General features: G+C 68.6%; 57 protein-coding genes and 2 pseudogenes (2 of these 59 cut by a window edge). 39 read left to right on the top strand and 20 right to left on the bottom strand.

The annotated features are described in order from the left end of the window. The 3 genes from EV648_RS06510 to EV648_RS06500 form a co-directional block, all read right to left on the bottom strand. On the bottom strand, window positions 1-1070 hold the 5' portion of the coding sequence (locus EV648_RS06510; protein ID WP_132286134.1) for an alpha/beta fold hydrolase. It extends 304 nt beyond the left edge of the window; the window shows 1070 of its 1374 coding nt (coding positions 1-1070); the start codon lies at window positions 1068-1070; its stop codon lies off the left edge, out of view. Window positions 1071-1171: 101 nt separating this feature from the next. Next, window positions 1172-3892, bottom strand: a complete 2721-nt coding sequence (locus tag EV648_RS06505; protein WP_132286131.1) for a helix-turn-helix transcriptional regulator — start codon at window positions 3890-3892, stop codon at window positions 1172-1174. Window positions 3893-3972: 80 nt separating this feature from the next. After that, window positions 3973-4185, bottom strand: coding sequence for a hypothetical protein (locus EV648_RS06500; RefSeq protein WP_132286128.1), 213 nt, complete (start codon window positions 4183-4185; stop codon window positions 3973-3975). A gap of 215 nt (window positions 4186-4400) precedes the next feature. Between EV648_RS06500 and EV648_RS06495 the strand changes: the two genes are divergently transcribed. Together EV648_RS06495 and EV648_RS06490 are read left to right on the top strand one after the other, a co-directional pair. Continuing rightward, window positions 4401-4631 carry a hypothetical protein gene (locus EV648_RS06495; protein WP_132286125.1) on the top strand — a complete coding sequence of 77 codons (231 nt, stop codon included), beginning with the start codon at window positions 4401-4403 and terminating at the stop codon, window positions 4629-4631. Window positions 4632-4716: 85 nt separating this feature from the next. Further along, window positions 4717-5766, top strand: a complete 1050-nt coding sequence (locus EV648_RS06490; protein ID WP_132286122.1) for a lipoate--protein ligase family protein — start codon at window positions 4717-4719, stop codon at window positions 5764-5766. Between the two features lie 49 nt (window positions 5767-5815). Here EV648_RS06490 and EV648_RS06485 read toward each other — a convergent pair whose 3' ends face one another. The 4 genes from EV648_RS06485 to EV648_RS06470 all read right to left on the bottom strand — a co-directional run bounded on the left by EV648_RS06485 (window position 5816) and on the right by EV648_RS06470 (window position 9429). Then, window positions 5816-7066, bottom strand: a complete 1251-nt coding sequence (locus tag EV648_RS06485) for an RNA polymerase sigma factor (protein ID WP_132286120.1) — start codon at window positions 7064-7066, stop codon at window positions 5816-5818. A 1-nt stretch (window position 7067) separates the two neighbouring features. Then, complete coding sequence (locus tag EV648_RS06480; RefSeq protein ID WP_241994935.1) at window positions 7068-7418, bottom strand: YciI family protein; 351 nt, start codon at window positions 7416-7418, stop codon at window positions 7068-7070. 95 nt (window positions 7419-7513) lie between these two features. Then, window positions 7514-7993 (bottom strand): GNAT family N-acetyltransferase, encoded by a 480-nt coding sequence (locus EV648_RS06475; protein ID WP_132286117.1) that lies wholly within the window; start codon window positions 7991-7993, stop codon window positions 7514-7516. 23 nt (window positions 7994-8016) lie between these two features. Then, on the bottom strand, window positions 8017-9429 hold the full coding sequence (locus EV648_RS06470) for an MFS transporter (protein WP_132286114.1): 1413 nt from the start codon (window positions 9427-9429) through the stop codon (window positions 8017-8019). A 98-nt stretch (window positions 9430-9527) separates the two neighbouring features. On the opposite strand from EV648_RS06470, the gene EV648_RS06465 reads away from it, so the two are divergent. The 6 genes from EV648_RS06465 to EV648_RS06440 all read left to right on the top strand — a co-directional run bounded on the left by EV648_RS06465 (window position 9528) and on the right by EV648_RS06440 (window position 14301). Beyond that, complete coding sequence (locus EV648_RS06465) at window positions 9528-10136, top strand: TetR/AcrR family transcriptional regulator (RefSeq protein WP_132286111.1); 609 nt, start codon at window positions 9528-9530, stop codon at window positions 10134-10136. Window positions 10137-10266: 130 nt separating this feature from the next. Then, window positions 10267-10545, top strand: a complete 279-nt coding sequence (locus EV648_RS06460) for a twin-arginine translocation signal domain-containing protein (RefSeq protein ID WP_132286108.1) — start codon at window positions 10267-10269, stop codon at window positions 10543-10545. Between the two features lie 43 nt (window positions 10546-10588). After that, window positions 10589-11962, top strand: coding sequence for a DUF4331 domain-containing protein (locus EV648_RS06455; RefSeq protein WP_132286104.1), 1374 nt, complete (start codon window positions 10589-10591; stop codon window positions 11960-11962). Continuing rightward, window positions 11959-12345 carry a hypothetical protein gene (locus tag EV648_RS06450; RefSeq protein ID WP_132286101.1) on the top strand — a complete coding sequence of 129 codons (387 nt, stop codon included), beginning with the start codon at window positions 11959-11961 and terminating at the stop codon, window positions 12343-12345. The genes EV648_RS06455 and EV648_RS06450 overlap by 4 nt, the downstream gene beginning before the upstream one ends. Before the next feature lie 202 nt (window positions 12346-12547). After that, window positions 12548-13213, top strand: coding sequence for a fasciclin domain-containing protein (locus EV648_RS06445; protein WP_132286098.1), 666 nt, complete (start codon window positions 12548-12550; stop codon window positions 13211-13213). A gap of 101 nt (window positions 13214-13314) precedes the next feature. Then, the gene (locus EV648_RS06440) at window positions 13315-14301 is read left to right on the top strand and encodes a methyltransferase (protein ID WP_132286095.1); all 987 of its coding nucleotides are present in this window, start codon (window positions 13315-13317) and stop codon (window positions 14299-14301) included. Here the strand turns inward: EV648_RS06440 and EV648_RS42450 are convergent. Further along, window positions 14291-14431 carry a hypothetical protein gene (locus EV648_RS42450; protein ID WP_158293913.1) on the bottom strand — a complete coding sequence of 47 codons (141 nt, stop codon included), beginning with the start codon at window positions 14429-14431 and terminating at the stop codon, window positions 14291-14293. The two genes, EV648_RS06440 and EV648_RS42450, sit on opposite strands and share 11 nt — an antisense overlap. Before the next feature lie 98 nt (window positions 14432-14529). On the opposite strand from EV648_RS42450, the gene EV648_RS06435 reads away from it, so the two are divergent. From EV648_RS06435 to EV648_RS06415, 6 genes and pseudogenes are all read left to right on the top strand, one after another. Beyond that, entirely contained in the window at window positions 14530-14844 is a 315-nt protein-coding gene (locus tag EV648_RS06435; protein ID WP_132286092.1) for a hypothetical protein, read from the top strand. After that, window positions 14832-15491, top strand: coding sequence for a hypothetical protein (locus tag EV648_RS06430; RefSeq protein ID WP_132286089.1), 660 nt, complete (start codon window positions 14832-14834; stop codon window positions 15489-15491). Before EV648_RS06435 ends, EV648_RS06430 begins: the two co-directional genes overlap by 13 nt. Window positions 15492-15575: 84 nt before the next feature. Continuing rightward, window positions 15576-15905: pseudogene (locus tag EV648_RS45070) on the top strand (family 43 glycosylhydrolase); the annotation flags it as partial. Window positions 15906-15966: 61 nt separating this feature from the next. After that, window positions 15967-16221, top strand: coding sequence for a hypothetical protein (locus EV648_RS42440; protein ID WP_158293912.1), 255 nt, complete (start codon window positions 15967-15969; stop codon window positions 16219-16221). A 118-nt stretch (window positions 16222-16339) separates the two neighbouring features. Next, window positions 16340-17797 carry a glycosyltransferase family 87 protein gene (locus tag EV648_RS06420; protein ID WP_132286083.1) on the top strand — a complete coding sequence of 486 codons (1458 nt, stop codon included), beginning with the start codon at window positions 16340-16342 and terminating at the stop codon, window positions 17795-17797. A gap of 48 nt (window positions 17798-17845) precedes the next feature. Next, window positions 17846-19951 carry an HNH endonuclease signature motif containing protein gene (locus tag EV648_RS06415; protein WP_132286080.1) on the top strand — a complete coding sequence of 702 codons (2106 nt, stop codon included), beginning with the start codon at window positions 17846-17848 and terminating at the stop codon, window positions 19949-19951. Between the two features lie 43 nt (window positions 19952-19994). On the opposite strand, the gene EV648_RS06410 is transcribed toward EV648_RS06415, so the two are convergent. Continuing rightward, on the bottom strand, window positions 19995-20924 hold the full coding sequence (locus EV648_RS06410; RefSeq protein ID WP_132286077.1) for a threonine/serine dehydratase: 930 nt from the start codon (window positions 20922-20924) through the stop codon (window positions 19995-19997). A 96-nt stretch (window positions 20925-21020) separates the two neighbouring features. Here EV648_RS06410 and EV648_RS06405 point away from each other — a divergent pair, with 96 nt between their 5' ends. Continuing rightward, window positions 21021-21470, top strand: coding sequence for a hypothetical protein (locus tag EV648_RS06405; protein WP_132286074.1), 450 nt, complete (start codon window positions 21021-21023; stop codon window positions 21468-21470). 25 nt (window positions 21471-21495) lie between these two features. Here EV648_RS06405 and EV648_RS06400 read toward each other — a convergent pair whose 3' ends face one another. After that, window positions 21496-21972, bottom strand: coding sequence for a VOC family protein (locus EV648_RS06400; RefSeq protein ID WP_132286071.1), 477 nt, complete (start codon window positions 21970-21972; stop codon window positions 21496-21498). A 277-nt stretch (window positions 21973-22249) separates the two neighbouring features. Here EV648_RS06400 and EV648_RS06395 point away from each other — a divergent pair, with 277 nt between their 5' ends. The 3 genes from EV648_RS06395 (at window position 22250) to EV648_RS06385 (ending at window position 26054) form a co-directional block, all read left to right on the top strand. Beyond that, the gene (locus EV648_RS06395; RefSeq protein WP_132286068.1) at window positions 22250-24025 is read left to right on the top strand and encodes a DUF222 domain-containing protein; all 1776 of its coding nucleotides are present in this window, start codon (window positions 22250-22252) and stop codon (window positions 24023-24025) included. 691 nt (window positions 24026-24716) lie between these two features. Next, window positions 24717-25412 carry a sensor histidine kinase KdpD gene (locus EV648_RS06390; protein ID WP_158293911.1) on the top strand — a complete coding sequence of 232 codons (696 nt, stop codon included), beginning with the start codon at window positions 24717-24719 and terminating at the stop codon, window positions 25410-25412. A gap of 75 nt (window positions 25413-25487) precedes the next feature. Further along, a complete protein-coding gene (locus EV648_RS06385; RefSeq protein ID WP_158293910.1) occupies window positions 25488-26054 on the top strand; it encodes a response regulator transcription factor in 567 nt (188 codons plus the stop codon). A gap of 316 nt (window positions 26055-26370) precedes the next feature. Here the strand turns inward: EV648_RS06385 and EV648_RS06380 are convergent, their stop codons facing one another. After that, window positions 26371-26901, bottom strand: coding sequence for a hypothetical protein (locus tag EV648_RS06380; protein WP_199234448.1), 531 nt, complete (start codon window positions 26899-26901; stop codon window positions 26371-26373). A 236-nt stretch (window positions 26902-27137) separates the two neighbouring features. Beyond that, on the bottom strand, window positions 27138-27824 hold the full coding sequence (locus EV648_RS06370) for a GntR family transcriptional regulator (RefSeq protein ID WP_132286056.1): 687 nt from the start codon (window positions 27822-27824) through the stop codon (window positions 27138-27140). 138 nt (window positions 27825-27962) lie between these two features. On the opposite strand from EV648_RS06370, the gene EV648_RS06365 reads away from it, so the two are divergent. The 6 genes and pseudogenes from EV648_RS06365 to EV648_RS06345 all read left to right on the top strand — a co-directional run bounded on the left by EV648_RS06365 (window position 27963) and on the right by EV648_RS06345 (window position 34638). Further along, a complete protein-coding gene (locus EV648_RS06365) occupies window positions 27963-29162 on the top strand; it encodes a CaiB/BaiF CoA-transferase family protein (protein WP_132286053.1) in 1200 nt (399 codons plus the stop codon). Window positions 29163-29174: 12 nt separating this feature from the next. Further along, window positions 29175-30569: pseudogene (locus EV648_RS45065) on the top strand (hydantoinase/oxoprolinase family protein); the annotation flags it as partial. A 34-nt stretch (window positions 30570-30603) separates the two neighbouring features. Further along, window positions 30604-31257: a hypothetical protein gene (locus EV648_RS43840; protein ID WP_241994931.1), complete on the top strand. Its 654-nt coding sequence runs from the start codon at window positions 30604-30606 to the stop codon at window positions 31255-31257. Between the two features lie 3 nt (window positions 31258-31260). Continuing rightward, complete coding sequence (locus tag EV648_RS43835; RefSeq protein WP_132286050.1) at window positions 31261-33132, top strand: hydantoinase B/oxoprolinase family protein; 1872 nt, start codon at window positions 31261-31263, stop codon at window positions 33130-33132. Window positions 33133-33139: 7 nt separating this feature from the next. Beyond that, entirely contained in the window at window positions 33140-33754 is a 615-nt protein-coding gene (locus EV648_RS06350; RefSeq protein ID WP_199234446.1) for an isochorismatase family protein, read from the top strand. Then, the gene (locus tag EV648_RS06345; RefSeq protein WP_199234445.1) at window positions 33751-34638 is read left to right on the top strand and encodes a hydroxymethylglutaryl-CoA lyase; all 888 of its coding nucleotides are present in this window, start codon (window positions 33751-33753) and stop codon (window positions 34636-34638) included. The genes EV648_RS06350 and EV648_RS06345 overlap by 4 nt, the downstream gene beginning before the upstream one ends. Here EV648_RS06345 and EV648_RS06340 read toward each other — a convergent pair. Then, complete coding sequence (locus EV648_RS06340; RefSeq protein ID WP_132286047.1) at window positions 34609-35577, bottom strand: helix-turn-helix domain-containing protein; 969 nt, start codon at window positions 35575-35577, stop codon at window positions 34609-34611. The two genes, EV648_RS06345 and EV648_RS06340, sit on opposite strands and share 30 nt — an antisense overlap. A 148-nt stretch (window positions 35578-35725) precedes the next feature. On the opposite strand from EV648_RS06340, the gene EV648_RS06335 reads away from it, so the two are divergent. The 5 genes from EV648_RS06335 to EV648_RS06315 all read left to right on the top strand — a co-directional run bounded on the left by EV648_RS06335 (window position 35726) and on the right by EV648_RS06315 (window position 40129). Continuing rightward, complete coding sequence (locus EV648_RS06335; RefSeq protein ID WP_132286044.1) at window positions 35726-36520, top strand: alpha/beta fold hydrolase; 795 nt, start codon at window positions 35726-35728, stop codon at window positions 36518-36520. Window positions 36521-36569: 49 nt separating this feature from the next. After that, window positions 36570-37379, top strand: coding sequence for an alpha/beta hydrolase (locus EV648_RS06330; protein ID WP_132286041.1), 810 nt, complete (start codon window positions 36570-36572; stop codon window positions 37377-37379). Next, window positions 37376-38167: an MBL fold metallo-hydrolase gene (locus EV648_RS06325; protein ID WP_132286038.1), complete on the top strand. Its 792-nt coding sequence runs from the start codon at window positions 37376-37378 to the stop codon at window positions 38165-38167. The genes EV648_RS06330 and EV648_RS06325 overlap by 4 nt, the downstream gene beginning before the upstream one ends. Before the next feature lie 75 nt (window positions 38168-38242). After that, window positions 38243-39244: an aldo/keto reductase gene (locus tag EV648_RS06320; RefSeq protein ID WP_132286035.1), complete on the top strand. Its 1002-nt coding sequence runs from the start codon at window positions 38243-38245 to the stop codon at window positions 39242-39244. 48 nt (window positions 39245-39292) lie between these two features. Next, on the top strand, window positions 39293-40129 hold the full coding sequence (locus tag EV648_RS06315) for a helix-turn-helix transcriptional regulator (RefSeq protein ID WP_132286032.1): 837 nt from the start codon (window positions 39293-39295) through the stop codon (window positions 40127-40129). Here the strand turns inward: EV648_RS06315 and EV648_RS06310 are convergent. Together EV648_RS06310 and EV648_RS06305 are read right to left on the bottom strand one after the other, a co-directional pair. Then, window positions 40116-41420: an MFS transporter gene (locus tag EV648_RS06310; RefSeq protein WP_199234444.1), complete on the bottom strand. Its 1305-nt coding sequence runs from the start codon at window positions 41418-41420 to the stop codon at window positions 40116-40118. The two genes, EV648_RS06315 and EV648_RS06310, sit on opposite strands and share 14 nt — an antisense overlap. A gap of 187 nt (window positions 41421-41607) precedes the next feature. Next, window positions 41608-43398: a long-chain fatty acid--CoA ligase gene (locus EV648_RS06305; RefSeq protein ID WP_132286029.1), complete on the bottom strand. Its 1791-nt coding sequence runs from the start codon at window positions 43396-43398 to the stop codon at window positions 41608-41610. Window positions 43399-43496: 98 nt separating this feature from the next. On the opposite strand from EV648_RS06305, the gene EV648_RS45060 reads away from it, so the two are divergent. The 7 genes from EV648_RS45060 (at window position 43497) to EV648_RS06270 (ending at window position 49866) form a co-directional block, all read left to right on the top strand. Then, a complete protein-coding gene (locus EV648_RS45060; protein WP_132286026.1) occupies window positions 43497-44375 on the top strand; it encodes an SRPBCC family protein in 879 nt (292 codons plus the stop codon). Window positions 44376-44378: 3 nt separating this feature from the next. Then, the gene (locus EV648_RS06295) at window positions 44379-45725 is read left to right on the top strand and encodes an ArsA family ATPase (RefSeq protein WP_132286023.1); all 1347 of its coding nucleotides are present in this window, start codon (window positions 44379-44381) and stop codon (window positions 45723-45725) included. Next, window positions 45722-46162 (top strand): hypothetical protein, encoded by a 441-nt coding sequence (locus tag EV648_RS06290; protein WP_132286020.1) that lies wholly within the window; start codon window positions 45722-45724, stop codon window positions 46160-46162. Before EV648_RS06295 ends, EV648_RS06290 begins: the two co-directional genes overlap by 4 nt. Continuing rightward, window positions 46153-47109 carry an ROK family glucokinase gene (locus EV648_RS06285; RefSeq protein ID WP_132286017.1) on the top strand — a complete coding sequence of 319 codons (957 nt, stop codon included), beginning with the start codon at window positions 46153-46155 and terminating at the stop codon, window positions 47107-47109. The genes EV648_RS06290 and EV648_RS06285 overlap by 10 nt, the downstream gene beginning before the upstream one ends. A gap of 8 nt (window positions 47110-47117) precedes the next feature. After that, a complete protein-coding gene (locus tag EV648_RS06280; RefSeq protein WP_132286014.1) occupies window positions 47118-48251 on the top strand; it encodes an ROK family glucokinase in 1134 nt (377 codons plus the stop codon). After that, complete coding sequence (locus EV648_RS06275; RefSeq protein WP_132286011.1) at window positions 48248-48982, top strand: endonuclease/exonuclease/phosphatase family protein; 735 nt, start codon at window positions 48248-48250, stop codon at window positions 48980-48982. Before EV648_RS06280 ends, EV648_RS06275 begins: the two co-directional genes overlap by 4 nt. A gap of 116 nt (window positions 48983-49098) precedes the next feature. Next, a complete protein-coding gene (locus tag EV648_RS06270) occupies window positions 49099-49866 on the top strand; it encodes an SDR family oxidoreductase (RefSeq protein ID WP_132286008.1) in 768 nt (255 codons plus the stop codon). Here EV648_RS06270 and EV648_RS06265 read toward each other — a convergent pair. The 5 genes from EV648_RS06265 to EV648_RS06245 are packed head-to-tail and all read right to left on the bottom strand — an operon-like array spanning window position 49863 to window position 53908. Beyond that, a complete protein-coding gene (locus EV648_RS06265) occupies window positions 49863-50612 on the bottom strand; it encodes an enoyl-CoA hydratase-related protein (RefSeq protein ID WP_132286005.1) in 750 nt (249 codons plus the stop codon). The two genes, EV648_RS06270 and EV648_RS06265, sit on opposite strands and share 4 nt — an antisense overlap. 54 nt (window positions 50613-50666) lie before the next feature. Continuing rightward, window positions 50667-51047 (bottom strand): VOC family protein, encoded by a 381-nt coding sequence (locus EV648_RS06260; protein ID WP_132286003.1) that lies wholly within the window; start codon window positions 51045-51047, stop codon window positions 50667-50669. A gap of 46 nt (window positions 51048-51093) precedes the next feature. Then, window positions 51094-52326, bottom strand: a complete 1233-nt coding sequence (locus EV648_RS06255) for a TIGR00300 family protein (RefSeq protein ID WP_132286000.1) — start codon at window positions 52324-52326, stop codon at window positions 51094-51096. A gap of 54 nt (window positions 52327-52380) precedes the next feature. Further along, window positions 52381-53151 carry a hypothetical protein gene (locus EV648_RS06250; RefSeq protein ID WP_132285997.1) on the bottom strand — a complete coding sequence of 257 codons (771 nt, stop codon included), beginning with the start codon at window positions 53149-53151 and terminating at the stop codon, window positions 52381-52383. Beyond that, complete coding sequence (locus EV648_RS06245) at window positions 53144-53908, bottom strand: carboxylesterase (protein ID WP_132285994.1); 765 nt, start codon at window positions 53906-53908, stop codon at window positions 53144-53146. The genes EV648_RS06250 and EV648_RS06245 overlap by 8 nt, the downstream gene beginning before the upstream one ends. Before the next feature lie 206 nt (window positions 53909-54114). Here EV648_RS06245 and EV648_RS06240 point away from each other — a divergent pair, with 206 nt between their 5' ends. The 3 genes in view from EV648_RS06240 to EV648_RS06230 are tightly spaced (at most 43 nt apart) and all read left to right on the top strand, a layout consistent with a single transcriptional unit that may run on beyond the window. After that, entirely contained in the window at window positions 54115-54903 is a 789-nt protein-coding gene (locus tag EV648_RS06240; RefSeq protein WP_241994929.1) for a 1-acyl-sn-glycerol-3-phosphate acyltransferase, read from the top strand. An 8-nt stretch (window positions 54904-54911) separates the two neighbouring features. Beyond that, entirely contained in the window at window positions 54912-55307 is a 396-nt protein-coding gene (locus EV648_RS06235) for a DUF2237 family protein (RefSeq protein ID WP_132285991.1), read from the top strand. A gap of 43 nt (window positions 55308-55350) precedes the next feature. Then, a protein-coding gene (locus EV648_RS06230) for a class II 3-deoxy-7-phosphoheptulonate synthase (protein WP_132285988.1) crosses the window boundary here: on the top strand, window positions 55351-56372 show its 5' portion. It continues 352 nt past the right edge of the window; 1022 of the gene's 1374 nt are visible here — the first part of the coding sequence; it begins with the start codon at window positions 55351-55353; its stop codon lies off the right edge, out of view.

Raw genomic sequence — 56372 nt, 5'->3', positions numbered from 1 at the left:
TGGGCGTTCGCGGTCACGGCCCGCACTCGGTCGGCTGCCTCAGCGGGCAGGTGGGAAGGACTGGCGACAGCGACTACTCGGCTCAGACCGAGACGCGCGAGGGTCGGCGTCAGCGCGGTGATGCGCCGCATGACCGCGTACTGGCCGGGGTAGTCGGGCATCCGGGTGAACTGCTCGGGGCTGGAGCTGTCCAGGAGCACGAGACCGGCGACCTGGTCGGGGTAGCGGGCTGCGTAGGTCATTGAGTAGGTACCGCCGATCGAGTGACCGACGAGCAGGTACGGTCCGTGCTCGCCTGCCTTGGCCAGCAGCGTGTGGAGATCCGTGGCGGCTGTCACGCCGTCCTGGGGATGCTCGGCATCTTCGCTCCAACCCTGGCCGGCACGGTCATATGCGCATACACGACCGGTGCGGGCCACGTCGCCGGTGATCCGGGCCCAGGAGGCTGAGACGCCGCCGAGACCGTTGAACAGCACCACAGTGGGACCGCCGCTGCCCCGGCAGTCCAGGTGCAGTCGGTGTCCGGCGACCTCGAAGGTCCGCCCGGTGGCGGGATAGGTGGTGTCGTTCTGTAGAACGGTGATGTTCTCGTAGGTCGCCCCGATGGAGGCGAGCGCGAGAACGGCCATCACCGGCGTCAGCAGCCGGCGTCCGCGACCGGACAGGGCACGCCGCATCCGGCTGTGCATCCAGACGGCGAGCACCAGAACCAGTACTGGCCAGACCCAGCCGACGGTGGTCAGGACAGCGTGCCCGGGCTGAAACGCCAGGAGTAATAGACCGGATGCTGTCATCGCTGCTGCGGGCAGTCCGGCCCAGCGCTGCGGTTGGGTTGTCAGTCGCACCGACAGGGTCGCCAGCAGACCCCAGCCGATCCCGAAGGCGAGGAGGATCGACCCGGTGATGATGCTTTCGGTCGCGCCGGCGAAGACGCCCAGGGTGAGGGCGAGCGCGATGGTGGCTCCGGCAAGGAGCGACCCGGCGATGATGCGGCCGATGCGCCCTCTTCGGGGCGTAGTCGGTACCTCGGTGTCGGATGTCGGGGCAGCTGCCTGGATCTGGATGCTCATGACGGTCTCGCTCTCGCAGTGGAGTGGTGCACTGCTGTCGAGCGTGGACCGGAACGCGGCTGCTCACCCCGGTCAAATGACCGGGTTCTGCCGGGTAGGTGCTAGCCGAGGTCGAGCCGGGCCAGTTCACCGCGTGAGGTGACGCCGGCCTTGGCGAAGACGTTGCGCAGGTGGAACGCCACCGTCCGGGGAGAGACCCAGCACTGGGCGGCGACGTCTTTGTTGGACAGACCCGAAGTGACGAGCTGGGCGACCTTGAGTTCCATCGGGGTGAGCCTGACCAGCGTGGACGGGTCACGCTTGCGGGCAGTCTCGCCCGACGCCCGGAGCTCCTGGGTCGCACGGCTGACGAGGGTTTCGGCGCGCAGGTCGCGGAAGACCTCGAGAGCCTGCCGGAGGTGTCGCCGTGCCTCGACGCGACGTTGCGAACGCCGCAGCCACTCCCCGTAGGCCAGGTGGGTGCGAGCCTCGGCGTACGGGCGTCCCGAGCGGGTGTGCCAGGAGAGGGCGAGCTGGAACTGCTCCTCTTCCCTTCCGGCTTCGGCGGTCATCGCTTTGCCGTAGGCAACCGCTGCGAGCGCCCACGGCCAACCGGTGGCCTCGGCGTACCCGGCCAGATCCTCCACCCACGCGCGGGCAAGGCCGTTCTCGCCGGCCCGGACCGCAGCGTCGATGCGCTCCATCGCGGCCATCCGGGCCAGGACCGGCAGCCGGAATCGACCTAGGTGATGAGCTGCGCCGAAGGTGTCCCCGGTCGCGGCGGCCCTCGTCCCCTTGGCCCAACGCGTGAGGTCGTGGACCGGGTCGGTCAGGATGCCGAGCGGCTGCGTGGCGACGATGTCGTCAAGTTCGCCGAGCAGAGTGTCGTAGTCATCCCGCACCTGGACGGCCGCGAGCAACGTCAGCCAGGCCAGGGGAGCTGCCGTCAGTGCCGGCTGGTTCATGCTGACGCCGAGCCCGCGAGCTTCTTCAGCCGCGCCGCGCACGGCGGCCAGGTCGCCTCGGACGAGGTGGCTGAAGCAGAGCCGTTGCAGGGCGTAGACCACTGCCATCAAGGCACCGCGTTCTCGGGCTCGGGACAGCATCAGCTCGTAGAACCGCTGGGCCCCGCTGTCGTGCCCCAGTTGAAGCGCCGCGTTGCCCAGGTTGCCCAGGAGGTCGAGGTCGTCGACGGGAGCGCCCGCGTCGAGCGCGACCCGCAGGGACACGATCGCCGCAGCCCAGTTCTTGTCAGCGGCCTGGGTCATGGCCGGCAGGAGCTGTTTGAGGCAGAGCGTCCGCGGGCTGTCCTCGCCGACCTGCGCGGTCAGCAGGTCGTTCATGCTCAGGGCGGCGCCGCTGTCGGCGCCATAGGCGCGCAGGGTGGCGGCCGCCACGCTCAGCTCGAGAGCTCGCAGCGGGTCGACCGCGCAGACTGCCTCGGCGGCTTCGATGAAGATGCGGTGCGCATCCTTCGCCGACCCGATGTTGACCTCGATCCGGCCTCGCAGCCGGGCGATGTCGCTGCGGATGACGGGGTCGGTCGCGGCAGTTCCAGCTGCTGACAGCAGGGTGCGCGACAGACCTGTTTGCCCGCTCGCCCAGGCATTGCGTGCGGCTGCGAAGGTCAGCTCAGCTCGCCGCGGCTCGTGGGCGGTCAGGGTCGAGGCGCGTTGGAAGGCAGCCAGGGCTGCGCCGTACCCACCGCGACGCTCTGCGCGTGATCCGGAGAGCTCCAGCGCGGCTGCCAGTTCCTCGTCAGGACCCTCAGCCGCGCCGGCCCGATGCCACGCCGCTCGGTCCTGGTCACCGACCCCGTCAAGCGCAGCGGCGAGGGCACGGTGGACCCGCCGCCTCTCCGCGGTGGCAGCGGCCTGGTAGATCGCCGAACGCACGAGCGGATGCCGGACCCGGACCGTGGTCTCGTCCAGGACGAGCAGCCCCGACGTCCTGGCCTCATCCAGCTCCTCGTGACCAGCACCCAGGTATGCCGCCGCGCGTCTGACCATCGCGAGGTCGGCGCTGTCGTCGGCGGACACCAGCAACATCACAGACTGCACCGCCGGCGGAAGTCGCCGGCAGCGATCAACGAAGCTCTGCTCGACACGAGTAGTGAGATGGAGCTGAGCAGGCAGCGGCGAGGACCCCTCGAGCTCGGCCTGGCTGAGCTTCGTCGGCAACTCCAGCAGAGCAAGAGGGTTACCGTCCGTCTCGGCGATGAGTCGCTGGGTGACCTCTTCGCTGCGGCTGAGGTCACCTCGCTCGTCCAGCAACGCACGAGCCGCCGATGGCTCCAGCCCCGCCAGCGTCAGGTCCTGGATCCCGGCAGGGCTGAAAGGGGTCGGTACCCCCTCGCGGGCCGAGAACACCATGAGTACACGGTCGGCGCCCAGCCTCCGCGCGGCGAAGAGCAGCGCGTCCGCGGTCCCTGAATCGAGCCAGTGCGCGTCGTCGACCATGCAGAGCACCAGACGTTCCTCCGCTGCCGCAGTCAGCATCGACAGCGTCGCCACCGCAACCATGAAGGGCTCCACCGCGGGCCCTTCCTCTTCACCGAACGCGACCCGCAGGGCTCGGGACTGAGGACCCGGGAGAATCTCGCGCAGTCGCATCACCGGAAGCAGAAGCCGATGCAGCGCCGCGAACGCCAGCGGCGCTTCGGCTTCCAATCCCTGCGTACGCAGAGTCAGCGCGTCGCCGACGTTCCCGAGAAGGTCCTCGAGCAAGGCCGTCTTACCGACGCCTGGCTCGCCGTGAACCACCAGGCTGCGGGCGGAGCCGTGCCGGGCCTGCTCAACCAGTTCGGCCAGCTGAGCGCTCTCAGGCTCTCGTCCGACCAGCACTCTTGCGACCGTACACGCCCGACGCCGGCCGGTCCCGGCCTCGACCCCGGCGCTGAAGGTGCGTCAGTTGGTGGAGGCAACTAACGGGGGAGGCGGCAGCGGGTGGGGTTGTCTTTGCCGGGGGACGGGGTGGTGAGTTGATCCAGCAGTTGATCGTCGGCGAGTTCTGCGTCGTGGTGGGGAGTGGGGCCGCGTCTGATGACTGCGAGTAGCCAGAGCAGGCGTGTCGCGACGACGTCGGACTCGAGCTGTTGCTTCGGCCGCCGGCTGCGCTGGTGGTGACGTCGTCTCATCATTCCCCCTCTCAAAGGTGAGTATCGGAGAAACGGCCGTCAACGTTTCACGACCACGCGGAACGGCCGGACAGGATCCGACGATTGAGCGCTCAGGCAACGATCGCCGTGAGTCCTCGGGGACCTGTCACAAGTTGGCCAGGTGCCCTGTCTTAGCTGGCATCGGGTGGTAGCCAGCTGACGGAAGCGCCCGATCAACGACCCTTGGAGAAGACATGAGTGCCCAGTCCGACAAGAGCCCGTTCCTGCACGAGCTCGAGGTGGAGGTCGAGACAGAGCTCGAGCAGGCCGAGTCGAGCGCGCCGGCGGACGACGTCGTCGTACCGCCCTCGGAGTGGTTGTTCGATCCGACCGACATCGACCGTGAGGAGGCAAGTCTTCGGAGCCTGCTCGGCGCGGTGGAGGCCCTCGAGGGCGACCACCGGCAGGACTCGACGGGACAGTGATGAGCCAGTCTCCGGAGGCGTTCGAGGGAGCGGTCGCTGGAACTGTCCGGGAACATCCCCGCCGGCCGGGAGGTTGTCAACAGTCGTGCATGGTGAATACAAGGTGCCTGGCGGGAAGCTCGTCGTAGCGGATCTGGACGTCGTGGACGGGGTGGTGCGGCGGGCTCAGCTCAGTGGGGACTTCTTCCTCGAGCCGGATGACGCGCTGGAGCGGATCAACGGCGCCCTGGCCGGGTTGCCGATCGAACTGCCGGTGGCGCAGATCGCCGCGCGGGTCCGGGCGGTGCTGGGTGATGGCGTCGAGATGATCGGGTTCTCCCCGGAGGCGGTGGCGGTCGCGGTACGGCGGGCGCTGACCGGTGCGACCGGGTGGCAGGACCACGCCTGGGAGTTCGTGCACGACGTACCGCGGGAGCCCGCGCTGCAGATGGCGCTCGACGAAGTACTGGCCGAGCAGGTCGGTTCGGGGGAGCGGCCGCCGACGCTGCGGATCTGGGAGTGGGCCTCGAACGCGGTCATCATCGGCAGCTTCCAGTCCCTCGCGAACGAGGTCGACCTGGACGGCGCCGCGAAGCACGACGTCACGGTCGTACGCCGGATCAGCGGTGGCGGCGCGATGTTCGTCGAGCCGGGCAACACCATCACCTATTCGCTGTACGTCCCGGAGTCGCTGGTGTCCGGGCTGTCCTTCGTCGAGTCCTACGCGTTCCTCGACGACTGGGTGGTCGGCGCGCTGAACGACCTCGGCATCGCCGCGACGTACCAGCCGATCAACGACATCACCTCGCCGGCGGGCAAGATCGCCGGCGCCGCGCAGAAGCGGTTCGCCGGCGGCGCGGTCCTGCATCACGTCACGATGGCCTACGACATGGACGCCGCGAAGATGCTCGAGGTACTGCGGATCGGCCGCGAGAAGCTGTCGGACAAGGGCACCACGAGCGCGAACAAGCGGGTGGACCCCCTGCGCAGCCAGACTGGGCTGGAGCGGGCCGCGGTGATCGAGCGGCTGGTCGGATCGTTCGCCGGGCGGTACGGGCTGAGCGAGTCGACGCTCGACGAGGAGACCCTCACCGAGGCCCGGCGACGAGTCACGTCCAAGTTCGGGACGCGGGAGTGGCTCACCCGGGTGCCCTGATTCTTCACTTTCGCAGGCCCCGACCGCTCCAGCGGTCGGGGCCTGTTCGTCACCGGCTGCGCAGCTCGTCGAGCCGTTGATTGAGGTAGGCGGCCTCCACCGCGTTGTCGGTGAAGGTCAGAGCCTCCTCGTACGCCGTGAGCGCCGCCTGCCACTGACCCGTACGGCGTAGCAGGTCCGCGTGAGTCGCAGCGAGATAGGGATACGTGGCCAGCGCCGGATCCTCGATCAGCTCTCGCACCACCTCGAGGGCAGCCTCGGGACTATCGGCATAGCTGACTGCCACAGCTCGATTGAGGGCGACGACCGGGGATGGCCAGCGCGCAAGCAGGAGGTCGTAGAGCCCGAGGATCTGGTCCCAGTCGGTCTCCTCCCACCGCCGAGCCTCGGCATGTACTGCGCCGATCGCAGCCAGCAGGCCGAACCGGCCGACCGGTGGCTGTCCGAGTGCCACCTCGACCAATTCGAGGCCCTCGGCAATCAACTCGCCATCCCACTGTGAGCGATCCTGGTCCTGCATCAGGACCAACCGGCCGGCGTCGTCCACCCGTGCGGCTTCCCGCGACTGGGTCAGCAGCAGGTGACCGAGCAATGCCGAGGCCTCGGCGCTGTCCGGGAGCAGGAGATGAACCATCCGCGCCAGGTCGAGACCCCGCCGGGCGAGATCGGGCCGACTCAGCTGATCCCCGAACTTGGCGGTGCTGCCCACGGAGTAGACCAGATGGACCACGTCGAGGACGGCGTCGATCCGCTCGGGGAGCTCGCCCACGCGCGGTACGTGGTACGGGATGCGGGTCTTGGCGATCTTCTGTTTCGCGCGGGTGATCCGCGCCTGCAGAGTGGCCTCCTTGACCAGGAAGGCCTTGGCGATCTCGGCCGACGAGAGCCCGCACACCAGCTTCAGGGTGAGCGCGACCTGGCTCTCCTGCGAGAGCGCCGGGTGGCAGCAGGTGAAGACGAGTCGCAACCGGTCGTCCGGGAACATGCCGGTGCCGCCGTCCTGCGGATCGTTGTCGACCGGGTCGGGCACGAGGAGGGGGAGCTTGCGTTCGAGCACCGCCGATCGCCGCCGCTGCTCGAGGGCCCGGCGGGTGGCGACGGTGGTCAGCCAGGCTCCGGGGCGCCGGGGGATGCCCTCAGCCTGCCAGTGCACGAGAGCCTTGGCGTAGGCGTCCTGGACACAATCCTCTGCGAGATCCAGGTCCGCGGCGACCCGTGCGGTGGCCGCCAGCACGTAGGCCCACTCCTGGTGGTGAGCCTGTTCGATCGCGCTGGCGACCTCCGCCGGTGTCAGAGTCATCTCAGTTGATGATCGGGCGTACTTCGACCCCGCCCATCGGCGAGGGCACCTGCTTCGCGATCGCCAGTGCCTCGTCCATGTCGGCGGCCTCGATGATGTAGTACCCGCCCATCACCTCCTTGGTCTCGACGAAGGTGCCGTCGGTGACCACGAAGCCGCCGTTCCCGTCGGACCGGATGGAGGTCGCCGAGTCGCTCCCGCCGAGCTGCGCGCCACCCCGTAGAGCCGCCCCGTTCGCCTGCGCGAACTCCTGGTGCCGCAGGTGGTTCGCCTCCTCCGCCGGAGGGCCGGCCTCGGCCCACTTCGCCTCGTTGTCGTAGATCATCACCAGGTATTTCCCCACCACTGCCACCTCTCGATCATCAGCCGTGGACCCGCTCGTCAGGTTCCACTGTTACTACACCGATGCGCCAACCCGGCTGAGATCGACACCCCCGGAGGAGAATTTCAGTCCCTCAGAGCCTGCGTGTACGCCGTGGCGTTCCAGGCGGCGACGACCTTCGGGCGGAGGGCGGCGCCCAGGCGGGCGTAGAAGCGCTGGCCGTGGACGTTCTCGGGTTGCATGCCCCAGCTGATGGTGAGTCGCTCGGGCTGTGCGTGACGGGCCAGCTCGAGCATCAGTTCGCGGCCCACGCCGGCGTCCCGGAAGTCGCTCCGGACGTACAGGTCGTCGAGTGCGAGGATGTCCTCGCCGCTCCACAGGTGCGGCCTGCGGAACGCGGACACGTAGCCCACGGCCTGTCCCTTCTGCTCGGCGACGAGGACGATCACGGCGTCGTCGCCGAGCAGTTCACGCCACCGCTCGACGGTGATCGTGACGTGCTCGCCCTGGTCCTGGTGGTCCGCGAGTTCACGGACCATCGTCCTGACGAGTTCCGCGTCCTGGCGGCTCGCGCGGCGGACGCTGAGGCTGGTTGCAGCGTTCATCTCTCCGTCTCCTGGTGATCGGGTCAGTGCGCGTGACGCAGGGCGTTCGCCATCGGCTTCGCCGCCGGTACGACGAACAGCGCCAGTACTGCGGACGCGGCGGCGGTGATCGCGGCAAAGGTGAAGCCGCGGGTGAATCCGGTGCTGCTGGTGCCGGCGATACTCGCGGCCGCGATGCTCGACACCGCGGCAACACCTAGCGCGGCGCCGAACTCGTGGAAGGTGCTCAAGATCCCCGATGCCAGCCCGGCCTCATGATGAGCGACCTGCGACAACGCGGTCGTGGAGGCCGCGACGAAGGAGGCGCCGATCCCCGCGGCGGCGACGCTGATCCCGACCACGACCGTGACCGAGCTGTCCCAGAACGCGGGGAGCGCGGTGCCGATCGCGGCGATCGCCAGTCCGATGAGTGCGACCGGCCGGGGGCCGGTGCGGCCGATGACCTGGGCGGCCGACTGTGCTCCGACGATCGTGGCAAGCGCCACCGGCAGGAAGAGCAGCCCGGTGCGCAGCGCGCCGTACCCCTTGAGGTGTTGCAGGTAGAAGGAGCCGAGGAAGAAGACCGCGATCATCAGCGCGGTGGCGACCAGGATCAGGAAGGTGCCCGCGGCGACGGGTCGCCTGGTCAGGATCCGGACATCCATCAGCGGTGACGCCACGACGCGCTGCAGCGCGACGAACCCGGCGTACAGAACGGCGGCCACGGCCAGCGTGCCAAGGGTGGCGACGCTGAGCCAGCCACGGTCGCCGGCGTTGATCAGCGCGTAGATCGCGGTGCCGGTGCCGGCGGTGACGAGGAGCGCGCCCGGGAAGTCGAGGCGGGCGGTGCTCGGTCCCGGCTGGTCGGCGGGCAGCGTCCGGCTCAGTGCGATCAGGACGACCACGCCGATCGGCACGTTGATGTAGAAGACCCACTGCCAGCCCGGTCCGGCGGTGAGGACACCACCGAGCAGTACTCCGATCGCGGCGCCGCCGCCGCCCAGGGCGGACCAGATGCCGAGCGCCTTGTTCCGTTCCTCGCCCTGGAAGGTCTTGGTAACCACCGACAGGGCGGCGGGGGACAGGAGCGCGGCGCCGATGCCCTGGGCGATCCGCCCGCCGATCAGCATCTCGGCGCCGTTGGCCAGCCCGGTGACCAGCGAGGCAGCGACGAAGACCACCAGGCCGGTCAGCACGATCCGGCGGGAGCCGAACAGGTCCGCCGCCCGGCCGCCGAGCAGCATCAGGCCGCCGAACATCAGCGTGTAGGCGCTCACCACCCAGGTCAGCGTGTCCCGCGCCAGGCCGAGATCCTCACCGATGTGCGGCAGCGCGATGGCCACCACGGTGACATCGAGGATGAGCATGAATTGCGCGACCCCGAGCAGCGTGAGCAGGCGCCACCGCCGCGGGTCCGCGGCGGTCGTCTGGTGACCGCCGCTGGTTTCTCCGGACATGCCGGTCCCTCCCGAATCGATTAAGTTGAACATAAGTGTTCGAGTTAGTTCCTGTACCGTAACCCGTACAGTGGTGTTCGACAAGAGGAGTTTTCGTGGTGACGCAGTCGAAGGCGCCGGCCAAGCGAGCGGACGCGCAGCGCAGCATCGCCGCGATCCTGGATGCGGCGACCGAGAGCCTGAGCCGCAACCCGGACGCCAGCGTCAGCGAGATCGCCAAGGCCGCGGGCGTCGGACGGGTCACGCTGTACGGCCATTTCCCGTCCCGGGCCGACCTGGTCGACGCGGCATTCGCCCACGCGATCGAGGACGGGCATGACGCTCTCGAGGCGGTCGACCTGAGCGGGGACCCGCGGCTGGCGCTGGCTCGGCTGGTCGAGTCCAGCTGGCAGTTGGTGGACCGGTTCCGGTCGCTACTGCTGGCTGCTCAGAGCGTGCTGCCGCCCGGCCGGATCCGGTCGCTGCACGAAGAGCCGATGCAGCGAGTGCAGCACCTGATCGAGCGAGGTCAGGCCGAAGGCGTGTTCCGCAGCGATCTGCCCACCAGTTGGCTGGTCGGCACGATGCACAGCGTCATGCACAACGCCGCCGACGAGATCAACGCCGGCCGCCTGGCCACCGACCAGGCCGCCGACTGCATCACCGCCACGGTCCTGGCCGCCTTCACCCCGCCCGGCCACCGCATCCCCGCCCTGTCCGACCTCTGACGGACCCCCGGCCGGTCGGCGCCCAGAAATTCGCACCCATCCACTCCAGGGGTGGGCGCCGAATGCGGGGTGGACGCGGCGGCAGTCGCCGGCGTCGGGGCCACGGGGAAGACAGGGGAAGGAAACAGTCATGAGTGACGCAACACGGCGCGGATTCCTGGTGTTCGCGGGCGCGGGAACCGCCGCGGCGGTCGGCGCGGCCGGCGCGTTCGCCGTACCGAAGGTGTTCGGTGAGCGGTCCGCCGACGCGGCGACCCAGCTGGAGGCGGCGGACCTGACGAACGCGGAGTCGTTCGTCGTGCACGTCAAGGACGTCAAGGCCGGACGGATGGCGATCATGGTCGGCGAGCGCGAGGTCCTGGTGACCGATCGCGAGCTCGCCGCCCGCCTCGCCGGCGTGACCGGCTGACCGTCAACCACTTCGTACTCGATCCCGCACTGGAGGAATTGTCATGTCTTCGCACCGCGAAGCACCGGAGATCTCGAAGGACCCGGTCGCCGACAACACCGACGTCTACGCGTTCGTCAGCCCGGACAAGCCGGACACGGTGACCCTGATCGCCAACTTCATCCCGTTCCAGAACCCGTACGGCGGGCCGAACTTCTACGAGTTCGGCGACGACGTGCTCTACCAGATCCACATCTCCAACTCGGGTACCGGCCGGGCGGACATCAGCTACCAGTTCCGCTTCCACGCCGAGATCCGGAACAGGAAGACCTTCCTGTACAACACCGGGCCGATCACCTCGATCAAGGACAAGAGCTGGAACCGGCCGCAGTACTACTCGGTGACCCGGGTGGAGAACGGCCGGGCCCGCGTGCTCGCCCGCAACCTGGGGGCGCCCCCGGTCAACGTCGGCGTGCGCAGTACGCCGAACTACGCCAGGCTCGGCCGTCAGGCGATCTACACCTTCGGCACCAACCGCAAGGTGTTCGCGGGCCAGCGGGCGGACGGGTTCTTCGCCGACCTGGGCAGCATCTTCGACCTCGCCACGCTGCGCCCGTTCCAGATGGCGCACCTGATCCCGTCGGCCGCGGCGATGGGCGTGAACGGCCTGCAGGGGTCGAACGTGCACACCATCGCGCTGCAGATCCCGATCACGGACCTGACCAGGGATGGCAAGAGGCCCAAGGACGTGCTCGACCCGAAGTCGGTGATCGGGGTCTACGCGTCCGCGAGTCGCCGGCAGTCCAGGATTCTCGTCGGTGGCGTGCCGGCCGGGCACGGTCCGTACAAGCAGGTCTCGCGGCTGGGCAACCCGCTGTTCAACGAGGTCATCGTGCCGATGGCCGAGAAGGACAAGTGGAACAGCCTGGCGCCCGCCGAGGACAAGCGTTTCGCCAAGTACGTCACGAAGCCCGAGCTCGGCGGGCTGCTCCCGGTGCTGTACCCGGGCGTGTTCCCGAACCTCGCCGCCTACAAGAAGCCCCGCGCCGATCTCGCGGCGATCCTGCTGACCGGGATCCCGAAGGGCGTGGTACCGGGGTTCCAGAACTTCACCGGTCCGGTGCAGGCGGACATGCTGCGGCTCAACGTCGCCGTACCGCCGGCCAAGTCGCCGAACCCGCTCGGTCTGGTGGCGGGCGACGCGGCCGGATTCCCCAACGGACGCAGGGTTTTCGACGATGTCGTGACCGTCGAGCTGCGCGCGATCGCCGGACTGACCATCCCGCTGGTGGACAAGGCCTACAAGCCGGACGCCGCCGCCGGTGCGATCAAGGACGGTACGTCGAACACGAACTCCGACTACCTGACGTCGTTCCCGTACCTCGGGACGCCGGCGGGTGGCTCCCAGTCCAGGCCGGGCATCCCGGCAGCGTCATGAACGCGGTGGAGAATCCCCATGCGGGCAAGGGATCATCGGTGCTCCTGGACATCGGCGGCGACATCGGCGCCCTGGTCATCGCGATGCCGCCCGGACTGGACGGGGCGGAGATCGAGCTGCGCCCGACCGGCCGGCAGGAGCACGGACACGAGCACGGACACGAGCACGGGCACGAGCACGGACATGGTCACGGGCATGGAGACGCGTTCCCTCATGTGGCGGTCGTGCCGCGGCCCTCGCCCGACGGCGAGCTAGTGCACTCGGCGGTCTTCTTCGAGGTTCCCGAGGGGAGTTACGAGCTGTACGTCCGGCCTGACGGGCCGGTGCGGCTGACGGTGGAGGTCAGCGGGGGAGTGGTCACCGAGGTGTCCTGGCCTCGGTAGCTGGGGACAGGGCATGCCATGGACAAGCATGCCCTGGGCAACGAAGAACCGCCGGGGAGTGAGACGACACACTCCCCGGCGGTTCTCTGGAGAAGAAGTCCGGCTTCGCGCCCATCCGGGCGCACCGCGGCGCCGAAGTACCGATGTCAGTCGCGAGCAACGCGGCATCGACCGAATCGTTCCCCCAGAGAAAGAGTTCGTCATGTCCAAGAACCTCGTGCGCGCAGGCATCGTCGCATCCGCGCTGTCCCTGCTCTTCGTCACCGCCGCGTGTGGTGGAAGCGATGACACGTCCAGCGGTAGCCCGTCGACCGGTGCGTCGTCGTCGGCGCCGGCTGAGACGCCGAGTATGTCTCCGTCGATGGATAACGCGGCGGGTCTGGTTGGTCCGGGGTGTGCCGATTATGCGAAGGCGAACCCGACTGGTGCTGGTTCGGTGGATGGGATGGCGGCGGCGCCGGTGGCGACCGCGGCGTCGGGGAATCCGTTGCTGACGACGCTGGTGGCGGCGGTGTCGGGCAAGCTGAACCCGAAGGTCGATCTGGTGTCGACGTTGAACGGTGGTGAGTTCACGGTGTTCGCGCCGGTGGACTCGGCGTTCGCGAAGATCCCGGCGGCGACGGTGAACACGTTGAAGACCGATGACGCGTTGCTGACCAAGATCCTGACCTATCACGTGGTGCCGGGTCAGCTGACGCCGGAGGCGGTGGTGGGGAGTCAGACCACGGTGGAGAAGCAGGCGGTCACGGTGACTGGTTCGGGGGACAACCTGATGGTCAACAACGCCAAGGTGATCTGTGGTGGGGTGAAGACCGCCAACGCGACGGTCTACCTGATCGACTCCGTCCTGATGCCCCCGGCAGCCTGACCCACCGCTGCGTCACTACACCACGGCCGGCCACTCCCCACGGGGTGTGGTCGGCCGGCTGGTGTCTATCGCCAGCTCCCGATTGAGCGGATGATCGGGCCATGGACTCCCTTGCGACGTTGCAGTCGATGGTCACTGGTTTTCGTACCTCCGCGGCGCTCAGCGTCGCTGCCGAGCTCGGGCTGTCCGACGAGCTGGCCCGCGAGCCACGCACTGCTGCCGACCTGGCGAAGGCGGTCGGCGCGGACGAGGACACACTGCGACGGTTGCTGCGAGCACTCGTCGCTGTCGGTGTCTACGCCGAGCACGATGGTGCCTACAGCAACACAGCTGTCGGCGCGGGCCTGCGGTCGAACGTGGCGGGGAGTCTGCGTCCGCTGGCCCGGACTCTGCAGGACCCGGCGCTCTGGGCGGCGTGGGGCCAGCTCGGTCACAGCGTGCGGACGGGTGAGAACGCGTTCGAGGCCTTGCACGGGTACGACGTGTGGACCCATCGGCAGGGTCAGCCGGAGCACAACGCGATCTTCAACGACAACATGGCCGCGCTCACCTCGTCCGTCGCCGCCGCGGTGGCCGCGGCGTACGACTTCTCCGGGCGGAGCAGTGTTGTCGACATCGGCGGAGGCCAAGGCATCCTGCTGGAGGCGGTGCTGACGGCGTACGAGCACCTCAGCGGCACGGTCTTCGACCTGTCCCACGTAGTCGCCACCAAGCCGAGGTCTCCGGCGCTGGAGTCGCGGTGGTCCTCGGTCGCCGGCAGCTTCTTCGAGAGTGTGCCGCCCGCGGATGCCTACCTGCTGAAGTCGATCCTGCACGACTGGCCGGACGACCGCTGCGTGGAGATCCTCCGCACCTGTACCGCGTCGCTCAACCCCGGCGGCGTAGTACTGGTCGTCGAACTCATCCTCGGCAGAACCGGTCAGGAGGTCCTCGCGGCCTTCTCCGACCTCAACATGCTCGTTCTGCCCGGTGGCCGGGAGCGCACCGAAACGGAGTACGCCGCTCTCTTCACCGCGGCGGGTCTCCGCTTGAACCGCGTCCTCGACACCAACAGCCGCATGTCCATCCTGGAAGCAATCACCGCTTGACAGTCGTGGTGGTGATGACGCGGGCGGAGGGCTCCGGGACGGTGGTGGAAACGGTCAGCCGGCCTTCGGTCCGGGTGTAGGTCCAGCCATCCGGTTCGTCGGGGAAGAAGTCAGCGACCTCGCCGTCCAACGCGAAGGTGATCGTCGCCGGGCCGGGTTGGCGGTGCCAGAGGGTGAGGTAGGAGGTGGCTCAGCGCGGACGTCCGCGACTCGCTGATCCCGTACTTCATGAACGCCTTCATCTACGACCCGCAGGGCACCAGCGGCAACAACAACTCGGCCCTGGTACTGCGGGACGGCAAGGTGGACCTGCAGGCGAACAAGGACGGCTGGCGCGAAGGGCTTGCCTACCTGAACTCGCTCTACAAGGAGGGCCTGATCGACAAGGGCGCCTTCACCCAGAACGCGGACGCGCTGCAGCAGCAGGGTGACAAGACCGGCACCGTCATCCTCGGTTCGGCGACCGTGCTGCACCCCGGCATCTTCGTCACCTTCGGCCAGCCCGACGGCCGGGACAAGCAGTACGACGCGTGGCGCCGCTGACCGGGCCGAACGGCTCGAACTTCTCGGCGTACAACTTCCCGAGCGTGCCCGGCGCCACCTTCGCGCTGACCAACAAGGCGAGCCCCGAGGTGCAGATCCAGTCGATCAAGATGCTCGACTACCTGTTCACCTCCGAGGGTGAGATCAACGGGATGTTCGGCACCGAGGGCAAGACCTGGGCGAAGCCGCAGCCTGGTGAGGTGGCGCTCGACAAGTCGGTCAAGCCGCTCTACCGGCAGATCCCGCAGAAGGCGGGCGCGAAGCCGCCGAACACCGCGTGGCAGGCGATCGCGCAGTACAACAACACCGCGGACTTCCGGGCCGCCGAGTCGATCAACACCGACATCTGCAACCAGGCGGGCTACGAGCGCCGGCTGTTCGAGGCGACCAAGCTGTACGACGGCAAGGAGGACAAGGCGCAGGTCTACCCGTACTGGAAGGTGTGGATCGACCCGTCCCTCGGCAGCGAGGTGGCGACCCTGCAGACGAACATCGAGAACTACGTCCAGCAGAACGCGCTGCAGTTCATCACCGGCTCCAAGGACCTCTCGAAGGACTGGGACAGCTACGTCAAGGGCCTCGACGGCCTCGGCCTGAAGCGCTACCCGGAGATCCAGCAGACCGCCTACGACAAGGTCCCCAAGTAATGGACCGGACCGGCCGGACGCCGGCCGGCCGGCCGGTCCTCCTATACCAATCCAGTCCTTCCGGGCGACTACTCCGATCCTGACGTGATCAGGGTCGGTGAGGACTACTGGATGATCACGTCGACCTTCCAGTACTCGCCAGGGATGGCGATCCTGCACTCGCGAGACCTGGTCTCGTGGCGACACGTCGGCGCCGCTGTACCGGACATCGGCGTGCTGGGGCCGGAGTACCGCTCGGACCGGATGGAGAGGTACAACGTCGGCATCTACGCCGGGAGCCTTCGTCACCATCGCGGCCGGTACTGGCTGCACTTCACGACACTCGACGAGGGCATCTTCGTGACCACCGCCGAGCATCCGGCCGGTCCTTGGTCGCATCTGCACCGACTGAGCGACGAGACCGGCTGGGAAGACCCGTGTCCGCTGTGGGACGAGGACGGACGAGCCTGGCTGGTGGCGAGCTCGCCTGGTCGCGGTGCCTGGCCCACTCTGGCTGCAGCTGGTCGTCGACGAGCGCGACTACGTCACCTACGCCTACAGTCTCGACGGCAGGACCTTCGATCCGCTCGGAAACACCGACACGGCCTCATGGTCGGACTGCCGAGGCGCCCGAATCGCCCTGTTCAGCACCGCTCCCACCGACGACGCCGGCACCGCCCGGTTCGACACCTTCCGGTACCGCGTTCACCAACGACTCCAGACACCCACCGCTGCCCGAAGTACGCGGTGAAGCGCTTGCTCGCCGGTGGTTCGTGGCACGCGGATGGGCGGGGATGAGGCACGCGGGTGGACATCCTGGGTAACCTGGCGGGCGCCGCCTGCCAGGGCGGCGGAGCGGATAGGAGACGATGGCCCCCGTGACGCCACCAAGTGCCCAGGACTCGCAGGCCCGGCCGGCCGAGGTCGACCCGGCCGTCGCCGGCCTGACCGTGGGCCTCGGCGGTCCGACCGGGCGGTTCGCCCGGATCAGTTCGTCCTGGTGGACGCCGCTGCGGATCGTGCTGGCCGTCTGCACGATCACCTTCGCGCTCGGGGTGCTGCAGAAGGCGCCCTGTATGGAGGCGGGCTGGGACCGGCAGAGCTGGCGGCCGTTCAAGGCGCTGTGCTACTCCGACATCGGCTACCTGTACCAGGAGCGCGGTTTCGCCGAGGGCAACCGGCCGTTCCTGGACACTGGCAACTACCCGGTGCTGGAGTACCCGGTGCTGACCGGTGGCTTCATGGAGGTCGCGGCTCAGATCACCTGGCTGATCACCGGCGACCCGAAGCAGGACCTGACGGTCGAGCAGAAGCGCGACACCGCCGGCGTCTTCTTCGTCGTGAACGTCGCGATGCTCTTCGTCTGCGCGCTCATCCTGGTCGGCTTGACGGCAGCCACCGCGCGCGGCGTCGCACGCCGCCCGGGCGGGGCCCGCGGTCAGCCCCTCGTCGCCCTGTACGTCGCGGCGGCGCCGGTGCTGGCGTTCACCTCGACGATCAACTGGGATCTCTTCGCGGTGGTGCTCACAGCCGGCGCGATGTACGCGTGGTCCCGGGGCAAACCGGTCTGGTTCGGAATCCTGCTCGGCCTAGGTACCGCGGCGAAGTTCTACCCGTTCCTGCTGCTCGGGCCGTTGCTGATCATCTGTCTGCGCGGGCGCAAGCTCTGGCAGTGGTTCGTGGCGGCACTCGCGGGAGTCGTCACCTGGGGGCTGGTGAACGCGCCGATCTACCTGCTGGCCAAGAACGAGTGGCTGTCGTTCTGGGTCTTCAACGACGAGCGCGAGAGCGACTACGGCTCGATCTGGTACGTGCTGAAGCTGGCCAAGCACGAGGTCGCCGACGTCAACCAGCTCAACATCGTGATCTTCTCCGGGCTCTGCCTCTCGATCGCGATTCTCGGACTGATGGCGCCGAAGCCGCCGCGCTTCGCGCAACTGGCGTTCCTGGTGGTCGCCGCGTTCCTGCTGGTGAACAAGGTGTACTCACCGCAGTACGTGCTCTGGCTGCTGCCGCTGGTCGCGCTGGCCCGGCCGAAGCTGCGGGACTGGCTGATCTGGCAGGCCTGCGAGACCTTCTACTGGATGATGGTCTGGCTCCATCTCGCCCAGTTCCTCGCCCCCGGATCACCAGATCAGCCGGACCGGATCTACTGGCTGTCCGTGATCCTGCGGATGGCCGGCACCCTCTGGCTGATGCTGGTGGTCGCCCGCGACATCCTCCTGCCAGAGCACGACCCAGTCCGCCAAGGCGGCCTGGTCGACGACCCCGGCGACGGCGTCGTCTCCGACCTACCACCCCGAAAACTAGACCCAGCCCACGTCTAGCCCAGCTAGCAACCGGCGCGAGGCGATGAGGGCCTCGGACGGCCTGGCTTGATCGCGGAGAGTATTCGAACATATACTCGATTTATGAGTGAGTGTCCGATCAGTGAGCCGGTAGGCGACGTGCTGCGTCCGTCGCAGCAGCCGGCCGGGCGCTCGCCGTTGTCCCTGGCTGCGGCTCCACCAGCGCCTCGGGGTGCACCTGGGGCGGCGGCTGAGGATGTGGAGACGAGGTTCCAGGAGCTTGTCGCGATGTCGCGGCGCCGGGCGCGGGCTTATGACCGCCATGGTGGATTGTCGCGGTTCGACGAGGAGGACGACCACAACCAGGGCTCGTTGCTGTATGAGGCTGTGGTCTTCCAGGACACGTCGCGATTGACCGACGGGGGCTGGCTGGATCGTGTCGAAGCCATCGGCCGGCTCGAGGCGCGGCTTGCCGGGCTGAAGGCTGAGGCGGTCGCGTCCTTCGACGACTCGGTCCGTGGTGTGTCGGCTGATCTCGGACACCGGCATCCTGAGCCCGGTGACCGGGTCGCGGCGGCGGGCGAACGCCGTTGGCATGGTGGGGATCTGCGCTCGGTGTCCGATGAGATCGGGCTGGCGCTGAATCTGCATCGATCAGCGGCAACCAGGCGCATCCACTCGTCGTGGGAACTGGTCCACAACTTTCCCGCCACCCACCACGCGCTGGTCGAGGGCGTCCTGACCGAACGTGCCGCTTTCACGATCGTCGCCGAGTTGTCGGTCCTTGATGACCTCGAAGACGTTCGTGCGGCGGAGGCGGCGGTGCTGGACTGGGCCCGCAACCATCCGCTGCAAAGCATCAAGCAGCTCGCCCGGCGCGAGGCCGCCCGGCGCAACCCGGCCTCGACCGAGAAGGCTCATCAGCAGGCGCGCGATGAACGTTCGGTGCGCATGGTGAGCACCGACTTCGGAACCGCCGAGCTGATCCACAACCAGGACGCTGTCGACGCAGCCGCTGTCATGACCAGCCTGTCCCGCGCCGCCGTCCGCCTCCGCCGCGACGGCGACACGCGCACCATGGATCAGCTCCGCGCCGACGTAGCCCTGGCCCGCCTCCTCCCACGCTCCAAGAAGCCCGCCGCCAGTACCACGGATTCTTCAGCCGACCACGCCAACCCGGCCGACCACCACGATCCCGCTGACCACCATTGCACCGGTCGCGCCGACCATCACCACGATCCCGCTGACCACCACTGCGCCGGTTGCGCCGACCACCACAGCGCCGGTCCCACTGACCACCGCGTCGGTCCCGTTGACCATCGCGATGGCTCCGCCGATCAGTTTGGTGACGAGGCTGGTGGGCGGGAGTTGGACGAGACCGCTGCGGGCGCCGATGCGGTAGTGGTCATTCATGCCACCGGCGCCGAACTGCGCGCGGTGCTCACCGGGCAGGTCAGCACCGGCGGCGAGGTCGACGGGCAGGGACCGATCCCGCAAGGTTCATTGCGCAAGCACCTCATCAAAGCCATCCGCGATACGTTGCTCCCCGATCTGCCAACGACCCCCACCGGGAGGCGACGGCGCCCGGCGTTCCACCAGCCCCCGCATCCCGCCGGCGACTCGGTCACCCCGGAGGGTCGGCATCCCGCCGCAGAGTCGTTCAGCACCCGGGACTCGCAGTCGGCGGGAGACTCGCTCAGCGGGCAAGACTCGTTCAGCGGGCTGGGCGGTTCGCGGGTTGAGTTGCGGGTGACTGATGAGCCGCCGCCGGGTGATCCCGATTTGTATGCGCCGTCGGCCGCGGCGGACAGGTATGTCCGGTGGCGGGATCGGGTCTGCCAGTTTCCCGGCTGCAACCGGCCGGCTGAATTCGCCGACCTCGATCACCGGGTCGCGTTCGCCGCCGGTGGCAGGACCACCGCTGACAACCTGCACTGCCTGTGTCGACACCACCATCGCCTCAAGCATGAAGGCAACTGGTCCATCCGGCACAATACGGACAACACCTACACCTGGATCAGTCCCACCGGCCGCCACTACCGCCAGTACAGACCGGCGGCCCGACCAAGCACCAACCTCCACGTGGCCCACGACCCACCCGATGAAACGCCCGACGGTCAGCACGCGGCTGGTGAGCACCCGGCTGGTAAGCACCGAGCTGGTGAGCACCCAGCTGGTGAGCCGCCGGCCTGATGAAGGGTCCCGTCGACTGGTCGGGGCGCGAGCGGCCGAACGCTCAGAGGACCAGTTTCGCGACGTCGAGGTTGCCGCCGCTGACGACGCTGGCGGTGAGGCCGTGGAGTTCGACCTTGCCTTCCAGCAGGGCTGCGAAGGGGGCCGCCGCGGCTGGTTCGAGGGCCAGTTTGGTGCGGGACATGACGAGCCGGGTGGCCTCGATGATCGCGTCCTCGCTGACGCGGACCACCTCATCGACGTACTGCGTGATGACGGCGTAGTTGTGGGTGCCGCAGACCGGGGCGGCGAGGCCGTCGGCGACGCTCCTGGCGGTGGGGAGCTTCTGCGGTTCGCCGGCTTCGAGGCTGCGGCTGACCACGTCTGCGGTCTCGGGCTCGATGCCGATCACGCGGATGGCCGGCTTCAGGAGCTTGACCGCGAGCGCGACGCCAGAGATCAGCCCGCCACCGCCGACCGGAACGAGCACGGTGGCGATCTCGGGGCGGTCCTCGAGCAGTTCGAGGCCGAGGCTGCCGTGGCCGGTGATCACGTCGAGGTCGTCGAACGGGTGCACGCCGGTCAGCTTCCGCTCGTCCCGGATCGACTCGTAGGCGCCCATCAGATCGCCTTCGACGAGTTCCACCTGAGCGCCGTACGCGCGGGCTGCCTCGATCTTCGCGGGTACGGCGGTCTTCGCCATCACGACGGTCGCCGGTACTCCGGCGTCGCGCGCCGCCCAGGCGAGCGCCCCGGCCGCGTTGCCCGCCGAGACGGTGATCACGCCGCGCTCGCGTTCCTCCGGGGTCAGCTTCAGCGTCTTGTTCAGCAGCCCGCGGACCTTGAAGCTCCCGGTCTTCTGGAACAGCTCCGCCTTCAACGTCAGCCGGCCGCCGAAGATCCCCTCGAGCGCGGACGACTCGACCATCGGCGTCCGATGGATCCGTCCCCGGAGTTGAGCGGCAGCGGTACGAATATCCTCGAGGCTCGGCATACCCCGAACCCTAGTCGCCGGTCCCGGGGCGTGAGCCGCTGACCGGGAGAGGATGTCAGCTCGACCTGAGGAAGCAGATGCCGAAAGGAAGCACGTATGAGCAAGCCCTTGCCGATGCCGGCGTACGAACCTCGGCCGACCGAGTCGCTGGGTGTCCGGGAAGCTGCCAGGTGGAAGGTGAAACTGATCGGCATCACCGCTGGCGACGAACTACCCGCCGGCAGTGCCTTGGACGCCGCGCTCGACGCTGCCGTGAAGCAGTTGCCTCAACCGGCCACCACCGAGCGGCGCCAGGGGATGGCCTTCCTGATCGTCCACTCCGGCACCGAGGCGCTGTGGGGAATCCTCGGCTGGTGGGAACTCGACATCCTCTATCTCCGCACCCTCCGCGCCGACCTCGGCACAACAACCTTCACCCTCGTCCCACCCGACGGCCCGACCGCCTGCGCCTGGGAACTCCTGGCCGTCGACACAGAACGCCAGGCCTGGGTCACCCACGTCCTGTCGAACCCCAAGGACCCGGACTACGTGGCATACCTCGCTTGACCCCCGCCATACCCGGGCTGAACCGTCAGCTGGCGGCGGACTCGGGGTGTCCTCGGCGGCGGCCGTAGAGTAGGCCCGTCGCGGCCGATTCGCGGGCGGCGAGGATTTCTAGGTAGTGGGGGTTGTGCATGATGCCTAGGACGTTGCCGAAGGGGTCGACGACGGAGGCGGTGGTGAAGTCGCTGTCGCCGTGGGAGGTGATCGGAAGGTACTCCTTGGCGCCCATCGCGAGGAGCTTCTCGAAGGTGCCGGCGAGGTCGTCGACGTGCCAGTGCATCACCGCGCCGCCGGGGGCGTTCGATGCGCCGGGCGGGGCGTACTTGCGGTCGATGAACCCGAGCTCGTCGCCATCGTCCCCCACCCGGAACTCCATGTACGCCGGGGTGGCGGGCGCGGCCGGGAACGCGTAGTACGGCTTCTGTCCCAGCAGTTCGGTGTACCAGTCGCGCGCGGCGGCGAGGTCGTCGGCGTAGAAGCTGATGGTGGCGAATCCTCGGAACATCGGCACTCCCTGAATCGGTCTCGAGGCGGTGTTTCCACCTCGGTGAACACCATCATCACCCGCAGAAGTGCTCACCCAATGAGCACTTTTCCAGGCAATTCTTCTCAAATCCCTCCTGTCTGGAGATCGCGCGGCAGCTCGCTACTCACAGTGCGTCTACTAGTAGGAATACATCAGTCGCTCCCACTTCCGGTTGCGAAGTTTCCCTTGTGGATAAGGAGAATCGAGGGGTTGGCCAACTTGCAAGCGATGCATCACTCAGGGTAGTGTCGAACGCATGTTCGACGAGGATGTGGCTGACCTGGATGCGACCGAGACGCTGGTCTGGGCCGCCGAGGTGCATGAGCTGCGCACGCAGGCCGAGGTTCGACTCGTCGAGCTGGCGCAGCACTTCGCCGACCTGCATCCCGACCCCGCGACGGTCCCCGGCCGGGTGTCGTTGGCGGGTGGTGAACGCGGTGTCGTGTATGGCGGTGCGGGCTGTCCGGCGATCGCCGAGTTCGCGGCCGCCGAGTTCGGGGCGATGATCGGCCGCTCGGCGGGTTCGGCTGCCGTTTTCATCGGCCAGTCCCTCGCTTTGCGCCACCGGCTGCCGCGCATCTGGGCTCAGGTCAAGGGTGGTCACGGCGAGCCCTGGAAGGCCCGCACTATTGCCACTGCCTGTCTGGCGCTGTCGGTGGAGGCCGCCGCGATCGTGGACCGTCGGGTCGCGGGGATGATCGATACCGTGACGCCGGTGCGGCTGGAGAAGATCGTCAGGGCGGCTGTCCAGCAGGCCGACCCGGACGCGGCTCGCGCTGCTGGCGAGGCCAGGGCCAAGGAGCGCGGCGTCTGGGCGGGTCGTACCGATGACCATGGCACCACCACTTTGTATGTGCGTGCGGCCACCGGCGACGTCATCCACTTCAAGGCGACCATCCGCCAGATCGCCGACGCCCTGGCCCAGCTCGGCGACACCGACAGCCTGCCGCGACGCAAGGCCAAGGCGATCGGCATCATCGCCGACCCCGCGCTCACCAACGAACTCCTCACCGTCGCCCACCACCTCACCCCAACCACCACCGCCCCCAATGCCGAAGCGGTCGCGACCACCGCGCCTGCTTCAGCAAAGACAGGACCAGATAAGGCCGGCACGGGTGTCGCGGCGAACCCCGCTCCAGGTACCGCCGACCACACCGCGCAGTGGCAACCCGCCGACCTCCCTGTCCCGTTGGCCGACGAGACCGGTGATGTTGCGGGTGGTGGGGAGGATGGGGCGACGGGATGGGTTGTTGTTGATGAGCCTGGCGAGCATGACGAGGCTGATCGGGATCCGCCGCACCCCGATGACCCGGTCCACGACCGCCTGTTCTGTTCGGCTGGTCTACCTGAGCCAGGACCAGCGGACGACCGCTGCGCGGAGACCCCTGAACCGGCAGGCGACGGTGCAGGGCTGGGCGGTGCTGCGCGCCAGGAGGTCGCGAGGAAGCTGGCGGCGATCAAACAAGGCGCCTACAGCGACCGGGGTGGCGGTGTCACCGGGCGCAGGCCTGCCCGGACGACGCTCTACGTGCACCTCACCGACCAGACGCTGCTGGCCGGCGGCGGGGTCGCGCGGGTCGAGCGCTTCGGTCCCGTCTTCGCGGCCCGGCTGGAGGAGTTGCTCGGCCACGACCAGATCGTCGTCAAGCCGGTCATCGATCTGAACGACAAACTCAGCGTCGACGCCTACGAGATCCCTCGCCGGATCCGGGAGCGGGTCAAGCTCACCCATCCGGTCGAGCAGTTCGTGTTCGGCGCCGCCGAGACCACCGACAGCGTCGATCTCGACCACATCGCGCCGTTCGACTTCAACGCCACCGGGCCACCGGGGCAGACCGGTACCGACAACCTCACCCCGCTACGGCGCTACAGCCACCGGGTCAAGACCCACGGCGGCTGGCGCGTCCACCGCCTGGACGACGGCGCCCTGGAATGGACAACCAAGCACGGCTTCAAATTCCGCGTCGACCACACCGGAACCCACCCACTCGCGGACCACACTGATGCCTCCCGTCCAGTCGTGGATCGGTAGTGACAGGCGGATCGGTCGCGCTGGACGGCGACGTCGAAGCCGCGGCCGGACAGCATCCGGGCGACAACTTGGATCGGCACCAGCGCGCCCGAGTGCTGGGTCCCGCCGCTCCACGCTGTCACCTCGTGCGGCGTGCGCTTCAGGCTGGTGCGCCGACGACGGAGTCGTAGTCCTGCTGCTGAGGCTCGCCCCGCATCAGTACCCTCGCCGTGATCACGCCGAAGATGAAGTAGCCGACGTGGGCGAAGAACACCACGCCACCGCCGACGGGAGACCTGGCTTGGTGAGGCCATTGCCCAGGTGCCAGTCCACGCTGCACTGATGCAGGCATTCGCGGTAGATCAGGTGCGTGCGGGCCGGTCCACACGCATGCGGGTGCGAGCAAGCCGCTCGATCGCCTCATGCTGGATACGGTCGGTGGTCCCGCCGTCGCTCTGCAGTGACCACAAGCGCGCTTCGACCCCGAGCTGATCCATTGCGAGCGACAGCCGGCACCTCCAGGATCAGCCGCTAACCCGCGATGCCCGACAGTTGGATCCACTCACTACCCGGTCTCACCGGAGCACGTCCCTGGGCTCAACCAGGGGAGTCGACCCGGGTCTCCCCGGGGACGACGCGCGCCGATCTGCGCGAGGGTTGTCACATCAGCGCACCGCACGGGTCGCTCCAGAGAAGAATGAGAACCCATGTCATGAGCACGACAGCTGCGAAAGATGGCACGGAGGGCTACTACACGGTCTGGGGCGAGGGTCGTGACGTTACGTTCTCCGGACGGCAGGGCGTGCACGACCGCTTGGCTGCGGAGCAGCTTGCGGAGCATGCCGCCCGGCTTGCTCGAAAGAATGAGGCGCTCGAGGATTTTGCGGCACTCGTTGCGCACGACGTGAAGTCTTCGCTCCTATCCGTCCTGATGAGCGACGAACCGCGCAAGGTCTTGACGCGGGCGCTAGAGATCGTCGACTCGATCCTCGCGGCGACGCGCGCCGATCGAGCTGATGGTGGCGCAGCACAGGGAGCCGACTGTGTGCGACAGGCCGCCGCCGACCTTGGAGATATTCACGCTGAGGTCATCACAACAGTGACCGGCGAGTTCCCGATCTCGCCGGCTGCCCTTCGTATCGTGCTGCGGAACCTGCTGGCGAACGCCGTCGCGGCGGGCGCAGGCCGCATCTTTGTCTCGGCGGTTGCTCGCGGGGATCGGCGTGTGCTCGTAGTCGATGACGACGGCGTCGGGCTCGGGTCGACCGATCGCTACGCGACCGGTGGTCACCTTGGCCTCTCCTTGTGCCGTCGCCTGGTCGCCCGGTTCGGCGGCGTGCTGGAGCTCAAGCCGCGAGCCAGCGGTGGAACGCGCGCCGTACTTGTCCTCACCCAGGTCGACCGATGATCCGCGTCCTCCTCCTCGTCGACGACCACGGGCGCTTCCGTTCGTCGCTGCGCCTGCGGCTTGGGCACGAAGACGGTGATCGTGCCCGTCGGCGAAGCCGGAACCGCCGAGCAGGCGGTCATCAAGACACATGCCTTGCAGCCCGACGTGGTCTTGCTCGATCTGGTCCTGCCACGGAGGAATGGCTCCGACATCATTCCGGACCTGCTGAGAGTGTCCCCGGCGCCGAAGGTCTTGGTCGTTTCGTCGCGCACCCAACCGACGTCGGTACGGCAGGCGATCACCGCCGGTGCGCGCGGTCATGTGCCCAAGCAAACGTCTGACACCGTGTTGATCAAGGCGGTCCGCCAGGTCGCCTCCGGCGAACGCTACGTCGATCCCGATCTGGGAGCGCAGTTCGTCATCGCGGATGGGCAGCCGGCGCTCGAACCGATCAGTGAGCGCGAGCGCGGGCGCGACGTTCTCTATCTGCTCGCGCCCGGTTACACGAACCAGGAGAGCAGCAAGCATCTCTACATCTCGCGGCGAGCGGTCGACACGCACCGCGCACACATCATGCGGACGCTCAGGCTCGGCACCCGCGCTCAGCTAGTCCTGCTCCCACTCGCAAGCGGTCTGATCGGAACTTGTCACGGTGGTTGAGGCCAGCGGGAGTTACGCGGCGGTCTGTTGGACTGTCTTGTTTTGTTGGGTTTCGTGGATGGGCGGGTTGATCCAGGCTGCGTCGGGAAGGTTGAGGACGGCCGGTGTCGCGGCGGTGGTGAACCGTTCGGGGTTCGCGGTCCGGGCTGCGGCCAGGGGCTGGTGGCGGCGCCTTCCCCGCCTACGCCACGCCGACAGTGACGAACGGCTCACCCACGCTCAACTCCGAAGAGCCCGATTAGGAGCGCTGCTGAGTACAGACGGGGTTTGGTCCCGCATTCGGAGCACAGCTGAGTCGTGGACCTGAGTGCAGCAGTTAGGTGCCGGGCTCGGCTGATGGGATCGTCAAGATCTGTGGATCAACGGGGGCCGGCAATCGGTGCTGTTCGGCCAGTCGGCGGTTGGCGGCAGCACGAACGCGGCGCGTTCTTCCCTCGTCAGCGAGCAGGCACAGAGCAGCAGGCGACGTCAGCATCTGCGCTGCTGTGCGCTGGAACCAATCGGAGGCAGCGACAAGATCCTCTGGTCTCCAGGAATCGTCGATCGCGATCGACCTCAGCAACGTCCATTCCCGCAGCCGGTGGACCAGGAACTCTCTGTCTACGATCACGGTGGACATGGCACGGCGCCAGTCAGGGAAGGTGGCGTCCGCAAGCAACTGCGCTGCTCGTCGGTCCAGATGGCGGATGACCGCCGACTGAGCCATCGTCCTGTCCGGGTCACGAAGAACCATCTCCACCAGGCCGCCTTCGTCCTCGGGGAGGACGTCGGCCAGTTCCTGCAGATAGCGAGCGAACCGCAGATGCTCGTCAGGTACTTCCTCTGTGGTGTCGCTCCCGCCGTTCATGTCGCGGCTCCTTGGTCGTGCGCAGGTGCATCCAGTGCTCGGCCGGGCAATCGTAGAACGCCGGCAGCGAGTCGGCCTCGTCGACGATCTTGGCCGCCCGCCGTGCCGAACTTGGCGCCGTACGCGCCGCCGGTGACGGCCAGCGCCGGCGAGCGGCGTTGTGCCGAGGGCCGCAACAGCGTTGTACTGCGCGGGCTGTGGGCGGGCGAGCGGGTTTCCTTGATGCAGGCAAGGGGTCAGGGGAGTGAGGGATCGTCTTGGGGAATAAGGGAGTGCCAGGCGGCTCGGACGTGGCTTCGCATTACTGATTCGGACCAGTCGGGGTCGGCGGCGGCTAGGGCTGCTACCAGTTCGTGGTGGTGGGCGAGGCTGCGTTGGAGGGCCTCGGGGGTGTAGTGGGTGAAGGTTCGCCAGACGAGGGGGACCTGGATGACCGAGGAGATCACGGCGGTCAGGCGGCTGTTGTCGGCGGCTTCGAGGATCGTGCGGTGGAACTGGTTGTTCAGGTCGGTGAGCTTGTCCACATCCTTCGGGCGGCCGCCCGGCGCGATCTCGTCCATCCGGTTGGCCAGGTCGTCGAGGACCACCACGTCGACGAGGCCCGCGGTGGCTGCGAGGCGGCAGCCCCATGGCTCGAGGACGGATCGGAGGCTGAAGATCTCGTCGAGGTCGCGGACGCTCCAGGCCTGGACCTGTACTCCGCGGTTCCGCTCGTATCGCACGAGACCCTCGGCAGTGAGCCGGCGGAGCGCCTCGCGGACCGGAGTACGGCTGACTCCGATGGATTCGGCCAGTTCGCCCTCGCGGAGCCAGTCGCCGCCCTCGCGCCGGCCGGACAGGATCTGCTCGCGGATCAGGCTGTAGGCCTCGTCGGCGGCGTGGCCGTTGTCGGCTTCACGCGGGGCTGGGGTGCGGTCGCTCATGGTGTTGGTCACGGTACCAATTCACCAGAGTTGCATGCAATCAATGTGGACAATCCGTTGACACAAGCGCGAAACGCGACCTAGGTTCACCACCAATACCGCGAATCGTATGCAACTTTGTGGATGGATCGAGGATTGATGACCGACGCGTTGCCCCTGGACGACATCCGAGTCGTGGAGCTCGGCCAGTTGCTGGCCGGGCCGTTCTGCGGTCAGTTGCTCGGGGACTTCGGCGCCGAGGTGATCAAGGTCGAGGACCCGGAGCGCGGAGACCCGATGCGGCAGTGGGGACGCGAGCGGCCGTACGGCAAGTCCCTGTGGTGGCCGGTGGTTGCCCGGAACAAGAAGTCCGTCACCGCCGACCTGCGCACCGAGCAAGGGCAGGACCTGGTACGCCGACTGATCTCCACCGCCGACGTGCTCATCGAGAACTTCCGCCCCGGCACCCTGGAAAGATGGGGCCTGGCTCCCGAGCAACTGTGGGAGCTCAACCCCGGCCTGATCGTCACCCGCGTCAGCGGATTCGGCCAGACCGGGCCCTACTCGTCGCGCGCCGGCTACGGCTCGATCGGCGAGGCGATGGGCGGCATCCGTTACGTCACAGGCGATCCCGACCGCCCTCCGGCCCGCGCCGGGATCTCGTTGGGCGACTCCCTGGCTGCCACCTTCGCCTGCCTCGGCACGCTCGTGGCACTCCATCAGCGCGGTCGCACGGGCCGCGGCCAGGTCGTCGACTCGGCGATCTACGAGGCCGTGCTGGCGATGATGGAGTCGCTCGTTCCGGAGTACCAGGTCGCCGGCTACCAGCGCGAGCGCACCGGCACCACCCTGCCGAACGTTGCCCCGAGCAACGTCTACCCGACCGCCGACGGCGAGATGGTGCTGATCGCCGCGAACCAGGACACGGTGTTCCGCCGGTTGGCCGAGGCGATGGAACGGCCGGAGCTGGCGGCCGACGACCGGTACGCCACGCACGGCGCCCGCGGCAGCTCGATGGAGGAGCTGGACGGCCTGATCGCCGAGTGGAGCAGCACGGTGAAGGCCGACGAACTGCTCGACAAGCTCAACACCCACGGCGTACCGGCGGGCCGCATCTTCCGGGCCAGGGACATGCTCACCGACCCGCACTTCGCCGCGCGCGAGGCGATCGTCCGGCTGACCCACCCGGAGCTGGGGGAGTTCGCCATGCACAACGTCGTTCCCAAGCTCTCCGACAGCCCGGGCCGGGTTCGGCACGTCGGCCCGGCCCTCGGCGAGCACAACGAAGAGATCTACCGCGACCTGCTCGGGCTCGGCGATGACGCGATGACGTCGCTGCGCTCAGCCGGTGTCATCTGAGGAGGGACACCCATGACCTACCGGCTCGGCGTGGACGTCGGGGGGACGTTCACCGACATTCTGTTGATCGACGAGGACACCGGGCAGACGTACCGGGCCAAGACCTCGTCCACCCCCGAGGACCAGTCGATCGGAGTACTGCGGGGCATCGAGCGCGCGTGTACCGCGGCCGGCGTCCCGATGTCCGAGATCGGCGAGGTGTTCCACGGTACGACGGTCGCCACGAACGCGATCCTCGAAGGCAAGGGCGCGCGGGTCGGACTGGTCACCACCGACGGCTTCCGACAGGTCCTGCAGATCGCGCGGTCGTTCGTCCCCGGCGGCCTGGCCGGCTGGATCATCTGGCCCAAGCCCGAGCCGCTCGCCGCGCTCGAGGACACCGTCGAGGTGCGCGGCCGGATCGGTGCTCAGGGCGACGTGGTCGCCGAGCTCGACGAGGACGACGTTCGGGCGAAGTTGCGGACGCTTAAGCGGCGCGGGATCGAGGCCCTGAGCGTCAGCCTGATCAACTCCTACACGAACCCCGACCACGAGCACCGAGTTGGCGAGCTGGCCGCCGAGGAGCTGCCGGACGTATCGGTGTCGCTGTCGTCCTCGGTGCTGCCCGAGTTGCGCGAGTACGAGCGCACCATCACCACAGTGGCGAACGCAGCAGTGCAGCCGCAGGTCGCCCGCTATGTCGCGAACCTGGAAGCTCAGCTGCGCAAGTCGGGTGTGGACGGACGGTTGTGCATCCTTCGCAGCGACGGTGGTCTCGTCTCCGCGGCCGTCGCAGCCGACAGCCCGGTCAACCTGCTGTTGTCGGGGCCTGCCGGTGGAGTGACCGGCGCGACCTGGGTGGCGGAACAGGCCGGCTACCCGGACTTCCTGACCTTCGACATGGGCGGTACGTCGACCGACGTTGCCCTGGTGCAGGGATTGACGCCGAGAGTCGGCCGGGAGACTACGGTCGGGGACCTCAAGGTCCGGGCCACTTCGGTCGACGTGCGAACCGTAGGAGCCGGGGGTGGATCGATCGCCCACGTCCCGCAGCTCACCCAGGCTCTCCGGGTCGGCCCCCAATCGGCGGGCGCATCACCCGGCCCCGCGGCGTACGCGGCGGGTGGTACTCAGCCGACGGTCACCGACGCGAACGTAGTACTCGGGTATCTGCCGACCGAGCTGGCCGGTGGTGAGATCACGCTGGATCGCGAGGCTGCGCGAGCCGCGGTGAAGCCGATCGCCGACGCGACCGCGCTGGAGTCGGTGGAGGCCGCGGCGGCGGGCATCGTCGACATCGTCAACGAGAACATGTTCGGGGCGCTGCGACTGGTGTCGGTGCAACAGGGCTTCGACCCCCGCGACTTCGCACTCGTCGCGTTCGGTGGAGCCGGACCGCTGCACGCCAACGCTCTCGGCAAGCTGACCGGGGCCTGGCCGGTCATCATCCCTCCCTCACCCGGTGTCCTCTGTGCTTACGGCGACGCGACGACCAACCCTGCGGGACGAGGCGGTCCGGACCTTGGTACGTCGGTTCAGCGAGCTCACCGACGACAGCCTTCGGGAACTCCTCACCGACCTCGCCGCCAGGGCACGGGCCACCCTCGCCGAGCAGGACGTCGCCGAGGAGGACCAACGGATCGTCTACTCCGTCGACCTGCGCTACCACGGCCAGGGCTTCGAGATCCCGGTCCCGGTGGACCTCGACACGTTCGACGGCAACGGCTCCGGCGTTGCGGAGCTGCGGGCAGCCTTCGACGCGGAGCACCAGCGGTTGTTCTCCTTCGTCCTAGAAGCCGAGCAGGAACTGGTCACCGCCAGGGCAACTGCGCACGGCCCGAAGCCGGAGGTCGCGGCGCCCGAGTTGGAGGCCGGAGACAAGGATCCGGTGCACGCACTCCGGACTCACAGCAGCATCTGGGTCGAAGGCGCCGAGATGACGGCCGGTATCTACGACCGGGCGTTGCTGCGCGCGGGCAACGTCGTCACCGGCCCGGCGATCGTCACCGAGATGGACTCCACCACCTTGGTACTGCCCGGTCACGCGGCCACCGTGCATCGCAGCGGCAGCCTCCTGATCCGTCCCGTCGACCACCCCGACTCCAGGGAGAGCTGACCCATGGCACGCCTGATCGAGACCGCGACCGACCCGCTGAAGTCCGTCGCCGTCGACGTGGTCACCCTCGACCTGATCGAGAACGCGCTGCGCAACGCGCGGTACGAGATGGACGAAGTGCTGTTCCGTACCGCACTGTCGCCCGGCATCCGCGAGCAGCACGACGAGTTCCCGCTGATCGCCAACCCTGAGGGCAAGATGATGGTCGGCCAGTTCGGGCTGTCCATCCCGGACTTCCTGGAGAACTTCAGCGGCGACATCGAGGAGGGCGACGTCCTCCTGACGTCCGATCCCTACTCCTGTGGAGCCGCGATCAGCCACGCCAACGACTGGCTGGTGGTGATGCCGATCTACGTCGACGGACGGATCGTGGGCTGGTCGGCGATGTTCGGGCACATGTCCGACGTAGGCGGGAAGTCACCCGCGTCGATGCCGACCGACGCCCGCACGATCTACGAGGAAGGCGTGGTGATCCCGCCCTTCAAGCTCTACAAGAAGGGCGTGCTGGACGAGGACGCGCTGCGGATCATCCTCAACCAGGTGCGCAAGCCGGATTGGAACCGCGCAGACCTGCACGGCATCGTCGCGGCCTGCCGTACTGCGTCCCGCCGGGTGCAGGAGATGTGCGCGCGGTTCGGCGTCGACACGTACAACTCGGCGCTCGACCAGTTGCTGGAGCGCAACTACCGCGCGATGAAGACGCTGCTCGAGATGGTGTTCAAGGACGGCGAGACGATCTCGTTCACCGACTACATCTGCGACGACGGCCTCGGGTACGGGCCGTACGAGCTGAAGCTCAGCCTGACCCGGACCGGGGAGAAGGTGCTGCTCGACTTCACCGGCAGCAGCCCGCAGGCACAGGGCCCGATCAACTACTACATCAACGAGAACCTGGTCCGGATGTTCTTCGGGATCTACATGATCACCGTCGCCGATCCGCAGATCCTCTGGAACGACGGCTTCTACCCGCTGGTCGACGTACGGATCCCCGACGAGTCGTTCTGGAAGCCGAAGTTCCCCGCCGCGCTGAACGCGCGCAACCACGGCATCGGGCGCGTCTTCGACCTCTTCGGCGGACTGCTCGGCCAGACGAACCCCGGGTTGCTCAACGCCGCCGGCTTCTCCTCCTCTCCGCACTTCATGTACTCCGGTACATACGGCCCGGGTGAGCGGAAGGGGGAGTGGTTCCAGCTGTACTCGATCGGGTTCGGCGGGATCCCCGGCCGGCCGGTGGGCGACGGGCCGGACGGACACTCGCTGTGGCCATCGTTCGTCAACATCCCGTGCGAGTACCTCGAGTCGTACTACCCGCTGCGGATCGAACGGTGGGAGACCATCGCGGACACCGGCGGCGCGGGCCTGCATCGCGGCGGGAACGGGGTCGACGTGGCCTACCGATTCCTCGAGGCGGGGACGATCGCGATCCACGACGACCGGTGGCTCACGTATCCCTGGGGAGTCAACGGCGGTGAGCCGGGTGCGCGGAGCCGCAAGTGGATCGAGCACGCCGACGGCAGCAAGGAGATGCTCGGCAGCAAGGTGCACGACGTGCCGGTGGCGCCAGGCGACCTGCTGCACTTCGTGACCTGGGGTGGCGGCGGTTGGGGTGATCCGCTCGCTCGCGACCCGGAGTTGGTCGGGCTCGAGGTCCTTCGGGGTCTCCTGACTGCTGAGGGTGCGCGTCGGTACGGCGTGGTGTGCGACGAGGTCGGCGCCGTGGACACCGAGGCGACGGAGACCCTGCGGGCGGAGTACAGGGCTGGGCGGCCGGATCCGTTGCCGACCTTCGACATGGGGCCATCGATCGAGACGATTCTCGAGCGGAGCCTGGAGGAGACCGGGCTGCCCGCGCCCCGTCCACCGGTGGCCCGGTGAAAGCGCTGTGAGCGGGATCGATGAGGGCTTCGGGGGTCGGCTGGCTCCCGGGGCCCGGCCGGCTGTGCTGGCGGTAGACCTGATGCGGGCGTACTTCGACGAGGCCAGTCCGTTGTGCCTGCCGCCCTCCGCCTGTCTGGACGCGGCCGGTCGGGTGATCGGCGCGGCGAGGGCGCACGGAGTACCGGTGGTTCATACGCGGGTCGCCTATGGGCCGGACGGGGTCGACGGCGGCGTTTTCGTCCGCAAGGTCCCGGCGCTGAGGGAGCTCTTCGACGGTGGCGGCAAGCTGGGCGAGCTGATGCCGGAGGTGGCGCCGACAGCAGTCGAGCTGGTGCTGGTCAAGCAGTACGCGAGCGCGTTCTTCGGTACGTCGCTCGCGTCCACCTTGCTTGCCCAAGGCATCGACACGGTGGTGCTCGTCGGGGTCAGCACGAGTGGTTGCATCCGGGCAACTGCGGTCGACGCGATCCAGCACGGCTTCATCCCGCTGGTGGTTCGCGAGGCAGTCGGCGATCGCGCGCCGGGGCCGCACGAGGCGAACCTGTACGACCTGCAGGCGAAGTACGCCGAGGTCGTGAGCGAGGCGGCGGCGATCTCCTATCTGAAGGAGGACCGGTGATCGAGATCGTCGAGGTCTCGCCGAGGGACGGACTGCAGAACGAGTCGGCGATCCTGTCCACCGCTGCGAAGATCGAGCTGATCGAGCGAGCTGTTCGCGCGGGCGCGCGGCGGGTGGAGGTGACGAGTTTCGTCAACCCACGCAAGGTTCCCCAGCTGGCGGACGCGGATGAGCTGATGGCCGCGGTCCCGCGGTACGACGGGGTGCGGTACGCCGGGCTGGTGATGAATCAGCGCGGGCTGGATCGTGCACTCGCCGGCCGGGTGGACGAGATCGACATTGTGGTGGTCGCCACGGACACGTTCTGCGGACGCAACCAGGGGATGACGACAGCCGAGGCCTGTGACACCGCGGCCTCCCTGGTGCAGGCGGCGCGAGCGGCAGGGGTGTTCTCGACGGTGACCATCGGCGCGTCGTTCGGCTGCCCGTTCGAGGGCGAGGTATTGCTGGACCGGCTGGGCGAGGTCCTCCAGCGTGTGGTCGACGCGGGGCCGGATGAGCTCGCCCTCGCCGACACCATCGGGGTTGCCGTGCCCTCCGACATCACCGAGCGCGTGGCTTTGGCCGCCAAGCTCGCGGGCGACCTGCCGCTGCGGCTTCACCTGCACGACACCCGCAATACCGGCGTCGCCAACGCCGTGGCCGCAGTACAGGCTGGCGTGACAACGCTCGACGCCAGCATCGGCGGTGCCGGTGGCTGCCCGTTCGCCCCGGCAGCCACCGGCAACGTCGCCACGGAAGACCTCGTCTATCTCTTCAACCGCATGGGCCGAACCACCGGGCTCGACCTGACTCAGACCATCGCCGCAGCCGCCTGGCTCCAACAACAACTCGACAAACCCCTGCCCAGCGCGCTACTCCGCGCCGGCGATTTCCCCTCCTGACTGCCGCCAGTCTCGTGGGGTCATGCCGTAGGCGTGGCGGAAGCGGCGGGTGAAGTGACCGGGGTCCGCGAAACCCCAGCGGGCGGCTATCGCGGCGATCGGCAGGTGCCGGGCGCTGGGAGACGTGAGTTGGCGGCGGGCGCCCTCGAGGCGTTCGTTGATGAGCCACTGCTCGAAACTGAGGTGGTGGCTGGCGAACAGCTTGTAGAGGTACCTCAGCGAGATGTAGTGCTCCGACGCCACCCGCGCCGGCGTGAGATCCGGATCGGCCAGGTGCTGGCGTACGTACCAGGTGATCCGCGTGAAGAGGACGTCGGCCATCGCCGGACGATGGTGTCTGTCGTCGTCGGCCGCCGAGGCGAGCAGAGCCCGGACGAGATTGGTGGTCGCGGCGCCGAGCATCGGTCCGGACCGAGTGCCTTGCAGTGCGTCACTGATCGGTGGCAGCCCGCCGAGGTGATGGAGCACCAGTTCATACACCGGACTGCTGGGCAGCCGAGCGGCCGCGGCTCGTATGGTCTCGACACTCAGCCCGAGATCGCTGTAGTCGATCTGGAAGGCAAGCGACGCTCCGTGACCACTCCAAGCGAATTCGTAAGGAGAGGTCAGGTCGACGAGCATCAACTCACCGGTGTGCACGCGCTGCTGGTGCCCGTCCTGACCGAAGGCCCCGGTCCCCACCACCTGTACTGCGAGCGCGAGACGTTCGGGCGCTCCGAGCTGCACGTGCTTGGTGGTGCGGACCAGCCGGATGCCGGAGCCTTCGTTGCGGAACAGATCCGGTGCGCCGAGCTGCCAGAAGTCCATCCGGGCATGGACATCGCCGTGCCGGTCCTCGTGCTCCACCCGTGACGGGACGCTCGCGGACATCATCGCCGCGTAGAAAGCCTCGGCGCGATCCTGGGGCGGCAGGTCGGTCGTGTCGAGGATGACCGCCATCGCCAGCCTCCGCTTCAGGGGGTAGGCGGACTGTGCACCAGCAGCCCGGAACCGTGCAGTCAGATCCTATGTCGCGCTGCTTTCCGCTGGCTACGTTTGCGCCCACGGTGTCTGGGGCCCGTCACGTTCCCTTGCTCGAAGGAGAAACATGTTCCTGCGCAAACGACGTCTAGCCCACCTCCTCCTCGCGGTCGCCATCATCTTCGGCATCGCCGGATCCGCGTCCGCGGTCTCGCAGCACGGCCCGAAACCGACCATCGTGCTCGTGCACGGCGCCTTCGCCGACGCCTCCGGCTGGAACGACGTGATCCGCAATCTCCAGCGCAAGGGCTACCCGGTCCTGGCCCCCGCGAACCCGCTCCGCGGCGTCGACCCCGACTCGGCGTACCTGCGCAGCGTTCTCGCGACGGTGAAGGGCCCGATCGTGCTCGTCGGACACTCGTACGGCGGGTTCGTGCTGACCAACGCGGCCACAGGCAACCAGAACGTGAAGGCGCTGGTCTACATCGCCGCCTTCGCACCGGATCTGGGTGACACCGTCGGCGGCCTGTCCGGGCAGTTCCCCGGCAGCCAGTTGACCCCGGACGCGCTGGACATCCGGCCGTACCCGGGTGGTGCCGACGGCTACATCAAGCTCTCGCTGTTCCGGAAGGTGTTCGCGGCCGACGTGTCCGCGTCCACCGCCGCCGTGATGGCGGTCTCCCAGCGCCCGGCCGATCTGGGCACGCTGCAGCAGCCCTCCGGCGTACCGGCGTGGAAGACGATCCCGTCGTGGACCCTCGTGGCCGCGAACGACCAGGTCATCCCGCCGGCCGCACAGCGCTTCATGGCGAAGCGGGCCGGCGCCCACATCGTCGAGGTGAAGGCGTCGCACGTCGCGATGATCTCGAAGCCCGGCCCGACGACCGACCTCATCATCGCCGCTGCCAGGAGGACCTCCTGATGCCGTACCTCACCGACACACGCCGTCCTGACCGAAAGGGATTCTGATCATGGCCGCTCCCGACACGATCGTCTTGGTGCACGGCTTCTGGATGACGCCGCGAAGCTGGGAGAACTGGGTCAAGCACTACGAGGAGCGCGGCTTCCGGGTGCTCGCGCCCGGGTACCCGGGGTTCGAGGTGGAAGTCGAGTCGCTGAACGCCGACCCGACGCCGATCCTCAAGCTGACCGTGCCGAAGATCATCGAGCACCTCGAGTCGGTGATCCGGGAACTGCCCTCGCCGCCGGTCATCATCGGTCACTCGGCGGGCGGCGCGTTCACCCAGATCCTGCTCGACCACGGCTTCGGCGCGGCCGGCGTGGCGATGAACTCGGCGCCGACGGAAGGCGTCCGCGTCGTACCGCTGTCGCAGGTGAAGTCGACCCGCCCGGTGCTGAAGAACCCGGCGAACCGGCACAAGGCGATCCCGTTGTCGCTGGAGGAGTTCAAGTACGCGTTCACCAACACCTTCACCGACGAGGATTCGAAGGCGCTGTACGAGCGGTACGCGATCCCGGCGAACGGCGGCATCCTGTGGGGGAGCGTGCTGGCGAACTTCCAGCCCGGGCACCAGGACACCTGGGTCGACTACCACAACGACCACCGTGCGCCGCTGCTGTTCGTCTCCGGCTCCGAGGACCACATCATGCCGCCCGAGGTACAGCGCTCGAACGCCAAGCACTACAAGTCGGACACCGTGACCGAGGTGAAGCTGTACGAGGGGTACGCGCACCTGCTGCCCGCGCAGGCCGGCTGGGAGTCGATCGCGGACGAGGTCCTCGACTGGGCCCTGAGTCACGCGGCGACCGACAAGCCGTGACCGACGTCCGGATCACCCACATCGGCGGCCCGACCACCCTGATCGAGGTCGAGGGTTGGAGTCTCCTCACAGACCCGACCTTCGACCCGCCAGGTCGCCGGTACTCGTTCGGCTGGGGTTCGGCCTCCACCAAGGTGGCCGGACCGGCCGTACCTGCGGCGGACCTGCTGCCGGTCGACGCAGTACTGCTCACCCATGACCACCACGCCGACAACCTCGACGATGCGGGTCGGGCTCTGTTGCCTGGTGTTGGTGCTGTCGTGACCACCGTGGCAGGCGGGCGTCGGCTCGGCGGTAGCGCCGTGGGCCTTTCGCCCTGGGCGACCCACTCGCTGGAGAAGCCCGGCCTGCCCACACTCGAGATCACCGCCACGCCTTGTCGGCACGGCCCTCCGCTGAGCCGCCCGATCACCGGTGAGGTCACGGGCTTCGCCCTCCGCTGGCCCGGCCAGCAACACGGCGCCCTGTGGATCTCCGGCGACACAGTCCTGTACTCCGGTGTGCGCGAGGTCGCCAGCCGCGTGAACGTGGGCACGGTGTTGCTTCACCTCGGCGCGGTCCAGTTCAACGTCACCGGGCCGCTCCGCTACACGATGTCCGGGCCGGAGGGTGTCGAACTCTGCGAACTCCTCCGGCCGCACACCGTCATCCCCGTCCACTACGAGGGCTGGAGCCACTTCACCCAAGGTCGCGACACCATCGTGAAGGCGTTCGCCGCGGCTCCCACCGATGTCCGCGACTCGCTGACCTGGCTCACCTTGGGTGCCCCGAAGACGCTGGCGGTCTGAGCGCTGGCTGGTTCTGCTGGACCTAGGTTGAAGGTGGCCTGGTTCGGTGCGGCGGGCTGCGCGAGGCTCGGTCGCATGACTGATTGGGAACTGGGCAAGGTCCGTCTGGGCACGGACGGACCGGTGGTGGGCCGGCAGGGTTTCGGCGCGATGGCGATCAACACCGGGTACTACGGGCCGACCGACGAGGCCGCCGCGCGGGCGACGCTCGAACAGGCGCTGGCGGTCGGGATCACGCTCTTCGACACGGCGGACGCGTACGGCGACGGCGCGAACGAGCAGTTCCTCGCGCCGTTCCTGGCTGCGCACCACGACGAGGTGGTGATCGCGACGAAGTTCGGCCTCGCTGATCACGCGCGAGGCATCGTGAACGACCCGGCGTCGATCCGCGCCGCCGCCGATGCCAGCCTGCGCCGGCTTGGTGTCGACCACATCGACCTGTACTACATGCACCGCCGCGACGTGAAGGTGCCGATCGAGGAGACCGTCGCCACCATGGCCGAGCTCGTCCAGGCCGGCAAGGTGCGGTATCTGGGGTTGAGCGAGGTGACCGCCGATGAGCTGCGCGCGGCGTACGCAGTACATCCGATCGCTGCTGTGCAGTCGGAGTGGTCACTGTTCAGCCGCGACATCGAGACCCAGGTCGCGCCCGCGGCCGCCGAGCTCGGTACAGCGCTCGTGCCGTACTCGCCGTTGGGCCGCGGCGTCCTCACTGGCGCGGTGCCCTCGGCGGATCACCTCGAGAGCGACGACGTACGCCGGAGCATGCCGCGGTTCTCTGAAGGCAACGACACGGCCAACCACGATCTGCTGGTCCCGCTGCGGGCTATTGCCGCTGCTCGTGGTGCGACGCTTGCGCAGATCGCGCTCGCCTGGTTGCACGCGCAGGAACGGGTGTTCGGTCTTCCCGTCGTACCGATCCCTGGTACGCGCAGCAGCGCGCGGGTGGTCGAGAACGCGCGCGGCGCGCTCATCACGCTGACCGACGAGGAGTTGGCGCAGCTCGAACCGATCGCGGACAGCGTGGCGGGCAACCGTTATGCCGACATGAGGTTCACCTCGGCTGGACGCGAGTAGGTCTGGCAGGGCCAGGCTGAGTTGGGCGGCCGGGCATACGGTGGAAGGGTGAATGCTCAGCTCGGCGACTTCCTCCGGTCCCGGCGCGCTCGCCTCAATCCTGGCGATGTCGGTCTGGTGCAGCACGGACAGCGACGCGTCCCCGGCCTGCGGCGCGAGGAGGTGGCGCAGCTCGCCGGGGTGAGCAGCGACTACTACACCCGGCTGGAGCAGGGGCGCGGTCGGCAGGTCTCGGACGCGGTGCTGGACGCGATCAGTCGCGCGCTGCGGCTCACCAGCACCGAGCACGCGTACCTGCACGACCTCGCCCGGCCTCAGCGCAGTGATGCCGGGCCGCGGCCGATGATCCGTGCCAGCGTGCACCAGTTGCTCGACAGCCTGCGAGACGTCCCCGCGATCGTTGTCGACTACCGGATGGTGATCGTCACGGCGAATGCCCTCGGCAACGCTGTGTTCAGCCTCACCGAGGACCCGCGGACTCGGGACCGCGCCCGCAAGTTCTTCCTCGACCCGGCGTCACGCGATTTCTTTCCCGACTGGGCGGCTGATGCCGAGACCGTGACCGCCGAGCTCCGGGTCCAGACCGCGCGCCACCCGCACGACCGCTGGCTCGCGGAGCTGGTGGGGGACCTGAGCATCAACAGCCCCGAGTTCCGCGCGTTGTGGGCCGACCACACGGTCAAGGAGAAGACCCTGGGCCGGAAACGCCTCAACCACCCGCTGGTCGGCTCGCTCGAGCTCACCTACGAGAGGCTGGCCATTGCCCAGGACAACGAACAGACCCTGATCACATACCTCGCCGCCCCGGACTCGCCGACCGCCGAACGCCTCGCGATGCTGGCCAGTTGGACTGCCACCGGCGACCTGACGGTCAGGCCGGGGTGAGGACCTGCTCGTCTGCGGTCGTCTTCACCTCGGCGTCGGGCGGTGCATCCGTGATCGCCCGTTCGCGTCGGGCCAGGAGGATGAACGGCAGGACGAGCAACTGGATGCCGGCGCCGACGACGTACGCCGGGCCGAAGCCCCACACGTCGGCGGCCTTGCCGAGCGCGGGCTGGATGACGACGCCACCGCCAGAGGCGAGCAGGTTGTCCGAGGACAGTACCGTCGCGCGCTGGGCCGACGGGATCAGGCCGTTGAGGAATGCCTGCCTGACCGGCATGGCGGCCGCGAACATGGTCGCCCAGATCGCCAGCAGCACGAGCGCCGCCCAGAAGTTCGACACCAGCCCGATCAGCACCAGCGACACCGCGATGATCACAGAGGTGATCAGCAGCACCGAAGTACGCCGCCGGAACGCCCGGCTCACCAGCGATGCCGAGGTGCCACCGGCGATCTGTGCCCCGGCGACGAGTGCGGCGGCCAGCCCGGCAACCGCGTACGAGTCGCTGCTGCCGTAGAGCTCGAGCAGGTACGGCTGCGCGGCGTAGAACCCGTACCCGCTGACGCCCGCGGCGAAGGGAGCGGCGAGCATCAACCACCGCACCGGCGGATTGCCCAGTCCGTGACGCATGGACGCCCGCAGAATCCCGCGCATCTCGGCAGTCACCGAAACCCGCGGCTTCGGCTCGAACCCGACATCGTGCATAGCCCGCCACGCCACCACGAAGGTGAGCGCCAGCAACACCGCCCGCACGACGTACGGGGCCCCGAGGTTGGTCGTCTGAGCCAACACCCCACCAGCGACCGTCCCACCCATCATCGCGACCCCACCGGCAACCTGCCCCTTGGCAAACGCCGCCTCCAGGGACCCCTCGTATCCAGTGGCGTTCAACCCATCCACGAGCCACGCCTCAGTGGCGCCGCTGAAGAACGTGAACCCCAGCCCCAACAACACTGACGCCCCAGCCCAGGCGGCAAACGGCGCCTGCGTCTGCCAGAGAAGCAGATACAACAACGTCGCCCCCACCAACGTCGCGGCCCCCAGCAGATACGACACACGTCGCCCCACGGTGTCAGCCACAACCCCCGTGGGCACCTCGAACAGCACCATCCCCGCGGTGAAGAACGCATTGGCCGCAAACGCCTCACCAACACTCAACCCGGCATCAAGCAGGAAGAGCGTATTGATCCCCCAGATCATCGACGAAGCACTCGTCGACACCACAACGAGCACCAAGTACGTCCGCAAAACCCGCTCCGCCGGACCCTTCATCACGAGCCTCTTCCGTCGCATGGCCACCACCCAGAACTGGGCTGTCACATGCAACGTCGGAGCAAGGACGTCCCCCTCGACGTCCCTGTTCAGAGGCAGCGCGTCCGACAGCGACGTGATTCGGTCACCCGGGCTCGAGCCTGCGGCTCACGGATGGGTGGGTCGAGCGGCGGCGCAGGCGTCGCGAAGCGGGCCGAAGTACCAGCTGTTACTTCTGGTACAGGGCTTCTACGTCGGCCTTGTGTTTTTCCATGACGATGTGGCGGCGGAGGGAGAGTTTGAGGGAGAGTTCGCCGTTCTCCTGGGTCCAGTCGGTTTCCAGGATGGTGAACTTCTTGATGCCTTCGGCCTTTGATACCGCGGTGTTGGCGTCGTCGATGGCGGACTGGATCTCGGCGATCAGGTCCTTGTCGGTCGCCAGGGTGGACATGTCGTTGGGCTTGCCGTTCTTGGTGGCCCAGGCGCCGATGGTCTCGGGGTCGATGGTGACGAGGGCGGCGATGAAGGCCTTGCCGTCGCCGACGACCATGCACTGGCTGACCAGGGGGTGCAGGCGGATGCGGTCCTCCAGTACGGCGGGGGCAACGTTCTTGCCGCCGGCCGTCACCAGGATCTCCTTCTTGCGGCCGGTGATCTTGATGAAGCCGTCGACGTCGAACTCGCCCAGGTCGCCGGTGTGGAACCAGCCGTCGGCGTCGATCGCGGCAGCGGTGGCCTCGTCGTTCTTCCAGTAGCCGAGCATCACTTGGCCGCCCTTGAAGCAGAGCTCGCCGTCCTCGGCGACGCCGACGGTGACGCCGGGCAGGGGCTTGCCGACGGTGCCGATGCGGATGTCGTCGGGCAGGTTCACGGCCAGGGCGGCGGTGGTCTCGGTGAGGCCGTAGCCCTCCAGGACCGGTACGCCGATGCCGCGGAAGAAGTGGCCGAGGCGGTCGCCGAGGGGGGCGCCACCGGAGACGGCGTAGTCGACCTGGCCGCCAAGGACGTTGCGGAGCTTGGCGTAGACGAGCTTGTCGAACAGGGTGTGCTTGGCCTTCAGGCCGAAGCTCGGACCGCCCTTGTCCAGCGCCTGGGAGTAGGCGATCGCGGTCTCCGCGGCGGCGTCGAAGATCTTGCCCTTGCCGGCCGCGTGCGCGGTCTGGCTGGCGGTGTTGAACACCTTCTCGAAGACGCGCGGCACGCTGAGGATGAAGGTCGGCTTGAACTCGCCGAGGTCCGCTACCAGGTTCTTCACGTCCGCGGTGTGGCCGACCTTGACCCGCATCATCACGCAGCCGACCTGGATGATCCGGGCGAACACGTGCGCCAGCGGCAGGAACAGCAGAGTGGAGGCGCCTGTCAGCTTGAACAGGCCGGGCAGCACCTTCACAGCGGTGCCGAGCTCGTCCATGAAGTTCGCATGGCTGAGCTTGCAGCCCTTGGGGCGGCCGGTGGTGCCGGACGTGTAGATCAGCGTCGCGAGGTCACCAGGGACCACGGCGGTACGGCGCTTGTCCAGTTCGGCGTCGGCGATGTCCTGGCCGAGCACGGTGAGCTCGTCGACCGCGCCGGACTCGATCTGCCAGACCTCTTGCAGCGAAGGCGCCTCGGCCCGGGCGGACTCGACGACGGCGCCGTGCGCGGCGTTCTCGACGATCGCGACGACGGCCTCGGAGTCGGTCAGGATCCACTGGACCTGGGACGCGGAGGAGGTCTCGTAGATCGGCACGGTGGCCGCGCCGATGCTCCAGATCGCGTAGTCGATCAGGGTCCACTCGTACCGCGTGGCGCTCAGCAGCGCGACCCGGTCGCCGTGCCTCACCCCGGCTGCGATCAGGCCCTTCGCCACCCCGCTCACCTGGCGGGCGAACTCGGCCGCCGAGATGTCCAGCCAGCCGCCGTCGACCCGGCGGCTGAAGACCGCGGTGTCAGGATGGGAGGACGCGTTCGCCCAGACGGGATCGCTCAGGCTGCCGGTGGTCGGTGGCTCGATCACAGCGGGGGTGGTGTATTCACGCATTCCGCGTCTCCTCAGTCGGTCACGAATAGTCGACTCCGGCGCACGCTACAGTCACCTACCCGGAAGTAGCCAGATGAGTGTGACCCAGGGAACTAGCTATGCCATCGCTCGACATCAGTTGCGACGACTTGGTCGTTGCTGATCCAGCCTACGTCGCGGATCGTCTCGGTGAGGACACCCTCTGGCGCGAGTGGTGGCCCGAGTTGACCATGACCCCGTCGGAGCGCCGCGGCCTGGAGGGCGTCCGGTGGGCCGTCACCGGCGCCGCGATCGGTACTGCGGAGTGGTGGCTCGAGCAGGTCCGCGACGGCGTGGTGGTGCACTGGTACCTCCGGGTCGACCCGGTACGCCGGACCGGCCGCCGGGGGCTCACGAAGCTGCAGGAGCAGTACGTCGCGCGGTACCGGGACAACATCTGGCGGTTCAAGGACGAAGTCGAGCGAGGCCGCGCCGCGGGCGAGCGCAGGTCCGGCTGGGAACCCGCGATAGTCTCCGGGGAGGGCGGCGGCGCCCCTTCCAAGTCCCGGCAACGGAGAGGTGAATCGATGGCAGAGCAGACCACCTCGACCATCGTCGTGAACGCGACCCCGAAGGCGATCATGGCGGTGATCGCGGACTTCGAGGCGTATCCGGAGTGGGCCGACTCGATGCGCGAGACCGAGGTGCTGTCCACCGACGAGGCCGGCCGGCCGAAACAGGTGCGGTTCAAGGTGGATGCCGGGGCGATCTCCGACGAGTACACGCTGGACTACGTGTGGTCCCGCAACGAGGTCACCTGGACGCTCGTCCAGGCCAAGATGGTGAAAGGCATGGACGGCGCCTATGTCCTGCGCGACCTGGGCGACCAGGGCACCGAGGTGACGTACCGGCTCGCCGTCGACGTGGCCATCCCGATGATCGGGATGCTCAAGCGCAAGGCCGAGAAGGTCATCATCGACACCGCCCTGAAGGGGCTCAAGAAGCGCGTCGAGTCCTGACCCGTGACCCGGGTCCTGCTGTACACAGGTAAAGGCGGCGTGGGAAAGACCACGTCCGCGGCCGGCACCGCCACGCTCGCCGCGCTACGTGGCCTGCGCACGCTGGTGCTGTCCACCGATGCCGCGCACTCGCTGTCGGACGCGTTCGACAGCGCCGTCGGCCAGGAGCCGACCGAGATCGACGACCTGCTGTTCGTCCAGCAGATCGACGCGCAGCGCCGGTTCGAGCGCTCCTGGGGCGACATCCAGGCGTACCTGCGCTCGGTCCTGCACGTGGTCGGGGTCGACCCGATCGAGGCCGAGGAGCTGACCGTGCTGCCGGGCGCGGAGGAGGTCCTCGCGCTGCTCGAGGTGCGCGACCACGTCCGGTCCGGCCGCTGGGACGTGGTCGTGGTCGACTGCGCGCCGACCGCCGAGACGCTGCGGCTGCTCGCGCTGCCGGAGGCGCTGAACTGGTACATGGACCGGATCTTCAACGTCGAGCGCAAGGTGGTCCGCACGTTCCGGCCGTTGCTGAGCAAGGCCGCCGGCATCCCGATGCCGGACGACAACGTGTTCGACGCCCTGCGCCGGTTGCACCGGGACCTGGCCGACATCCGCGCGCTGCTGGCCGGTCCCGACGCCTCCGTGCGGCTCGTGCTCACGCCCGAGGCGGTCGTGGTCGCCGAGGCGCGCCGCTCGCTCACAACCCTGTCCCTGTACGGCTACCGCGTGGACGGGGTCGTCGCGAACCGGGTGTTCCCGGCGGCCGGTGCCGACAACTGGCGGCGGCAGTGGGTCGCGGCCCAGCGCGGGATCCTCGAGGACGTCGCCGACTCGTTCCGCCCACTGCCGATCTGGGAGTCGCCGTACCGCGCCTGCGAGCCGGTCGGCGTCGAGGAGCTCGCGGCCTTCGCCGTGGAGATGTACGGCAAGGACGACCCGTTCGCGCGGGCCACCGACGAGACCTCGCTGTGGGTGGATCGCCACATCGACACCGACGGCCGGACCTACACTCTGACCATGCCGTTGCCGCTGGCATCCGCGAGTGACCTGGAGCTGGCCCGGCACGGCGACGAACTGATCATCACGGTCGGCTCGTACCGCCGGGTGCTGCCGCTGCCGGCCGCGCTGGCTCGGGGCGTCGTCGCCGGGGCGCGACTGGAGGACGGACGTTTGCAGGTGCGGTTCGCGCCGCGCGAGCCGTTGCCGAAGCCCTCCGAACTGCCGATCATGACTGGCCCGCTGGAGTCAGCGCAGGGGCTGGCCCAGCAGGGGTTGGTGCAGGAGGGATTGGCGCAGGAGATCCGGGAACAGATGAGCCAGCAGTTCGATCCCGGTCCGGCCGCGATCACGGAGGGAACCAGGTGAGCAAGGAGCCGGTGGGAACCGTTGCCGAGGAGGCCGCGAAGCTGTTCGCCGTCCTCCAGCAGGCCGCACGCCAGCAGGACCCCGCGCCGCCGCCGCCGGAGGAGCCCGACGCGGACGAGCCGGCCGCGCCCGGACCCGGAGTACAGGATGGGCACGGTACGGCGCGCTGTGGTGCGGCCGAGTGCCAGTGGTGTCCCGTCTGCCAGCTGATCGCGAAGGTGCGCCACACCAGCCCGGAGACGATCGAGCAGCTGTCGATGGCGGCCGCCGGGGTGCTCGGATCGGTCCGGTCGTTGCTGGAGGCCGCCGCGGAGGCTGCGCGACAGGCCCGTGCGGACGCGGAGGCGCAAACAGCCCGAACACAGGACACGGAACGGCCCGCCCGGTCCCGGGTGGACAGGATCGACGTGAGTGAGGACCCCGAACCATGGGACTGAGCATCGGCATCGACGTCGGCGGTACGAAGATCGCCGCCGGCGTGGTGGGAGCGGACGGCAAGATCGGCGCCCGCGCGCAACGCGACACCCCGGCGGACTCCACCGACGAGACCGCACAGGCGATCTGCGACGCGGCCGCCGAGCTGATCAAGGAGCACGAGGTCGAGGCGGTCGGGATCGGCGCCGCCGGGTTCGTCTCCTCGGACCGCTCGACGGTGCTGTTCGCCCCGAACCTCGCCTGGCGGGACGAGCCGCTCGGCCGGCGCGTCAGCGAAGTACTGAAGGTGCCGGTCGTGGTGGAGAACGACGCGAACGCGGCTGCCTGGGGTGAGTTCGCCTTCGGCGCCGCGAAGAACGTCGAACACATGGTCTGCGTGACGGTCGGTACCGGGATCGGCGGCGGCGTCGTGATCGAGGGTGAGCTGCTGCGTGGCGCGCATGGTGTGGCGGCCGAGCTCGGGCACATGCGGGTGGTGCCCGGCGGGCATCGCTGCGGCTGTGGCGGGCGCGGCTGCTGGGAGCAGTACGCCTCCGGCCGAGCGCTGGTCCGCGAGGCCAGGGCGCAGGCGGAGTCCGGTTCGCTGGCCGCGGCGCAGATGCTGAGCGTCTGCGGGATCACTGACTCGGCGGAGCTGACCGGCCCGATGATCACCGAGGCCGCGGCGGCCGGCGACCCGTGTGCGGTCGAGCTGCTGGACGACCTCGGCCGCTGGCTGGGGGAGGGCCTGGCGAGCATCGCGACGCTGTTCGACCCGAGCACGATCGTGATCGGCGGCGGGGTCAGCGCGGCGAAGGAACTACTGTTGAAGTCGGCGCAGGTCGCGTTCGAGAAGAACCTGCCGGCCAAGGCGAACCGGCCGCACCCCAGCTTCGGCCTGGCGGAACTGGGTAACGACGCCGGCATCATCGGCGCCGCGGACCTGGCCCGTCGGCCGGCCGGCCGTTAGGAGGGTCGATGGCTCTGACGCAGGCGTTGACGATCGGGATCGACATCGGTGGCACCAAGGTGGCCGCCGGAGTGGTCGACCCGGAGGGCAACATCCTGGACCGGTTGCGCCGGGACACCCCGACGAAGGACCCCAGGGAGACCGAGGACGCGATCGCCGAGATCGTGCACGACCTGGAGTCGCGGCACGACGTGATCGCGGTCGGGATCGGCGCGGCCGGGTTCGTCGACGGCACCCGGTCGTCCGTGCTGTTCGCCCCGCATCTCGCCTGGCGGCACGAGCCGCTGCGCGACGCGGTCGAACGCCGCCTCGGGCTGCCCGTGGTGGTCGAGAACGACGCGAACGCGGCGGCCTGGTCGGAGTGGCGCTTCGGCGGCGGCCAGGGGGAGAGTCACCTGGTCTGCGTCACACTCGGTACCGGGATCGGCGGCGCGATCCTCAACGACGGCGCCCTGCAGCGGGGCAAGTTCGGCATCGCCGGCGAGTTCGGGCACATGCAGGTCGTGCCCGGCGGACATCGGTGCGAGTGCGGCAACCGCGGCTGCTGGGAGCAGTACGCCTCGGGCAACGCGCTGACCCGCGAGGCGCGGGAGTTGGCCCTGTCCGGCTCCCCGGTCGCGCACAACCTGCTCCGCGCCGCGGACGGTGATCCCCGCAAGATCAACGGGCCGATGGTGACCGAGCTGGCGAAGGACGGCGACCCGGTCGCGGTCGAACTGCTCGAGGATGTCGGCCGCTGGCTGGGCATCGGCCTGGCGAACCTCGCCGCCGCGCTCGACCCCGGCACGTTCGTCATCGGTGGCGGTGTCTCCGACGCCGGCGAGTTGCTGCTCGCTCCCGCCCGCGAGGCGTTCAAGCGCACGCTGACCGGACGTGGATTCCGCCCGGAGGCGCGGATCGTGCGTGCCGTACTGGGTCCGGAGGCCGGCATGGTCGGGGCCGCGGACCTCGCGCGCGAAGAGGCCACCTGGCTGCGGCGGGTGCGGGTCAAGACGACCGCGGTGACGGCGAAGACCGCAGCCCGCAGCGGCCGGTCCACCCGGCTGGAGCGGGCTGCGCGCAAGTCGGTCGGCCGCCGTACCGGGATGCGTACTGCGGCGCCGGATCCCGAGCGGGAGTTGCAAGACGAGACTGAGGTATGACAGCGGGCCCGTCGCTGCGGGTGCTGTCGTACAACGTGCACCGCTGGGGTGATGATCGCGACGCGCTGGCCCGGGTGGTTCGCGCCTGCGCGCCCGATGTCGCGCTGATCCAGGAGGCGCCGACGTGGTGGGGGACCAGGCGCAAGCGCGAGGCGATGGCGGCGACGTTCGGCCTCCGGTACGTCGCGGCGTCCGCGCGCAACGCGATCCTGGTTGCCGATGGCACCGAGCTGGCGGATCCCCTGAACTGGCGGGTCTGGCGGCCGTTCGTACGCCGACGGCTCCGGCTGATCGCCACCCAGCTCCCGGGTGGCGCGGTCGGCGGCCGGGTCACTCTCGGCGGCGTGGATCTCGCGATGGTCGTGTGTCACCTCGGACTGCACATCCGGGGCCGCCGGCACGAGCTCGAGCAGGTGCTGAAGGGTTGCAACTCCTTCAACCTGCCCTACCTCCTCGTCGGCGACCTCAACGAGGAACCGGACGGCCCGGTCTGGGAACGCCTTGCTGCTGAGGGATTGACCGATCTCGGCGCCGACGCCGGGCCGACGTACCACTCGAACAACCCCGTCAAGCGGATCGACGGCGCGCTGCTCTCCCCGGGCCTCGACGGTCAGGTGATCCCGCTCGGCTCGGTCGAAGGTGTCACCCGCGACGACCTGGCCGCGGGCTCGGACCACCTGCCGATGCTGCTCGAGATCAGCCCGGCTGAAACTCCAACAGCGGATCACTGACGGCCTCACGCCAGCGCTCCCGATGTCCGGTGGCCCGCAGGCGGTAGTAGATCGTCCCGCAATCGGTTACCGCAAAACCCTTTGTGTGCTGGGGATTCCGGCGGCAGGATGGCGGGATGAGCGAGCTGAAGAGGCCGGTTGTGCTGGTGACCGGAGTGGGACGCCGGGTCGGCATCGGGGCCGGGATCGCGGAGCGGCTGGCGGCGACCGGGTGGGACGTCGCGTTCACCTACCTGAGCCGGTACGACGACCGGATGCCTTGGGGCCAGGACACGGCCGCCCGGGACGAGATCACCGAGGTGCTCGAGAAGCACGGCGCGCGGGTGTTCGCGGTCGAGGGCGACTTCGAGGACACCGCCGCGCCGACCGAGGTGTTCCGCGCGACCAACGAGGCACTGGGACCCGTGCAGGCGCTGGTGATGTCGCACTGCGAGTCCGTGGACAGCGGGATCCTCGACACCACGATCGAGAGCTTCGACCGGCACTTCGCGGTGAACGCCCGGGCCGGCTGGCTGCTGATCAAGGCATTCGCCGAGCAGTACGCCGCGCCGTACGGGGACGGCCGGATCGTGGCGCTCACCAGCGACCACACGGTGCACAACCTGCCGTACGGCGCGAGCAAGGGCGCGCTGGATCGGATCACTCTGGCGGCGGGTCAGGAGCTCAGCCACCTCGGCATCACCGCGAACGTGATCAATCCGGGCCCGATCGACACCGGCTGGATGACGCCCGAGATGGTCGAGCAGTTCGCCGCCGAGAACCCGCTGAAGAGGCCCGGCCAACCCGCCGACACGGCGAATCTGGTGGCCTTCCTCTGCTCACCCGAGGGCGGCTGGATCAACAGCCAGCTCCTCACCAGCAACGGCGGCTGGCGCGCGGGCTAACCCTTCTTTCGGTTCAAGAAGGCCAGCATCGCTTCCTGGGCGGCGGGGGAGCCGAACAGGCCGGCGGAGAGCTCGGCCAGATCGGTGCCGCGGGCATCGATGTCGGCGAGGAGCTTCCGATTGAGCAGCTTCTTCGTCTCCCTGAGGCCCTGCGGCACACCCTTGAGCAGTGACTTCAGTACTGCGGCCAGCGCGGCGTCCAGGTCGTCGTCCGGGACAGCGCGGGTGACCAGCCCCAGCCGGGCCGCCTCGGCGCCGTCGAATCCGTCACCGGTCAGGAACGTCAGGGACGCGGCGCGATCGGTCAGCCGCGGGATCACGGTGAGGGAGATCGTGGCGGCGGCGAGCCCGAGCCGGACCTCGGTCAGGGCAAAGGTGGAACTCTCACCGGCGACGCTGATGTCCGCGGCCGCGACAATCCCGATCCCACCGGCACGCACAGGCCCGGCCACGCGAGCCACCACGGGCTTGGAGTTCGCCACGATCGCTCGCTGCACATCCACCATCCGCTGGGCGCCTACGCCCATCCCGACCGTGGTCGCCTCGGACAGGTCGGCACCCGAGCAGAACACGTCGAGCGCGGAGCGGATCACGACCACTCGCACCGCTTCGTCGGCATCAGCCGCCGCCAGATGAGCGAGGAGCTCACTGGTCAGCTGCTGGGAGAGCGTGTTCTTGTTGTGCGGCGAGTCCAGCGTGATCGTCGCAACGCCCTCGTCGACACTCAGGTGCACCAGTTCGGTCATACCGACATCCTGCCCGCTGCCGGTCCGCGTCGCCGTAACCAGCCCCACACGCGGCTAGTCGACGTACAGGCAGAACGGGTGCCCGTCCGGGTCGAGCATCACCCGCACATCCTTCTGAGGCTGGTACGACGCCAGTTCGGGGCCGGCCTCGACCGCGTGCGCGACCGCCTCGTCCAGGTCGTCCACCTCGAGGTCGAGGTGGATCGACATCTGCGGCTTGCCCTCCTCGGCGGGCCACACGGGTCTCTCGTAGAGCTCTTCGCGCTGGAAGGCCAGGTTGTAACCCGCCTCCTTGGTTGGTGCCAGGGTCACCCAGTTGGGCTCGTCGGCATACAGCGTCCAGCCGAGCAACCGCTGGTAGAAGCGGCCCAGCTTCTGTGGGTCCGGCGAGTTGAGCGCGACGCCGAACCAGTGCGCCTTCGTTCTCAGTGCCATGACCCCAGCCTGGACCAGACCGCCGACAGTTTGGCCCGGCAGGGAGCTACTTGCTGTCTCCTGAGTAGTCGGGGGCCAGTTCCCGGGCGAGGTGCTCGATGAACAGGCCGACGTCGGTGACGATGCCGCGGGCCTGGGAGGAGCCGCGGTCGGCCAGCTTCGTCACGGTCGCCGGGTTGATGTCAACGCAGGTGAGCGGGATGGAGGCCGGCAGGATGTTGCCGGTGGCAACCGAGTGGAGCATGGTCGCCGCCATCAGGCAGTAGCCGACGCCTGGCAGTTCGGCCCGCATGGCGCGCTGCCCCTCCAGCACGTCGGTGTAGACGTCCGGCAGGGGGCCGTCGTCGCGCACCGAGCCGACCAGCACGAAGCTCTTCCCGTTCTTCACCAGCGAGTGCATCACGCCCGAGGTCAGGACGCCCTTGTCGACGGCCTCGGCGATCGAGCCGGCCTTGCGGATCGTGTTGATCGCGCGGATGTGGTGCTCGTGACCGTGCTCCACCCCACGACCGCGGGCCAGGTCGACGCCCAGCGACGTGCCGTAGAGCGACGACTCGATGTCGTGCGTCGCGAGGGCGTTCCCGGCGAACAGCACGTCGACGTACCCGGCCTCGACCAGGGCGACCATGGCCGGCGCGGCGCCGGTGTGGACGATGCCGGGCCCGCCGACCCAGAGCACCTTCTGGCCGTTCGCCTTGGCCTCGCGCATGCCGTCGGCGACCTGCATGACGAGCACCCGCTGCGGCTTCTCGCTGGACACGTCCGACTCCATGAAGCCGAACGACTCCTCGGTGTTCGCGACCAGTGGGGGAGTGACCTTGACGCCCTGCGCGCTCGAGATGATCTTCATCCCGGCCTTCACCTCGGACATCGGGATGGTCCGGACCGATTCGCCCTCGACCAGCAGGCCGCAGTCCATCTCCGGGTTCCGCACCTGCACCCAGTGGCCGCTCAGCCGGACGCTGGTCGGCAGGTTCGTGGTGGAGTAGAAGCCGTCCGGGAATACGCCGTCCTGGGTCACCTCGGAGATCTCCGGCGTGCCCGGATCGACCAGGTTCGCGCCCTTGGTCTGGATCCGCATCAGCAGTCGCTGCAGGGCTTCCTCGTCCTCGGCGCCGACCGTCATCCGGACCGTCGACGGGTCGTCCTTGTCGTAGCCCAGGTCGAACCGGTCCAGCGTGTACTCACCGCCGTACCCGCGGATGTCGTCCAGGACGCGGGACAGCAGCCCGGAGTCCATCAGGTGGCCGGTGATCTCCACCGTCTCGGTGACCTGCACAGGTGCCTCCTCCGCCTCAGCTCGTCGGATTGTCCGACGATCCGAACTCTAGCGTCAGACGATCGCGCCGTCGTCAGGCGTGTCATCTGGTGGAAGGCGGTCCTTCATCCGGATCACCAGGGTGAGGAAGCCGGCGATGAAGCCGACCACCGCGATGGTGGTGATCCGGCCGGTGCCGAAGTCCAGCAGCGCGGCCAGAATCAGCAGCACCGGTCCGCCGAGCAGGCCGAGCCAGGCGGCCCGGCTGATCCAGTCCAGCTTCGGTCCGCGCGGCGGTTCCGGCGGGACGTAGTGGTCGTGCGGGTCCTCGGTCCGGCGGGCCGGCGGTTCCTCGGGCGGGTCCTCGTCGGTGTCGCCGACGATCAGCCCGGACGGTACGTCGATCAGCGGCTCGTAGGAGTTCTCGTCCACCTCCTCGCTGGCCGGCCACTGCGGTACCGGGTCCGCGTCGTGACCCGGCGCGGACGGCGCGTTGAACTGCTCGACCAGCGACGCCCACTCGGCGTCCTCGGTACTGCGTTCGATCACCGCGCGCGCCTGCTCCTCGGCGCCGGATGCGACGAAGATCTCCTCGAAGCCGGCCGGGATCTTCACCGCGGCCTCATCCGCCTTCGCGGGCGCCGGGCTCGGGGTCTCGGCGGTTGACTTACCTTCACCGGCGGGCTCGGCCGGAGCCTCGGAGGCCGACGGACCGGGCTCGCCCGGCGCACCGGCGTACGCGGCGATGCCGGCCTCGGCCAGCGCGGCGAGGACGGGCTCGGCGACGAGGGGATCGATCCCTCCCAGCGAGGTGTAGGCCGAAGCGGTCAGGCCGTTGTCACGCATCGGTACCGACCCGCCGGATGAAGGCCGTCGAGTCGGCGAAGATGCGCGGGGCGTCGTTGTCCAGAGTGGCCACGTGATAGCTGTCCTCGAGCAGGGTCTCGGTCACGTCGCGGGACGAGATCGACGCCAGCACCGTCCGGCCCGAGCTCGGCTCCACGACGTGATCGACAGTACTGCGGAACAGAAGAACCGGCTGCGTCACCTTGCCCAGATCGTCGCGGGTGAGCTGCCAGAGCTGCGACAGCGAGTGGAGCGCGCGCAGCGGCATCCGGTCGTAGGCGCCCTCGTCCACACCGGGTTTCTTGATGTCGTTCGAGATGCCCGGGAAGGACGGGACCAGCCGCTGCAGCACCGGGAGCAGCACCAGCCGCTTGTCGTCAGTGCGCACGGACGGGTTGACCAGGATCAGCCCGGCGATGTCGGCGCCGTGCTCCTCGGCCAGCCGCAGGGTCAGGCAGCCACCCATCGACAGCCCGGCGACGAACACCCGGTCGTGCTCCTTGCGGAGCCGCTCGAGCTCGTTGTCGAGGACGGCGTACCAGTCCTGCCAGCGGGTGGTGTTCATCTCCCGCCAGTGCGTGCCGTGCCCGGGCAGCCGCGGTACGGCGACGCCGTACCCCTCGGTGGCGAGGTGCTCGGCGAAGGGGCGCATCGCCCGCGGTGATCCGGTGAAGCCGTGGCTCAGCAGGACCCCGGTGGCGGCGTTCTCACCGGATCCTGGGCTGCGGAACTCTTCCGCATGAGCTTGCACTGGCACGGGTACTCCTAGACGGTCGCGGACATCCTGAGACGCCAATGGTCGCAGCCGCGGAGCCACCCGCCCACCCCGGCGCGGGTGTCGTTCGGGTCTCGTGACCGACGTCGCACCCAGTCTGCAACCGGATGCCAACACAGAGTGCTACCCGCGTATTCCTGGCGGTGACGTTGCCCGAGGAGGAGAGTGGAACGTAGGGTGTCGGCCGAGTGACGGAGGTGAAGGCGTTGCTGTACCTGTTCCTCAGGCGGTTCTTCGTCGGACCGATTACGAAGCTCCTCTTCCGTCCCAGGGTCGAGGGGCTGGAGAACATTCCCTCGTCAGGGCCGGCCCTGCTGGTCAGCAATCACCTGGCCTTCTGCGACTCGGTGTTCCTGCCGGTCGCGGTGCCCCGGCAGATCGTCTTCCCGGCCAAGTCGGAGTACTTCACCGCGCCCGGGCTGAAGGGCCGGCTGGTGGCCACCTTCTTCCGCTCGGTCGGGCAGATCCCCATCGACCGGTCCGGCGGCCGGGCCTCGCTGGCCGCGCTGAACACCGGTCTGGAGATCCTCCAGAAGGGCGAGCTCTTCGGCATCTACCCCGAGGGCACCCGTTCACCGGACGGCCGGCTCTACAAGGGCAAGACCGGCGTCGCCCGGATGGCGATCGTGGCCGGCGTGCCGGTCATCCCGGTCGCGATGATCGACACCGAGAAGCTGAACCCGCCCGGCACGGTCTGGCCGCAGTGGCTGATCCGCGAGCCCGGCCGGCGGCTGCCGCGCCTGGTCCGCCCCGGCGTCTCGATCGGCAAGCCGCTGGACTTCTCTCGCTACGAGGGGATGGAGCGCGACCGGTTCGTGCTGCGCTCGGTCACGGACGAGATCATGTACGCGCTGATGGAGCTGTCCGGCCAGGAGTACGTCGACATGTACGCCGAGAAGGCCAAGGAGCTCATCAAGGCCGGCGAGTCCGTCGACGACCACATCAAGCCCCGCCTCGGCGACACCAAGGCCTCCTGACCGCTCCGGTGGAGACCGATCTGAACGTGCTCGGCGAGCCGTTGGAGGAGTGCGGCACCGACCCGATCACCGGGTTCTTCCGCGACGGCTGCTGCACCACCGGCCCCGAGGACCTCGGCAGCCACACGGTCTGCGCGGTGATGACCACGGAGTTCCTCGCCCACCAGAGCTCGGTCGGCAACGACCTGGTCACCCCGCGGCCCGAGTTCGGCTTCGCGGGGCTCAAGCCGGGGGACCGCTGGTGCGTGGTCGCCGCCCGCTGGCTGCAGGCGTACCACGCGGGCGCCGCCGCTCCGGTGGTCCTGGCCTCCACCCACGCCCGGTCCCTCGAAACCATCCCCCTGACGGTCCTCCGCAGCCAGGCGGTCGACGTACCCCCGGACCCCAGCTCGCTGGCTGGGTGAGACGGGAACGCAGGCGTGGGGACGGCTGGAATAGGGTTGGGCCATGCAATTTGCCACGTTGAGTGCGGGGGTCGTGCCCGGGGTTCCGAGTCTCGAGGAGCTGCGGGGGCTGAAGCCGCTGCAGCAGCCCGAGTGGCCGGACCCGGTGGCGCTGGACCAGGTGATCGGGCAGCTGAGGAAGTTGCCGCCGCTGGTCTTCGCCGGTGAGTGCGACGACCTGACCACCAAGATCGGGGCCGTCGCGCGCGGCGAGGCGTTCCTGCTGCAGGGCGGGGACTGCGCCGAGACCTTCGAAGGAGTGACCGCCGAGAACATCCGGGCCAAGCTCCGGGTGCTGCTGCAGATGGCCGTGGTACTCCAGTACGCCGCGAGCGTGCCGGTGGTGAAGGTCGGCCGGATCGCCGGTCAGTACGCGAAGCCCCGTAGCTCCGGCGAGGAGACCCGCGACGGCGTCACCCTCCCGTCGTACCGGGGTGACGCGGTCAACGGGCTGGAGTTCACCGAGGAGTCGCGGATCCCGGACCCGGAGCGGCTGCGCGGCGTCTACAACGCGGCCGCCGCCACGCTGAACCTGACCCGCGCGTTCACCACCGGTGGGTACGCCGACCTGCACCAGGTGCACGCCTGGAACACCGACTTCGTGAAGTCCTCCCCGGTCGGGCAGAAGTACGAGCAGCTGGCGGGTGAGATCGAGCGGGCGCTGGCCTTCATGCGGGCCTGCGGGGCGAACTCGGAGGAGTTCCACACCGTCGACTTCTACGCGTCGCACGAGGCGCTCATCCTCGAGTACGAGCACGCCCTGACCCGGATCGACTCCCGCACCGAGCAGCCGTACGACGTGTCCGGCCACCTGCTCTGGGTGGGGGAGCGGACCCGGCAGCTGGACGGCGCGCACGTGGAGTTCCTGGCGTCGCTGACCAACCCGCTGGGCGTGAAGATCGGCCCTACCACGACTCCGGAGTACATCCGGGAGCTGATCGACAAGCTGAACCCGAAGGGCATCGAGGGCCGGCTGACCTTCATCACCCGGATGGGCGCGGGCAAGATCCGCGACGGGCTGCCGCC

This window comes from Kribbella sp. VKM Ac-2568, from assembly GCF_004345365.1.
GTDB classification, from domain to species: Bacteria; Actinomycetota; Actinomycetes; order Propionibacteriales; family Kribbellaceae; genus Kribbella; species Kribbella orskensis.
The sequence above is the reverse complement of the archived record's forward strand: the minus strand, read 5'-3'. Positions and strand labels throughout refer to the sequence as shown.

What these genes read in the sequence shown, in the direction of transcription:
- EV648_RS06500 (WP_132286128.1), bottom strand. Translation starts at nt 4,185, where the DNA reads ATGAGACGACGTCACCACCAGCGCAGCCGGCGGCCGAAGCAACAGCTC.
- EV648_RS06495 (WP_132286125.1), top strand. Translation starts at nt 4,401, where the DNA reads ATGAGTGCCCAGTCCGACAAGAGCCCGTTCCTGCACGAGCTCGAGGTG.
- EV648_RS06485 (WP_132286120.1), bottom strand. Translation starts at nt 7,066, where the DNA reads ATGACTCTGACACCGGCGGAGGTCGCCAGCGCGATCGAACAGGCTCAC.
- EV648_RS06475 (WP_132286117.1), bottom strand. Translation starts at nt 7,993, where the DNA reads ATGAACGCTGCAACCAGCCTCAGCGTCCGCCGCGCGAGCCGCCAGGAC.
- EV648_RS06470 (WP_132286114.1), bottom strand. Translation starts at nt 9,429, where the DNA reads ATGTCCGGAGAAACCAGCGGCGGTCACCAGACGACCGCCGCGGACCCG.
- EV648_RS06460 (WP_132286108.1), top strand. Translation starts at nt 10,267, where the DNA reads ATGAGTGACGCAACACGGCGCGGATTCCTGGTGTTCGCGGGCGCGGGA.
- EV648_RS06455 (WP_132286104.1), top strand. Translation starts at nt 10,589, where the DNA reads ATGTCTTCGCACCGCGAAGCACCGGAGATCTCGAAGGACCCGGTCGCC.
- EV648_RS06450 (WP_132286101.1), top strand. Translation starts at nt 11,959, where the DNA reads ATGAACGCGGTGGAGAATCCCCATGCGGGCAAGGGATCATCGGTGCTC.
- EV648_RS06445 (WP_132286098.1), top strand. Translation starts at nt 12,548, where the DNA reads ATGTCCAAGAACCTCGTGCGCGCAGGCATCGTCGCATCCGCGCTGTCC.
- EV648_RS06440 (WP_132286095.1), top strand. Translation starts at nt 13,315, where the DNA reads ATGGACTCCCTTGCGACGTTGCAGTCGATGGTCACTGGTTTTCGTACC.
- EV648_RS06435 (WP_132286092.1), top strand. Translation starts at nt 14,530, where the DNA reads ATGAACGCCTTCATCTACGACCCGCAGGGCACCAGCGGCAACAACAAC.
- EV648_RS06420 (WP_132286083.1), top strand. Translation starts at nt 16,340, where the DNA reads ATGGCCCCCGTGACGCCACCAAGTGCCCAGGACTCGCAGGCCCGGCCG.
- EV648_RS06410 (WP_132286077.1), bottom strand. Translation starts at nt 20,924, where the DNA reads ATGCCGAGCCTCGAGGATATTCGTACCGCTGCCGCTCAACTCCGGGGA.
- EV648_RS06405 (WP_132286074.1), top strand. Translation starts at nt 21,021, where the DNA reads ATGAGCAAGCCCTTGCCGATGCCGGCGTACGAACCTCGGCCGACCGAG.
- EV648_RS06400 (WP_132286071.1), bottom strand. Translation starts at nt 21,972, where the DNA reads ATGTTCCGAGGATTCGCCACCATCAGCTTCTACGCCGACGACCTCGCC.
- EV648_RS06395 (WP_132286068.1), top strand. Translation starts at nt 22,250, where the DNA reads ATGTTCGACGAGGATGTGGCTGACCTGGATGCGACCGAGACGCTGGTC.
- EV648_RS06390 (WP_158293911.1), top strand. Translation starts at nt 24,717, where the DNA reads ATGAGCACGACAGCTGCGAAAGATGGCACGGAGGGCTACTACACGGTC.
- EV648_RS06380 (WP_199234448.1), bottom strand. Translation starts at nt 26,901, where the DNA reads ATGAACGGCGGGAGCGACACCACAGAGGAAGTACCTGACGAGCATCTG.
- EV648_RS06370 (WP_132286056.1), bottom strand. Translation starts at nt 27,824, where the DNA reads ATGAGCGACCGCACCCCAGCCCCGCGTGAAGCCGACAACGGCCACGCC.
- EV648_RS06365 (WP_132286053.1), top strand. Translation starts at nt 27,963, where the DNA reads ATGACCGACGCGTTGCCCCTGGACGACATCCGAGTCGTGGAGCTCGGC.
- EV648_RS43835 (WP_132286050.1), top strand. Translation starts at nt 31,261, where the DNA reads ATGGCACGCCTGATCGAGACCGCGACCGACCCGCTGAAGTCCGTCGCC.
- EV648_RS06340 (WP_132286047.1), bottom strand. Translation starts at nt 35,577, where the DNA reads ATGGCGGTCATCCTCGACACGACCGACCTGCCGCCCCAGGATCGCGCC.
- EV648_RS06335 (WP_132286044.1), top strand. Translation starts at nt 35,726, where the DNA reads ATGTTCCTGCGCAAACGACGTCTAGCCCACCTCCTCCTCGCGGTCGCC.
- EV648_RS06330 (WP_132286041.1), top strand. Translation starts at nt 36,570, where the DNA reads ATGGCCGCTCCCGACACGATCGTCTTGGTGCACGGCTTCTGGATGACG.
- EV648_RS06320 (WP_132286035.1), top strand. Translation starts at nt 38,243, where the DNA reads ATGACTGATTGGGAACTGGGCAAGGTCCGTCTGGGCACGGACGGACCG.
- EV648_RS06310 (WP_199234444.1), bottom strand. Translation starts at nt 41,420, where the DNA reads ATGCGACGGAAGAGGCTCGTGATGAAGGGTCCGGCGGAGCGGGTTTTG.
- EV648_RS06305 (WP_132286029.1), bottom strand. Translation starts at nt 43,398, where the DNA reads ATGCGTGAATACACCACCCCCGCTGTGATCGAGCCACCGACCACCGGC.
- EV648_RS45060 (WP_132286026.1), top strand. Translation starts at nt 43,497, where the DNA reads ATGCCATCGCTCGACATCAGTTGCGACGACTTGGTCGTTGCTGATCCA.
- EV648_RS06285 (WP_132286017.1), top strand. Translation starts at nt 46,153, where the DNA reads ATGGGACTGAGCATCGGCATCGACGTCGGCGGTACGAAGATCGCCGCC.
- EV648_RS06280 (WP_132286014.1), top strand. Translation starts at nt 47,118, where the DNA reads ATGGCTCTGACGCAGGCGTTGACGATCGGGATCGACATCGGTGGCACC.
- EV648_RS06275 (WP_132286011.1), top strand. Translation starts at nt 48,248, where the DNA reads ATGACAGCGGGCCCGTCGCTGCGGGTGCTGTCGTACAACGTGCACCGC.
- EV648_RS06270 (WP_132286008.1), top strand. Translation starts at nt 49,099, where the DNA reads ATGAGCGAGCTGAAGAGGCCGGTTGTGCTGGTGACCGGAGTGGGACGC.
- EV648_RS06265 (WP_132286005.1), bottom strand. Translation starts at nt 50,612, where the DNA reads ATGACCGAACTGGTGCACCTGAGTGTCGACGAGGGCGTTGCGACGATC.
- EV648_RS06260 (WP_132286003.1), bottom strand. Translation starts at nt 51,047, where the DNA reads ATGGCACTGAGAACGAAGGCGCACTGGTTCGGCGTCGCGCTCAACTCG.
- EV648_RS06250 (WP_132285997.1), bottom strand. Translation starts at nt 53,151, where the DNA reads ATGCGTGACAACGGCCTGACCGCTTCGGCCTACACCTCGCTGGGAGGG.